At 52.1% G+C, this 57,671-nt stretch carries 42 protein-coding genes (2 of these 42 cut by a window edge); 39 read left to right on the top strand and 3 right to left on the bottom strand.

What is annotated here, in order from left to right; translation table 11 throughout:
• Window positions 1-411, top strand: the 3' portion of a protein-coding gene (locus DFER_RS23280; protein WP_015814117.1) for a phosphoribosyltransferase family protein. It extends 108 nt beyond the left edge of the window; 411 of the gene's 519 nt are visible here — the last part of the coding sequence; its start codon lies off the left edge, out of view; its stop codon occupies window positions 409-411.
• A 122-nt stretch (window positions 412-533) separates the two neighbouring features.
• Here DFER_RS23280 and DFER_RS23285 read toward each other — a convergent pair whose 3' ends face one another.
• Both DFER_RS23285 and DFER_RS23290 read right to left on the bottom strand, forming a co-directional pair.
• The gene (locus DFER_RS23285; protein ID WP_015814118.1) at window positions 534-2,480 is read right to left on the bottom strand and encodes a KUP/HAK/KT family potassium transporter; all 1,947 of its coding nucleotides are present in this window, start codon (window positions 2,478-2,480) and stop codon (window positions 534-536) included.
• Window positions 2,481-2,566: 86 nt separating this feature from the next.
• A complete protein-coding gene (locus DFER_RS23290; protein WP_015814119.1) occupies window positions 2,567-3,919 on the bottom strand; it encodes an Nramp family divalent metal transporter in 1,353 nt (450 codons plus the stop codon).
• Window positions 3,920-4,072: 153 nt separating this feature from the next.
• On the opposite strand from DFER_RS23290, the gene DFER_RS23295 reads away from it, so the two are divergent.
• The 10 genes from DFER_RS23295 to DFER_RS23340 all read left to right on the top strand — a co-directional run bounded on the left by DFER_RS23295 (window position 4,073) and on the right by DFER_RS23340 (window position 15,046).
• Window positions 4,073-4,735, top strand: a complete 663-nt coding sequence (locus DFER_RS23295) for a metal-dependent transcriptional regulator (protein ID WP_015814120.1) — start codon at window positions 4,073-4,075, stop codon at window positions 4,733-4,735.
• A gap of 14 nt (window positions 4,736-4,749) precedes the next feature.
• Window positions 4,750-5,832 (top strand): LptF/LptG family permease, encoded by a 1,083-nt coding sequence (locus tag DFER_RS23300; protein ID WP_015814121.1) that lies wholly within the window; start codon window positions 4,750-4,752, stop codon window positions 5,830-5,832.
• Window positions 5,833-5,975: 143 nt separating this feature from the next.
• A complete protein-coding gene (locus DFER_RS23305; RefSeq protein WP_015814122.1) occupies window positions 5,976-6,926 on the top strand; it encodes a glycosyltransferase family 2 protein in 951 nt (316 codons plus the stop codon).
• Complete coding sequence (locus tag DFER_RS23310) at window positions 6,919-8,355, top strand: DUF6056 family protein (RefSeq protein ID WP_015814123.1); 1,437 nt, start codon at window positions 6,919-6,921, stop codon at window positions 8,353-8,355. The genes DFER_RS23305 and DFER_RS23310 overlap by 8 nt, the downstream gene beginning before the upstream one ends.
• Window positions 8,339-10,036 carry a glycosyltransferase family protein gene (locus DFER_RS23315; protein WP_041735464.1) on the top strand — a complete coding sequence of 566 codons (1,698 nt, stop codon included), beginning with the start codon at window positions 8,339-8,341 and terminating at the stop codon, window positions 10,034-10,036. Before DFER_RS23310 ends, DFER_RS23315 begins: the two co-directional genes overlap by 17 nt.
• A gap of 72 nt (window positions 10,037-10,108) precedes the next feature.
• Entirely contained in the window at window positions 10,109-11,053 is a 945-nt protein-coding gene (locus DFER_RS23320) for a glycosyltransferase family 2 protein (protein WP_015814125.1), read from the top strand.
• Window positions 11,054-11,057: 4 nt separating this feature from the next.
• The gene (locus DFER_RS23325; protein WP_015814126.1) at window positions 11,058-12,527 is read left to right on the top strand and encodes an MBOAT family O-acyltransferase; all 1,470 of its coding nucleotides are present in this window, start codon (window positions 11,058-11,060) and stop codon (window positions 12,525-12,527) included.
• A 100-nt stretch (window positions 12,528-12,627) separates the two neighbouring features.
• On the top strand, window positions 12,628-13,008 hold the full coding sequence (locus DFER_RS23330; RefSeq protein ID WP_015814127.1) for a co-chaperone GroES: 381 nt from the start codon (window positions 12,628-12,630) through the stop codon (window positions 13,006-13,008).
• A 17-nt stretch (window positions 13,009-13,025) separates the two neighbouring features.
• On the top strand, window positions 13,026-14,054 hold the full coding sequence (locus DFER_RS23335; protein ID WP_015814128.1) for an aldo/keto reductase: 1,029 nt from the start codon (window positions 13,026-13,028) through the stop codon (window positions 14,052-14,054).
• Window positions 14,051-15,046, top strand: a complete 996-nt coding sequence (locus tag DFER_RS23340; RefSeq protein ID WP_015814129.1) for a polysaccharide deacetylase family protein — start codon at window positions 14,051-14,053, stop codon at window positions 15,044-15,046. The genes DFER_RS23335 and DFER_RS23340 overlap by 4 nt, the downstream gene beginning before the upstream one ends.
• 60 nt (window positions 15,047-15,106) lie before the next feature.
• Here DFER_RS23340 and DFER_RS23345 read toward each other — a convergent pair whose 3' ends face one another.
• On the bottom strand, window positions 15,107-15,298 hold the full coding sequence (locus DFER_RS23345; protein ID WP_015814130.1) for a cold-shock protein: 192 nt from the start codon (window positions 15,296-15,298) through the stop codon (window positions 15,107-15,109).
• Window positions 15,299-15,590: 292 nt separating this feature from the next.
• Between DFER_RS23345 and DFER_RS23350 the strand changes: the two genes are divergently transcribed.
• From DFER_RS23350 to DFER_RS23485, 28 genes are all read left to right on the top strand, one after another.
• Window positions 15,591-16,388, top strand: a complete 798-nt coding sequence (locus DFER_RS23350; protein WP_229206092.1) for a YheT family hydrolase — start codon at window positions 15,591-15,593, stop codon at window positions 16,386-16,388.
• A gap of 139 nt (window positions 16,389-16,527) precedes the next feature.
• Entirely contained in the window at window positions 16,528-18,435 is a 1,908-nt protein-coding gene (gene serA, locus DFER_RS23355; protein WP_015814132.1) for a phosphoglycerate dehydrogenase, read from the top strand.
• Between the two features lie 91 nt (window positions 18,436-18,526).
• On the top strand, window positions 18,527-19,600 hold the full coding sequence (locus tag DFER_RS23360) for an aminotransferase class V-fold PLP-dependent enzyme (protein WP_015814133.1): 1,074 nt from the start codon (window positions 18,527-18,529) through the stop codon (window positions 19,598-19,600).
• A gap of 76 nt (window positions 19,601-19,676) precedes the next feature.
• A complete protein-coding gene (locus tag DFER_RS23365; RefSeq protein WP_015814134.1) occupies window positions 19,677-20,558 on the top strand; it encodes an RpnC/YadD family protein in 882 nt (293 codons plus the stop codon).
• Between the two features lie 148 nt (window positions 20,559-20,706).
• The gene (locus DFER_RS23370) at window positions 20,707-21,324 is read left to right on the top strand and encodes an RNA polymerase sigma factor (protein ID WP_229206093.1); all 618 of its coding nucleotides are present in this window, start codon (window positions 20,707-20,709) and stop codon (window positions 21,322-21,324) included.
• 92 nt (window positions 21,325-21,416) lie between these two features.
• Window positions 21,417-22,556: a FecR family protein gene (locus DFER_RS23375; protein ID WP_015814136.1), complete on the top strand. Its 1,140-nt coding sequence runs from the start codon at window positions 21,417-21,419 to the stop codon at window positions 22,554-22,556.
• Between the two features lie 216 nt (window positions 22,557-22,772).
• Window positions 22,773-26,276, top strand: a complete 3,504-nt coding sequence (locus DFER_RS23380) for a TonB-dependent receptor (protein ID WP_229206094.1) — start codon at window positions 22,773-22,775, stop codon at window positions 26,274-26,276.
• 17 nt (window positions 26,277-26,293) lie between these two features.
• Window positions 26,294-28,213 (top strand): RagB/SusD family nutrient uptake outer membrane protein, encoded by a 1,920-nt coding sequence (locus tag DFER_RS23385; RefSeq protein ID WP_015814138.1) that lies wholly within the window; start codon window positions 26,294-26,296, stop codon window positions 28,211-28,213.
• A gap of 27 nt (window positions 28,214-28,240) precedes the next feature.
• Window positions 28,241-28,942 carry a DUF3823 domain-containing protein gene (locus DFER_RS23390; protein WP_041735465.1) on the top strand — a complete coding sequence of 234 codons (702 nt, stop codon included), beginning with the start codon at window positions 28,241-28,243 and terminating at the stop codon, window positions 28,940-28,942.
• A 50-nt stretch (window positions 28,943-28,992) separates the two neighbouring features.
• A complete protein-coding gene (locus DFER_RS23395; protein ID WP_015814140.1) occupies window positions 28,993-32,535 on the top strand; it encodes a PVC-type heme-binding CxxCH protein in 3,543 nt (1,180 codons plus the stop codon).
• Window positions 32,536-32,636: 101 nt separating this feature from the next.
• Window positions 32,637-33,317 carry a ThuA domain-containing protein gene (locus DFER_RS23400; RefSeq protein WP_229206095.1) on the top strand — a complete coding sequence of 227 codons (681 nt, stop codon included), beginning with the start codon at window positions 32,637-32,639 and terminating at the stop codon, window positions 33,315-33,317.
• A gap of 162 nt (window positions 33,318-33,479) precedes the next feature.
• The gene (locus DFER_RS23405) at window positions 33,480-34,598 is read left to right on the top strand and encodes a Gfo/Idh/MocA family protein (protein WP_015814142.1); all 1,119 of its coding nucleotides are present in this window, start codon (window positions 33,480-33,482) and stop codon (window positions 34,596-34,598) included.
• 59 nt (window positions 34,599-34,657) lie between these two features.
• Window positions 34,658-35,530, top strand: a complete 873-nt coding sequence (locus DFER_RS23410) for a sugar phosphate isomerase/epimerase family protein (RefSeq protein ID WP_015814143.1) — start codon at window positions 34,658-34,660, stop codon at window positions 35,528-35,530.
• Entirely contained in the window at window positions 35,523-37,598 is a 2,076-nt protein-coding gene (locus tag DFER_RS23415; RefSeq protein WP_015814144.1) for a CehA/McbA family metallohydrolase domain-containing protein, read from the top strand. The genes DFER_RS23410 and DFER_RS23415 overlap by 8 nt, the downstream gene beginning before the upstream one ends.
• A 21-nt stretch (window positions 37,599-37,619) precedes the next feature.
• The gene (locus tag DFER_RS23420; RefSeq protein ID WP_015814145.1) at window positions 37,620-38,645 is read left to right on the top strand and encodes a family 43 glycosylhydrolase; all 1,026 of its coding nucleotides are present in this window, start codon (window positions 37,620-37,622) and stop codon (window positions 38,643-38,645) included.
• A gap of 21 nt (window positions 38,646-38,666) precedes the next feature.
• On the top strand, window positions 38,667-39,833 hold the full coding sequence (locus DFER_RS23425; protein WP_015814146.1) for a cellulase family glycosylhydrolase: 1,167 nt from the start codon (window positions 38,667-38,669) through the stop codon (window positions 39,831-39,833).
• 484 nt (window positions 39,834-40,317) lie between these two features.
• Window positions 40,318-41,328: a hypothetical protein gene (locus DFER_RS23430; RefSeq protein WP_015814147.1), complete on the top strand. Its 1,011-nt coding sequence runs from the start codon at window positions 40,318-40,320 to the stop codon at window positions 41,326-41,328.
• A gap of 102 nt (window positions 41,329-41,430) precedes the next feature.
• On the top strand, window positions 41,431-42,030 hold the full coding sequence (locus DFER_RS23435; RefSeq protein ID WP_015814148.1) for an RNA polymerase sigma factor: 600 nt from the start codon (window positions 41,431-41,433) through the stop codon (window positions 42,028-42,030).
• Window positions 42,031-42,168: 138 nt separating this feature from the next.
• Window positions 42,169-43,293 carry a FecR family protein gene (locus tag DFER_RS23440; RefSeq protein ID WP_015814149.1) on the top strand — a complete coding sequence of 375 codons (1,125 nt, stop codon included), beginning with the start codon at window positions 42,169-42,171 and terminating at the stop codon, window positions 43,291-43,293.
• 185 nt (window positions 43,294-43,478) lie between these two features.
• A complete protein-coding gene (locus DFER_RS23445; RefSeq protein ID WP_229206096.1) occupies window positions 43,479-46,814 on the top strand; it encodes a TonB-dependent receptor in 3,336 nt (1,111 codons plus the stop codon).
• A 35-nt stretch (window positions 46,815-46,849) separates the two neighbouring features.
• Window positions 46,850-48,289 carry a RagB/SusD family nutrient uptake outer membrane protein gene (locus tag DFER_RS23450; RefSeq protein WP_015814151.1) on the top strand — a complete coding sequence of 480 codons (1,440 nt, stop codon included), beginning with the start codon at window positions 46,850-46,852 and terminating at the stop codon, window positions 48,287-48,289.
• Between the two features lie 20 nt (window positions 48,290-48,309).
• Window positions 48,310-50,352: an FAD-dependent oxidoreductase gene (locus DFER_RS23455; protein WP_015814152.1), complete on the top strand. Its 2,043-nt coding sequence runs from the start codon at window positions 48,310-48,312 to the stop codon at window positions 50,350-50,352.
• A 24-nt stretch (window positions 50,353-50,376) separates the two neighbouring features.
• Window positions 50,377-52,020 carry an FAD-dependent oxidoreductase gene (locus DFER_RS23460; RefSeq protein ID WP_015814153.1) on the top strand — a complete coding sequence of 548 codons (1,644 nt, stop codon included), beginning with the start codon at window positions 50,377-50,379 and terminating at the stop codon, window positions 52,018-52,020.
• Between the two features lie 153 nt (window positions 52,021-52,173).
• Window positions 52,174-53,415 carry an MFS transporter gene (locus DFER_RS23465; protein WP_041735466.1) on the top strand — a complete coding sequence of 414 codons (1,242 nt, stop codon included), beginning with the start codon at window positions 52,174-52,176 and terminating at the stop codon, window positions 53,413-53,415.
• Window positions 53,416-53,531: 116 nt separating this feature from the next.
• A complete protein-coding gene (locus DFER_RS23470; protein WP_143828796.1) occupies window positions 53,532-54,053 on the top strand; it encodes a gluconate 2-dehydrogenase subunit 3 family protein in 522 nt (173 codons plus the stop codon).
• Window positions 54,054-54,076: 23 nt separating this feature from the next.
• A complete protein-coding gene (locus DFER_RS23475) occupies window positions 54,077-55,789 on the top strand; it encodes a GMC oxidoreductase (RefSeq protein ID WP_015814156.1) in 1,713 nt (570 codons plus the stop codon).
• 176 nt (window positions 55,790-55,965) lie between these two features.
• On the top strand, window positions 55,966-56,631 hold the full coding sequence (locus tag DFER_RS23480; protein WP_015814157.1) for an RNA polymerase sigma-70 factor: 666 nt from the start codon (window positions 55,966-55,968) through the stop codon (window positions 56,629-56,631).
• A 43-nt stretch (window positions 56,632-56,674) separates the two neighbouring features.
• On the top strand, window positions 56,675-57,671 hold the 5' portion of the coding sequence (locus DFER_RS23485) for a FecR family protein (RefSeq protein ID WP_015814158.1). Its footprint extends 23 nt past the window's final position; 997 of the gene's 1,020 nt are visible here — the first part of the coding sequence; it begins with the start codon at window positions 56,675-56,677; its stop codon lies beyond the right edge, outside the window.

The raw sequence follows: 57,671 nt of genomic DNA on the forward strand, positions 1-57,671 counted from the left end.
AAAGGCATTATCATAGCCGGAATTGCCGGAGAAGGTTTCGCTTTTGCCAAACGCCTTACCGCTGAATTGACGGAAATTTCCCCGCTCGACGCTCAGCTGATCGAATTGCGCTTCGACAAAAACATTCACCAGCAAAGCCCGATCCTGTTTGACCGCGACCTGAACGTGGAAAACCAGGTCGTGATCGTCGCCGACGACGTGCTCAACACGGGCCGCACCCTCGCATTCGCATTGGAGCCATTCCTGAAAGTACCTATGAAAAAGGTGCAGGTAGCTGTGATCGTTGACCGCAGCCATCACAAATTTCCCGTCCACGCCGATTACGTGGGGTATTCGTTGAGCACCACGCTCACCGAGCATGTGGAAGTTGTATTGAGCCGCGAGACAGAGGAAGGGGTGTATTTGAAGTAATACTGGCCACAAAAAAGGTATAAAGTGAAAGCACTTATGAATCACGCATTTCGTGTTCATAAGTGCTTTCACGGTTTCAATGGCAAGATTTATGGAAAAGCTCCGGCAGCCGCGAATGCAGCTTAGTTATACACGCGTCGAAGCTTTACGTTTTCCACCGGACGGATAATCAGCGGCACTTTCTCAATCTTCACTGAACTGCTGTCCAGCCCGAACCATTTATCCTCCGGCGTCGTGAAGTCTTTTACGAAGAAATAGGTTTTCATAACGAGCTGTTCCAGGAATGGCAGGTCGTTTTCAAACGACAGGAACCTTTCGAGGACGACAAACCGGAAATCACCGGTAATGTTCTGTTTGCTCAATGATTCGTACCGGCTGGTAATATCTACTTCCTTGTTCAGTACCATATCCTCCACCACTTTCCGGAAGAACATATTGATCCGCTGGTCGACGCGGAAGCCGAGCCGGAAGTTGATTTTGATTACATTATCGTTATTGTCATCGTCGGATAACACCTTGTATTCCATTGTGTAAGGATCATCCGTGATGTCGACGTGGATAAACCAGTACACATCGGCGCGCTTCGGCCGCTTCTGGAAAATGGAGTAAATGACCTTCGTTTCAATCTCCGTTGCGCGCGAGGCGTTGGTCATGAAAACGAGGTGCGTCGTGTATTTGGGAATACTGATGTCGCGGCTCAGCTCGTGCAATGCAGGCAGGTATTTTTCCAGCTTGGTGTATTCGGTGAGCCTGAGCTTGATGTAAAATGCTTTGAGCCACACGGCCATCAGTCCCGCAACAATTGTTCCGACCATGATCGTAAACCAGCCGCCGTGCGTGAATTTCAGCAGGTTAGCGCCGAGGAACATGCCCTCGATGAATAAGTATAGCAGCATGAACACGATCACAATCCAGAGGTTCACCCGTTTGATATACAAATAATAGGAGAACAGGATCGTAGTCATAATCATCGTAAGCGTAATGGCAAGGCCGTACGCGGCTTCCATGTTCGACGATTTCTGGAAAAACAGCACCACGCCGCAGCAGCCGAGCCAGAGGAGCCAGTTGATGCTCGGCACGTAGAGCTGGCCTTTCTGGTCGCTGGGATAGATGAGGCGTACTTTGGGCCAGAAATTGAGACGGATGGCTTCGGAAATCAGTGTGAATGAGCCGGTGATAACCGCCTGGCTGGCGATAATGGCCGCTAATGTCGCGATGACGACGCCCGGCAGCAGCCACCATTCGGGCATAATTTCGTAAAATGGCTTCCGCGCATCAAGCAGGTTGCCCATTTCGGTGATCAGCCACGCACCCTGGCCGAAGTAGTTGAGTATCAAACAAATTTTAACGAAAATCCAGCTGATGCGGATGTTCTCACGGCCGCAATGTCCGAGATCGGAATACAATGCTTCGGCACCTGTGGTACACAAAAACACCGCGCCGAGCATCCAGAAACCGCCGGGATGCTTGGTAAGCAGGTCGAAACCGTACATCGGGTTCAGTGCTTTGAGGATTTCGGGGTGGTCTTTGATCTGGTTCAGACCGAGTACGCCCAGCATTACGAACCACGTGACCATCAGCGGCCCGAATGCACGTCCCACCACTTTGGTACCGAACGCCTGGATGATGAAGATCATCGTGAGAATGGCAATGACGATCGGAACGGTCTGAATATTAGGATATAACAGCTGCAAGCCTTCCACCGCCGACGATACGGAAATGGGCGGCGTAATGACCCCGTCGGCGAGCAGCGTACTTCCGCCGATAACGGCCGGCACCGTGAGCCACTTCGCATGCTTGCGTACGAGCGCATACAACGCGAAAATCCCTCCCTCGCCGCGGTTGTCGGCCCGGAGGATGAGAATCACGTATTTCACGGTGGTTTGAAGCGTGAGCGTCCAGAAGATACACGAAATAGCCCCGTAGATAATTTCTTCGGTGATGGGCTCATTCATGATAATCGCCTGCATTACATAAAGCGGCGACGTACCAATGTCGCCATATATAATGCCGAACGCCACCAGAAGTCCGGCAGCCGTTACCTTGTCAACTTTGTGTTTTGATTCCATCCACCTTTCATATAAAACGGCGAAAGTTAGGAAACGGCTTGCAAAGAAGGTATTAGAGCATACAAATTTAATTTGTCAGGCCGACACTAAGCGGTAAAAGTGTTGAACAGCAGGTAGCCATTTAACCCGATAATAATCAGCGCAATGACCCAGCTAATGGCCGTCAATGCACGCGAATTGGCGAACCGGCCCATAATTTGGCTGTTTGAGGTAAAGAATACCAACGGCACCACGGCAAAGCTCAGTTGCAGGGAGAGAATCACCTGGCTAAGCACAAGCAGCTCAGCTGTGCCGCGTTCGCCGTACAGGGACGAGACAATGAGCGCGGGGATGATGGCAATACCGCGGGTGAGCAAGCGGCGCACCCAGGGTTTCAAACGGATGTTGAGAAAGCCTTCCATGACAATCTGCCCCGCGAGCGTGCCGGTGAGCGTGGAGCTCTGGCCGGATGCCAGCAATGCCAATGCGAAGAATATTCCTGCCAGGCTCACACCCAAAACGGGATCGAGCAGGTGATAGGCGTCGGTAATGTCGGCGATTTCGAAATGGCCGTTGGCGTGGAATGCCGTGGCGGCCAGGATGAGGATGGAGCCATTGATGAAAAATGCCAAAGCCAGCGAAACGGTCGAGTCGATGGTGGCAAATTTGATCGCCGTGCGTTTGCCTTCATCGTCTTTCCTGAAATTGCGGGTTTGTACAATGCTGGAATGCAGGTAGAGGTTATGCGGCATGACCGTCGCGCCGAGGATACCGATGGCAATGTAAAGCATACCCGGATCGGTCACGATCTCTTTCTTAGGTAACAATCCGCCCATAATGCCGGCCAGCGAGGGCTGTGACACGATCATTTCATACAAAAAGCTCAGCAGGATAATGCCCATCAGCCCGGCTACAATGCTCTCGATAATGCGGAAGCCTTTTTGCTGGAAATACAGGACAAGGAGCACATCGAATGCCGTAAACAGCACACCCACCGGCAATGGCAGCCCGAAAAGCAGGTTTAATGCAATGGCCGAACCGATTACTTCCGCAAGGTCGGTGGCGGCAATGGCGATTTCGGACAGTACCCAAAGCACGAAGGAAACGGGACGGGAATAATAATCGCGGCAGGCCTGTGCAAGGTCGCGGCCGGATGCGATGCCGAGTTTGAGCGACAAATGCTGCAAAAGCATCGCAAACAGGTTTGAAATAAGGATCACTGAAAGCAGCGTGTAACCAAACCGGGAACCGCCTTCAATATCGGTAGCCCAGTTGCCCGGATCGATGTATCCAACGGCCACCATCAGCCCCGGGCCGGCGAATGCAGCCATTTTTTTCCAGAAACCGGCTCCTTCCGGCACGGAAATAGAGGAGTGAACTTCGGACAGCGAGCGGAGCCGATCGCCGTCTTCGGGTGCTTTCTCTTGCAAGGATTTATCTATTTTGAAATCGTCAATCATTCCCTTAGTCTCCGAAATAAACAATTTAGAATTCTGAAAACAAATATAAGGAAATTCTGAATATATTTTTAGGTTAGTCTAAATTTTTTATTTTACAAACAGGAAGTCGTACTTTTGCCGGATATTCAAGATTGGTAACCGGGGCTTACGGGCATGCAGAATTCCTTCACAGAAGAAAATTATTTAAAGATCATCCATGCACTTTCGGGACGCGAAGGAGTGGAGGTGAGCACCAACGCGCTGGCCGAAAGCACATCCACCCGCGCGGCGTCGGTGACCGACATGCTGCGTAAGCTGGCTGAAAAGGGATTGATACACTATAAAAAATACCAGGGTGTGACGCTCACCGAGAGCGGGGAGAAGGTGGCGATCAAAGTGATCCGCAAGCATCGCTTGTGGGAGGTTTTTCTCGTTGAAAAGCTGGGCTTCGGCTGGGACGAAGTGCACGACATTGCCGAGGAACTGGAACATATTCCGTCGGAAGTGCTGGTGGAAAAGCTCGATGCTTTCCTGGGCCATCCCAAGTTCGATCCCCACGGCGACCCCATTCCGGATGCCAAAGGAAACCTTACCGAACCCGATTACCTGATCCTGACCGACGTGCAGGTTGGTGAAAAAGTGTTAATGATGGGGGTGCTCGACCATGCACCGTCGTTCCTGCAACACCTTGATCGGTCGGGTATTACGCTAGGGGCGGTGATTGAGATGAAGGAAATAAATGAATACGACAAGTCGGCGTCCGTACAGATTAACGGCGGCCCGACGTTGTTTATCAGTCTCGAAGTGTCTAAAAACCTGCTGGTACAGCGCCGATGAGACCCTAACCAGCCATGAAATTCAAGATCCTCGATCGGTACCTGATCAAAAACTTCCTGATTACCTATGTGTTCGTGGCGTTCGTCATCGTACTGATCATCTGTATGATCGACTATACCGAAAAGGTAGACGACTTTCTCGACAAAAAGGCCCCGCTCCGCGAGATCATCATCGATTATTACCTCAATCTGATTCCCTACTGGATCAATTACATCAGTCCGCTGATGGTGTTCATCGCCACGGTGTTCTTCACCTCGCGCATTGCGGCCCGGACGGAGATTATCGCCATGCTGAGCAGCGGGATCAGTTTCGGACGGATGCTGCGGCCCTACATGGCCGGCGCGGTGGTGCTGGGTATCCTCACCTTCATCCAGGTAGGCTGGGTGCTGCCCAAAGCCAATAAGATCCGCAACAGTTTTGAGAAAACTTATGTAAAAAACGAGTTCTATTTCAGCGGGCATAACGTGCACATTACCATCGCGCCCGACGTGTACGCCTACCTCGAAAGCTATAACACCACCACGCAAACGGGCAACAAGTTCACGATGGAGACGATCAAAGGCACGAAACTGCTTCAAAAGTTTTACGCCGACAAGATCGTGTGGCAGCCCAAAAAGGGCAAATGGACGCTGCAAAACTACCAGGTGCGCACGCTCGACAGCCTGGGCGAGCGCCTGAGCCGTGGCACGGAGATCGATACGACCATTAATTTATCACCCAAAGATTTCGAAAGTGATTATAACCTGTTCGAAACTTTCACATTACCGGAGCTCAATGCCTACATTGATTTGCTGAAGAGCCGCGGCGCGGACGGTCTGGAAGTGTATCTCATCGAAAAATATACGCGGTTCACGCAGCCGTTCGCGATCCTGATCCTGACGGCCATCGGTGTGATCGTTTCGGCCCGGAAAAGCAGGCGGGGTGTGGGCTGGCAGATTGCACTCGGTTTTATGCTGGCATTCATTTACATCCTGTTCTTTTTGCTGTCCAAGGGCGTCGCCGAGGCGGGAACCATTAACACACTTTTTGCCGTGTGGCTGCCGAACATAGTGTTTTCGGCGATCGGCGTGTTGCTTTACAAAACGTTGCCCAGGTAACCATGCCGGTGCCAGGATTTTCTCCTGACGCCGCAAAATAATTGAGGCCGGTAAATAGTACTTAATACCTGACCGGCCACTATGAAAAGGAGCATATTAACTTATTACTGCTATTTTTGTCGATTCAACCAACAGGGTGACTTATGAATCCAGCTCGTTTACTTTTAGTCATACCATGCTACAACGAAGAGGCGATCTTGTACCGGACGTATGCTAAATTAAACACCTACTACAACGGCATCAAGGAGCAGGGCCTCATTGCGGAGGACAGTCGCATCTGTTTTGTAAACGACGGCAGCCGGGACAAAACCTGGCAGATCATCGAAGAGCTGGCCGCCAAAGACGCGAGCGTGATCGGCGTAGGGCTTTCGCGCAATTTTGGCCACCAGAGCGCCATTATGGCCGGTTTGGAACAGCACGTGAACGATTACGACTGCTTTATCACCATCGACGCCGACTTGCAGGACGATATCAACGCCATTACGGCCATGATCGAAAAGCACCGCGAGGGCGCGCGCATCGTGTACGGCGTCCGCTCCGACCGCAGTTCTGATTCGTGGTTCAAGCGCTCCACTGCCGAGGGATTTTATGTATTAATGCAAAAAATGGGCGTGCCGGTGGTTTTCAACCATGCCGATTTCCGTTTGATGGACCAGCGCGTTCTCAAAGAGCTCGGAAACTTCCGGGAGATCAATATGTTTCTCCGCGGCATTGTACCGCTCATAGGTTTTAAAAATGAAAAGGTATTTTACAGCCGCCTCGAACGCGAGGCCGGCGAAACGAAATACCCGCTCAGCAAAATGCTGCTTTTCGCCTGGAACGGCATTACCTCGTTTTCCACATTCCCGATGCGGCTGGTGCTGTATTTCGGGTTTGTCAATTTCTTTATCGCGATGCTGATCGTGGTGTACATCCTTTTTTCTTTCCTGATTGGCCGCACCGTGCCGGGCTGGACGTCGACCATGCTGCCGCTAACGTTTTTCAGCGGATTCAATATGATGGCGCTTGGCCTGATCGGCGAGTATATCGGCAAGATTTATGAAGAGGTAAAAGGCCGCCCACGCTATATCATAGAAAAAATTGTCAATGAATAGATTTTATAGAAAATACCGCGTTGTTGGCAACTGGATCAACATTCTGCTCATGCTGACCATGCTGGTGCCGCTCCTGGCGCTTTCGTATTTCAATCACCCTTCGCCGGCGGATGACTTCTGTTACATTTTTACGGTGTTCAAAATAGGCTGGTTCGAAGCGATGAAGCTCTATTACACCGAATGGACAGGCCGCTATTTCGGCATTTTCCTCAACCACACCAGTCCGCTGCTCTTTCATTCCATTGCCGGGTTCAAAATTCTGCCGGTAGTTTTGCTGGCGGGAATGGTGTTCGCATTGTACAGCCTGTTCCGGCATCTTACGCCCACCTTGTCGCGACTGGCGCATCTGGGCTTTGCAGGTGTGGTTTTCTTCCTCTACATCCTCAAAATGATGAGCATTTCGGAAGCATTCTACTGGATGGCGGCATTTGTGACCTATACCGTGCCGAACATTCTCACATTGCTCTGGATTGTGCTTGTATTGCGCTGGTACCGTCAGGATACCCAGCCGGCCAAGCTATTTGTAGGCGCACTGTCGGCATTTCTGATCTTTGCCGTGATCGGCAGCAGCGAAACCAACCTGCTCATTATGGTGCTGCTCGTGGGCGCGTGGCTTGGTTACCGCGTGCTCTTCCATCGTAAAGTGGATGCATTCATGATTTCGATGGCGGTGGTGACGGCGCTTTCGTGCTATTTCTATTTTGCATCACCGGGCAATGCGGCGCGTATCGGTGGTAACCCGCTCGGCGGCAACATTCCGTTCTCGCTCACTTCGTCGTTTGCAAAGCTGGCGTTCCTGGGTTTCGACTGGGTTTTTCGTACCCCGCTGATATTCTTCACACTGGCGTGGATTTTCGTGCTTTCGCGACTCTCGGAAGGCGCCCGTAATTACTTCTCCATTCCGGTTTGGTACGCGGTGCTGCTCTTCATCGGCGTGCTTTCGGCGCAGTTGTTCCCTTCCTATTACGGAGTGGGCATCGAGCCTACGCCGCGGGTGATCAACTGCGTATATTTCTTTTTCCTGATCGGCTGGTTTTATGTCGTCGGTGTTATTTTTCACTATTTCAAACAGCGGAAGATCAATTTCCTGCCATCCTCCACCGTGCGGTATGGCGTAGTTTATGCGGTGCTGCTGGTGTCGGTAGGCGTATCGTTTTTTGGAAGTAGTAATGTGAAAATGATATACGGCGACTTGCTGAAAGGCCGTGCGGCAGCATTCGACAAAGAAATGTACCAGCGCTACGCATTGATCAAAAATTCACAGGAAGACATTCTGTACCTGCCGCCGGTGCGTTCCAAACCGATGTCGATCTTCCTTGACGATGATATTAAAACCAATCCCGACCATTGGTGGAACAAATGCACGGCGGGTTATTTTGGCAAAGAGGCCATTTACATGAAAGATACAGAAGGTGGACAACAGCAATAAAAGGCCGCTTCTCTTCCTGGTAATGGCGCTGCCGGTCGTGTTTTGGGTAGCCGTGATCCTGTACTATTCGGTGAATCTGCCCTGGTACGACGATTTCGACCCGTTCCCCGATTTCCTGCATAAGTGGATCAGCAGCGATGCATTGCCGGAACGGTTGAAACTGCTTTTCCAGCCCAATAACGAACACCGGATGGTAGTAGGCAAGCTCGCCACGCTGCTCTACTATTGGATTACCGGGCATCTCAATTTTACATTCCTGCACATTGGTGCGGCGCTTTTTACATTAGGCACGCTGGCGGTGTTCTGGCGGGCATTCAGGCGGTCGGAGCTCAGCGGCTGGTATTTCCTGCCCATTCCGTTTTTGTTATTCCAATTGCAATATCACCTCATATTCCTGTGGGCGATTTGCGGCTGGCAGCATGAGCCGGTGGTGTTTTTCGTGGTGCTATCCATGTTTTTGCTTTCGGGAAAGCGCTTCGCTGGAGCATTGCTCGCGGGCGTATGCGCCACATATGCGATGAGCAGCGGCATTTTCGTGTGGCCGGCGGGCGTGGTGGTGCTGGTTTTGCGCTCACAATACAAGCAGTTGGCGGCGTGGATCGTGGTGGGCATTGTGGCGGTTGGGCTGTATTTCTACGGCATGTCGGCGCAGGGTAATGAGTCCAGTTTTGCGTTTTTTGCCAAATATCCGCACTTGTCGGTGCTCGGCTTTTTTGCATTCCTGGGCGGACTGTTCGATTTCTTTCCTCAAAAAAGCATCGTCGTGCGCTCCGCATTGCCGGTGTTCATGGCTTTTGTGGCGATGATCTGGGTGGTGATCTGGCTTTGGCGGCAGGTTACTCCGTGGCTGGGCAAAACTTTCGGAATGTTCAAAAACAATCCGGCGCCGCTTCAAAAAGATCATGCGGGCAACCTGAGTGCATTTTTGGTCGGCATTTTCAGCTTTTTGCTTGTAGAAGCGCTGGTAATCGGGCTTTTGCGGCCGAGGTTCGGGTTTTTCGTGATGATCGTGAGCAATTACAAAATCTATCCGGCGCTATTCCTCATTGCTACCTATTTATCATTTATCGTTTCAACCCAAAACCATCACGCGCGCAAGCGTGCGTGGCAGGCGGCCGCACTGATCAGCCTCGCCATTTGGGGTATATCCATTTACACCAACCTGCCGGTTATTTCGGAACGCCGGAAATATTACACGGTAAATGGCTACAACCAGCAATTCAACGGCTTCGGATTGGGTCACGTGCCCTATTCGGAAAGCGCGAAATATGTGGATACGCTGATGAAGCAGCTTGTGCAAATGGGTGTTTACAGTTATCCAAAGGAAGGGCAGGAGCTGGGGCGGCAGGTGAATGCACTCACCACCGCATTTCCCGTTGAACGTCAGGTTACGGTGGTGCACCGCGAGAAAGGCATTTACGTCAACGACCCGGAAGGCAGGATTTCGCCCATCCGCGACCATGGTGAATATGCATTCATCCGGAACGCCGAGCGATTGTATTTTTTCAAAATGGAGCCGCACGCCTACACCGGACGCAACTTTTTCAGGCAGTACGACAAAGGTTTCGACATTGAAATACCGCATTCATCGCTGCTGCCGGGTACGTACGATCTCGGTATCGTGAATGTGGAAGGAAGCGCTTTGAAGGGTGGCATTCTTGGAAAAGTGACAATACCTTAAATAATAGAAAATTTCGATAATGCACCGAAAGGTGTATTTTTGCCGCCATTGGTCATTGAAAAACTCAGCAAATTGAAAACTCCTCAAATTTCAATCGTCGCGCCGCTATATAATGAATCTGAGACGTTCCCGCTGCTGGTTCAACGTATCAACGCATTGATGGACGCCAGTCCGCTGTCCATCGAGGTGGTGCTGATCGACGACGGGAGTAGAGATGATACTGCGCTTAAAATCAGGCAGGTGGCATTGATGGACGAGCGTTATCACGGTGTTTTTCTTTCCCGCAACCACGGGCACCAGCTCGCGTTGACGGCCGGCATTTCGGCGGCCCGCGGAACGGAAGCGCTTTTCGTGATCGATGGCGATTTGCAGGACCCGCCGGAGCTTTTGCCGGAATTTTACAAATTGTTGAAGGAAGGCAACGACGTCGTTTACGCCGTACGCAAGAAGCGGAAAGAGGGTTTTGTCAAGCGAATGGGTTATTATTGGTTTTACCGCATTCTCCGCTCGATTTCTTATGTGGACATCCCGCTCGACAGCGGCGATTTCGCATTGATCAGCCGTAGGGTGGTGGATGTTTTAAATAAAATGCCGGAGGAAAGCCGCTACCTGCGCGGCATGCGCTCGTGGATTGGTTTCAAGCAGATCGGCTATGAATATGAGCGCGATGCGCGGGCGGCGGGCGAGTCGAAATACTCGTTCAAGCAGCTTTTCAGGCTGGCTTACAACGGGATATTCAATTTTAGTGAATTCCCGATCAAATTCATGAGCCGTGTGGGCATGGCGGCCATCGTCATTTCGCTGATCTATTTCGCGACGGTGGTGCTCAAAAAGCTGTTTTTTGCACACGTGATCGAAGGTTTTGCGGCCCTGTTGTTTGTCATTATCCTGTTTAGCGGCGTGCAGTTGCTCGCGCTGGGCATTATTGGAGAATATGTGCTCCGGATTTTTTTTCAATCCAAAAACCGTCCCCTGTTCATTATCAAAGAGGAAATAGTCAACCGGGAGTACATTTGACCTGATGGATTTTCATTCGATTCAATTTGCGATTTTCTTTATAGTAGTCACGCTGGCGTATTTCAGCTTGTCGTGGACCGGCCGTTGGGTGCTTTTGCTCGCAACGAGCTGCTACTTTTATATGGTTTTCAAACCGGTATTCATCCTGATCCTGTTCGGAACCATCATTATCGACTATTACGCGGGGATCTGGATTGAAAAATCGCAGGAGCAGAAGCAGAAAAAACTGCTGCTTGTAATCAGTTTGATCTCCAACATCGGTATCCTCGCATTCTTCAAATATTACGATTTCGTGCAGGATTCGGTGAATACCATTCTCGCGAACCTGCATTTACGGCCGATGTTCCCGGCATTCACCCGCCTCATTCCCGGCCCCATCGCCGAGTGGATGACGACCGGAAGCGGCGCGTTGCTGCTACCGATCGGTTTGTCGTTCCACACGTTCCAGGCGATGAGCTACACCATCGAGGTGTACCGCGGTAACCAGGCTGCCGAGCGGCATTTCGGGATCTACGCGCTGTATGTGATGTTTTACCCACAGCTCGTGGCAGGTCCTATCGAGCGTCCGCAGAACATGCTTTTCCAGTACCACTCGTTTTTTAAATACGATTTCGAGCAGGTAAAGGAGGGTTTAATGCAAATGGCATTCGGGTTTTTCAAGAAAATGGTGATCGCCGACCGCCTCGTAATGCTTGTGGACCAAGCTTATAACAATCCCGCCGACCACAACGGACTAACGCTCATCGTCGCCACGGTTTTCTTCGCGTTTCAGATCTACTGCGATTTTTCCGGCTATTCCGACATCGCCATTGGTGCCGCCCGCGTGATGGGTTTCACGCTGATGGAAAACTTTAAAACACCTTATATTTCCAAATCGATTTCGGAGTTCTGGGGCCGGTGGCACATCTCGCTTTCGTCGTGGTTCAAAGATTACCTCTACATTCCCCTGGGCGGAAACCGGAAGGGTGAATGGACCAAATACCGTAACCAGTTTATCGTGTTCCTCGTAAGCGGGCTTTGGCACGGAGCGAGCTGGAACTACGTGATCTGGGGCGCGCTCCATGGTTTTTACCAGGTAGCAGCTTCCCTGCGCGATAAGTGGCTCAAACAGGCAGGTATTGAAATGCCCAAAAATGCATTGATAAACGGCCTGAACGTCATTTTTACCTTCGTGCTCGTGACCATTACCTGGGTGTTTTTCCGAAACCACAAGGCGCCCGTCGGCCGATCGTTCCTGATCCTGGAAAAAATGGCCGGTTTCTCGTTTGCGGAGCCGCTGCAAACGCCTATGAACCATGTCGAAATGTGGTTCTGCGTGTTTCTGATCATTTTCCTGCTCGTGAAGGAGCATTTTTATCTGAAAATACCCACCCGGAGCACCACCGTGTTCTTCATCCTGTTTCCGCTGATCCTGCTGGCCAACTATTTCCTGGGCGTCGTTTCGGAAAACCAGTTCATCTACTTCCAGTTTTAAAAGGAAGGAGAAAGCGGCAAACATTTGCTCTTATTTATTTGTTACCAGTTTTTGAAGGTCGACCCGACGATCTTATTACCGATTTAAGTATCAATTTTCCATGTACGAAGTAACATCCGACAACAGGCTCAAAAGCCTGATCGTAGTAGGGGATCGTGTTCTGATCCGTCCCAAAAGCCCTAGCGACCGAACCAACAGCGGCCTGTACCTGCCGCCGACCGTCACCGAAAAAGAGCAGGTTCAATCCGGCTATGTGATCAAGGTGGGGCCCGGCTATCCCATTCCCGTGGCCGTGGAGGAAGAGCCGTGGAAAGAAACGGAAGAAAAAGTGAAATATATGCCGCTCCAATCGAAGGAAGGCGATCTGGCGATTTATCTCCAGCGCAATGCCATCGATCTGGAATATGACGGACAGAAATATGTGATCGTGCCGCAGTCGTCGATATTGATGCTGGAACGGTCGGAAGATTTGTTTGAATAACACTAACCGCTGGACGCATGAAGTACAATTTTTTGGGCAATACCGGCGTGCTCGTTTCCGAGCTCTGCTTCGGGACGATGACTTTCGGCGGCGATGGATATTTTGAAGTAATTGGAAAAGTGCAGCAGGACGAGGGCACGGCGTTGGTGAAAACGGCGCTCGACGCGGGCATTAATTTCTTCGATACGGCCAATGTTTATTCCTATGGCAAATCGGAGGAGATTCTCGGGCAGTCGTTCCGGACGCTTGGTGTGAAACGGAGCGATGTGTTTATCGCTACTAAAGCGCGTGGCCGTATGGCGCCGGGCGCCAATCAGGTAGGGCTTTCGCGGTTGCATATCATGGATTCGGTGAATGAAAGCCTTGTCCGCCTCGGCTCCGACCACATCGATCTGTTCTACATTCATGGTGTGGACGTGGAAACGTCGCTTGAAGAGACGATGCGCGGCCTGGAAGACGTGGTGCGTTCGGGCAAGGTGCGTTACCTGGGCGTGAGCAACCATGCTGCCTGGCAAATCATGAAAGCAAACGGCATTGCCGGGAAAAACGGCTGGACCAAATTCGTGGCCTGCCAGCATTACTACACCATTGCCGGGCGCGACCTGGAACGCGAACTGATCCCAATGATAAAAGACCAGAACCTGGGCCTGATGCCTTGGAGCCCTCTGGCGGGCGGTTTTCTGTCCGGCAAATATACCCGTACCAGCGAGTCCAGCGGGGAAAACCGCCGTGATAACTTTGATTTTCCACCGGTGGACAAAGAGAAGGCATACGATATCATCGATGCGATCCAGCCTATTGCGCAGGCGCACGGCGTATCTGTGGCGCAAATTGCCCTGGCGTGGCTGCTGCACCAGTCGAGCGTCACCAGCGTGATTATCGGTGCCAAAAAGCCGGAGCAACTGGCCGATAACATTGCCGCCACGAATGTGGAACTCACGGCGGACGAGCTGGAACAATTGAACAAAATCAGCGCATTGAAACCCGAATATCCGCAATGGATGATCGAACGGCAGGCGCGTGAACGCGTTCCGGGCAAGGCATGAGAAAGTTCTGGCTTTTCGTAAAGATGCATTCGCACGGTGACCAATGCCTGCGAGCCGTGCGGGTACCATTGCTGGCATGGCTCCTGTGCGCGTATGCATCGTACGCCGTCGCACAGGAGCGGAGCGTGGCCATCACGATCGACGATGTGCCGAACGTACATTTATATTCGGCGGATGGTAATTCATCAGGCCTGCTAAAAAAACTCGATTCGCTGAATTTGCCCGTTGCAATCTTTATTAACGAAGCGAATTTAAAGCAGAATACGGCATTTGAGACCAATAAAAAACTGCTTCAAACCTGGATATCCCGACCCAATGTAACGGTTGGAAATCATAGCTATTCGCATCCGAATTATGGTGAGGTCGGTTTTGAAGCATTCAAAGATGAGGTATTGAAAGGCGAAGAACTGTCGCGAAAAATGGCGGAAACGGCGGGTAAGAAGCTGGAATATTTCCGGTTTCCATTTAATGGAATGGGTAAAGACAGCTCGGCACAAGCACAAATGCAGCAGTTTTTGACGGAGCATCATTACATTTCAGCCCCGTACACGGTCGAGAGTGAAGACTGGCTTTTTTCGCAGCTTTATGAAAAAGCATTGGCGGAAGGAAACACCGCCGAAGCAAAATCGATCGGTGACCGCTATGTCGATCTCAGCCTGAAACTGTTCGATCATTTTGAGCATGTGGCGGTAAAAGTGACGGGCGCGCCGGTCAGGCAGATTTACCTTTGCCACGACAACCGGCTCAATACCGATTACCTGCCGGTTTTGATACAAAAACTGAAAGAAAAGGAATACCGGATGATCAGTTTGGCGGAAGCTATGACCGATGCGGCTTATCGGCTGCCATTGCATTATCACGGAAATTGGGGCTTTTCGTGGGTATACCGGTGGGTGAAGGATGCGGATCTGCGCCGTTCGCTCATGCGGAGTGAACCGGCGGATAAAGAAGCGCAGCAGGCTTACGAAGCGCTTACGAAAGCGAAGAAATAGGGCATTAAAAAAGCACGCTTTGAAGGCGCGCTTTCGAAATGTCCTTATTATGAACTAACCTTAGATAACGCGTACGTTAACTGCGTTTAGGCCTTTTCTTCCATTTTCTACTTCGTAAGAGACTTTGTCATTTTCACGGATATCGTCCTGAAGACCTGAAACGTGAACGAAAATGTCTTTCTCACCATTTGATGGTTGAATGAATCCGTATCCCTTTGATTCATTGAAAAACTTTACTGTACCTTCTGCCATTAGAATTGATCTTATTATTTGTAATAAGCCAAATGTAGATATAAAATGCAGATTTGCAACATTAAAGTTTTGTTTACTCAGAATTATTCCATAATATCAGAATGATTTTTTTGCCATGCCGCTAGTCCATTATTCGCATCAAATATCGCCTTTTTGGCTTCCAAACGGACATTTCCAGAGTATTTACCCTGCGCTCTTCCGGCAGATTAATGGTATAAAATATTTTCGTGAAAAAATTGTAACTCCCGATGATGACTTCCTGAATCTGGACTGGTCATATGCCGGAAACGAAGTGCCAAAACCGCTCATTATTCTCTCGCACGGCCTCGAAGGCAACAGCACCCGGCAGTACATAACGGGGATGGTTAAACTTTTGACCCAAAACGGCTTCGATTGCCTCGCCTGGAACTTCCGCAGCTGCGGCGGAGAGATGAACCAGACGGCCCGGTTTTACCACAGCGGTGCTACCGAAGATCTGAATGCAGTCATTAACTATGCCTTCGAAAAGGGGTATGCTGATGTGCGGCTCGTGGGTTTTAGCCTGGGCGGAAACCTGACTTTGAAGTATCTCGGCGAACAGGGAGCTGCTATCGACAACCGCATCAAAGGCGCGATCGTTTTCAGCGTGCCCATGGATTTGAAAGCATGCAGCCTGGCGATCATCGAGCCCCGGAACCAGATTTACATGCACCGCTTTTTGAAATCACTGAAACCCAAAGTGATGGAAAAAGCGGCATTATACCCTCAGAGGATCGATTTGAAGGACCATGCATTGGTGAAGACCCTGTATGACTTCGATCACATCTACACCGCGCCGCTGCACGGTTTCGAGGGCGCCGATCACTATTATGCCGAATGCAGCTCCCAGTTTTTCGTCGAGCCGATAACCGTACCGACGATGATCGTGAATGCGGAAAACGACCCGATCGTGCCATTCGGTAGCTTACCCATTGATGTGCTCCGCGCGCATCCCAACGTCACATTGCTGGCTACCAGGGATGGCGGGCATTGCGGTTTCCGCCCGGCGCGGCTGACGGATGAATTTTACTGGTCGGAAAAATATGCGCTGGGGTTCCTTTCCGGCCTGTGAAGAAAACTGTTCCAAACATTATTTTGTTAGCGTCATATACCAATAGATTTTGGTAATTTTGTGGCCTGTTTCAAACAGGTCGGACCCTTAGAGATAAAAATTACGTTAACTCGATCATTTTTCAGTTATTTCCCGTTTCATGTCCACATTAACTCTCAATCCACCACCGTACATTATCATTGATTTCGACAGCACGTTCACGAAAGTGGAGGGGCTCGACGAATTGGCCGCGATCGCCCTCAAAGGCCATCCGGAGCGTGATCAGATTGTTCAGAAGATTTCTGACCTGACCAACAAGGGTATGAATGGCGAAATGTCGTTTGCGGATGGTCTGCGCCAGCGAATCGCCTTACTGAAAGGCAACCGTTCGCACATCGAAGAACTGGTTACCTTCCTGCGCACAAAGGTTTCGGATTCGTTCAAGCGCAATACGCAGTTTTTGACGGAGAATGCGGAGCAGATTTTTATCGTTTCCAGCGGATTCAAAGAGTTTATCGTTCCTGTGGCTACGGAGCTGGGCATCCTGGCCGACCACGTGTATGCGAACGACTTCATCTTCGATGAAGAAGGGAATATTATCGGGATTGACGAGGAAAACGTATTGTCGATGGACGGCGGAAAGATCAAAATCCTTTCTGCACTGAATTTGTCCGGCGACGTTTACGCGATCGGTGATGGCTATACGGATTATGAATTGAAGGCATCCGGCCTGGCCAATCGTTTCTATGCATTTACTGAAAACGTGGAGCGGCCGAAAGTAACGGCCGTAGCGGACCATATTGCTACTTCGTTCGACGATTTTCTTTTTGATAACAAATTCAGCAGAAGCCAGTCTTATCCGAAAAGCCGGATCAAGGTGTTGCTGCTCGAAAACGTTCACCCGGTTGCCCGCAAGGCATTCGAGGACGAAGGATTTAATGTCGAGTTCGTAAAAGGCGCCCTCGATGAGGATGAGCTTTGCGAGCGCATCAAGGACGTTTCCATCATTGGTATCCGTTCCAAAACCACCATTACGAAGCGCGTGCTCGAACATGCGAACCGCCTGATGGCGATCGGCGCGTTCTGTATCGGAACCAACCAGATCGACCTCGACGAGGCTGCAAAAAAAGGCATTGCGGTGTTCAACGCGCCTTATAGCAACACGCGGTCGGTGGTAGAACTGGCTGTGGGCGAGATGATTTTGCTGATCCGCAATATCGTTGGCAAGAGCAATTCCATGCACAAGGGTATTTGGGATAAGTCTGCGAACGGCAGCTTCGAGATCCGCGGCAAGAAACTCGGGATGGTCGGTTACGGAAGCATCGGTACGCAGCTTTCGGTTGTGGCCGAGGCGCTGGGGATGGATGTGTATTTTTATGATGCAGTTGAAAAGCTTTCGATCGGTAATGCCAAGAAAGTGAACACATTGGAAGAGCTCCTGGCAATGTCCGATGTGCTGAGCCTTCACGTGGATGGCCGCAAGGAAAACACCAACATGATCGGCAAGCGCGAGTTTGACCTCATGAAAGACGGCGTGATCTTCCTGAACCTCTCACGCGGGCACGTGGTGGACATCAAAGCATTGGCTGATGCCGTGAAAAGCGGCAAAGTAGCCGGCGCTGGTGTAGACGTGTTCCCGAAAGAGCCGAAAACAAACGATGAAATGTTCGAAAGCGAGCTGCTAGGCCTGCCGAACGTCATCCTCACCCCGCATATTGGCGGAAGCACCGAGGAGGCGCAGGAGAATATCGGACATTTCGTGCCTTCCAAATTGCTGGAATTCATGAATAACGGCAGCTCTTACGGCAGCGTGAACTTCCCCGAAGTGCAGCTGCCTAAGCTGAAAGATTCACACCGCCTGCTGCACATCCACGCGAACGTACCGGGTGTGCTGGCGAAGCTGAACCAGATTTTTGCGAAAAACAATATCAATATCACCGGCCAGTACCTCAAAACCAACGAGCATATCGGCTACGTGATCGTGGATATTGCCAAAGATTATACAGAAGAATTTATCCAGGAAGTGAAAGAGGTTGAAGGAACGATCCGTTTCCGGATGTTATACTAAAAAGTGATTCGGATGGTCAGCTGGTTCAAGGCTGACCATTTGCTTTTCACCACTGTCCATTCACCTCATTCACCTATTTCACCAATCACCCATGGGATTCACATTTTTCACCCCGGGACCGGCGGCGCTGTACCCGACGTTCGAGCAGCATTTGAAGACCTTCGTCGAAAACCAGCTCGGCTCGATCTCGCACCGCAGCCAGCAGTACCGCGATCTGCATAAATTCACCGTAGACCAGCTTCGCACGCTCCTGAACGTGCCCGACACGCACGCGATCCTGTTTTTGGGCTCGGCGTCGGAAGCGTGGGAGCGCATTCTGTTTAGCACGGTGGAATTGGAAAGTTTTCACCTTATTAATGGATCGTTTTCCAAGAAGTTCTACGACTATTCCAACGCGTTGAACAAATATGCCCATAAGTTTGAAAAACCAATGGGCGAGGGCTTTCTGGCCGTGGATGTGGAGGTTCCGGAATATGCGGAGCTCATCGCCACCACGCACAATGAAACCAGCTCAGGCGTACAAATGCCGGTAGCCGAGATTCATAAGTTGAAACAGAAAAATCCTTCGAAATTCATCGCCGTGGATATGGTATCGTCCGCGCCTTATCCCGAGCTGGATTACAGCATTATCGACACGGCGTTCTTCTCCGTGCAAAAGGCATTCGGCTTACCGGCCGGTCTGGGCGTGTGGATCGTAAGCGAGCGCTGCCTCGAAAAAGCAAAGAGCATTCGCAACACCTACTCCATTGGCGCGCACAACGATTTGCTCACGCTTTGGAAAAACGCGCAGAACAACGAAACACCGGCAACACCGAATGTGATGGGCATTTACCTGCTGGGCAAGATCGCGGAAGATTTCAACCGCATCGGCGTGCAGAATATCCGCAAGGAAACCGAGCACAAGGCAAACCTGCTGTACAAATTCATCGAGAAAACGCCTGGCTTCTCGCCGTTTGTGAAGGAGAAGGCATTCCGCTCGCAAACAGTGATCGTGGTCGACAGCGAAATACCCTCGGCCGACATTATCAAAACGATTAAGGAAAAAGGAATGGCTATCGGAAGCGGCTATGGGGCCGGCAAGGCCACCCAGCTCCGCATCGCCAACTTCCCCGCGACATCCGTGGAAGAAACCGAAAAGCTGATCCACGAGCTCGGGAAGCTCTGAAAAAGTGGCTTGTAGCATAGCGTTACCAAAAGGGTGGCTGAACGTATCAATGTTCAGTCACCCTTTTCTTTTTGGAATGAAGCGCAACGACATGCTATGGAAATCGATATTGGAAGAAATCTTTGACGACTTCCTGAAATTTTTCTTCCCCAATGCGGAAGCACTTTTTGACATGGACCGCGGCTTCGAATACCTGGACCAGGAGCTGGAACAGCTATTCCCGCCGGAAGGCAACGCAATAGCGACCCGCTATGTGGATAAGCTGGTGAAAGTGTATTGCCGCTCGGGTGCCGAAGCGTGGCTGCTGGTCCACATCGAAGTCCAGGGCTACCGAGATGAAACTTTTCCCGACCGGATGTTTACCTACTATTACCGCATTTGCGACAAATACCGCAAGCCCATCACCGCCATTGCCATCCTGACGGATGATTGCAGGCATTTCCTGCCCGGCCAGTTCGAGCAGGCTTGTCTGGGCACAAGCGTGTGTTTTCGGTTCAATAGTTATAAAGTGCTGGAACAATCGGAAGAAGAGCTCGCGGCCAGCGACAATCCATTCGCGCAGGTCATTCTGGCGACGAAGCTGGCGATAAAGGGAAGCCGCTTTTCATCCGACGAACTTTACCGTTTGAAAATTGACCTGGCTAAGAGGCTGTTAAAGCGCAATTTTTCGAAACGGAAAGTTGGAAGATTGATGGAATTTTTGAAATTTTATGTATCATTGGAAGACGATGACCTTGATAGGGAGTATCTTAAAGAAGTTCAAAGATTATTCAATCCAGAGCCAATTCCTATGACGTGGGAAGAAACCATATTATACATCGTAGAGGAGAAAGGTGCAGAAGCGGCAAAGACCACCGTTGTCCAGAACCTGATCCGTGAAACCAATTTTACTTCGGAGGAAATCGCGCGGCTGGCGGATGTTTCGGTCGAATTTGTGCAAAAGATCAAGCAAAAATAGGTTAATGAAATACACAACATCCAAAGCTGCCCCAAAGGCAGCTTTTTTCATTACCACCCAAATTCAAACCACGATACTCCTACGCTTCAATGGTATTTTAAGTATAAATTTTTAGCTTTATACTTTCTTACGAAAACAGACACGAGCGGTGATTCAAAACGCTACCTCAACGGGGGAAACCAAAGATTGTGATCTATGGCAAAGGATTCGCGTGGGCGATGAGCAAGCCTTTACTGCTATTTTTGAAAAATACCACCGCACACTCTACAATTACGGCAGCAAGCTTTCGACCAATTCGTCGCTCGTGGAGGATGCCGTGCAGGATGTTTTTATAGATATCTGGCGCCTGCGGCATAACCTCACGGAAAACGTTACCTCGGTTAAATTTTACCTCTACCGCGCCTTACGCCGGCGCATTCACGTGGCGCTCGACAAGTTTCCGTCTATGGAGGAAATCAGCGAGCTCGATGATGAGGACACCCCAGCCAACCATACCCATTCCGAAGCGATCCTGATTGAAGTCGAGTCGTCGTCTATTCGTGCGCAGCGCATTCAGGAATTGCTCGCGCAGCTGCCGGAGCGCCAGGTCGAAGCGCTCACGCTCCGGTATTTCGACGATTTCAGCATCGAGGAAATATCCGGGATCATGAACGTCAATGAAAAATCCGTCCGGAATTTTATCTACAAAGCACTCACTTCCCTTCGCCAGAGCCGGGAAATTCTGCTCATTTCTTCCCTGATTTTCTGGCTGTTACTATTATTTTAAAATATTTCTTCAAATAATTTCATTTTGGAGAGGTCAAATCCGCGTTTCGTCGCTCTGTATAACTGAACGACGACAACTGCATCCCGCGAAACATGAAGCATGATCCTTATTCTCTGACCGAACTGATCAGAAATGAAGAGTTTATCGCCTGGGTAATGCATCCCGACGAGCTCAGCGACCGCAAATGGCGGGCGTTCCTGGACAAACATCCCGGGAAACGCAAAACCGTGGAGTCCGCCAGGGAGTACGTCATTCTGCTGGCAAAGGACACGGGCAGGCACCAGCCGACCCAGAAGCAAAGCGACAGAATGTGGAGTATCGTCGAAAGCCACATGCACAACGAAACGCCCCAAACGGCGGAACAGGAGCCCGTTTTCAAAACGACTCGCGGGCATGGATGGCGCTGGGCACGCGTGGCGGCATCGGCGGCGTTGATCCTGAGCATTGGCTCGGTGAGCTATTGGTTCTATTACAAGAAGGCGGACGGTCCGTTGCAGGAAGCCGCGGTTCGCGAGGAGATCAATTCAGCGGATATCATTCAGAAATACAATGATACCGACAAGCCGATGACCGTGTTGTTGCAGGACGGAAGCTCGGTGGTATTGCAGCCCGGCGGCCGCCTGAGCTACTCGGAAGGAGCGAACAGGAAGCGGCGTGAAGTTACGCTGACCGGAAGAGCGTTTTTTGAAATAGTCAAAAACAAACAGAAACCTTTCCTCGTGTACAGCTACGGTCTGGCGACGAAGGTTCTCGGCACTAGTTTCACAATCGATGCGTCTTCGGAAAATAAGGATATCAAGGTAGAGGTGCGGACGGGCACAGTTTCGGTGTTTTCCATCAATAACCTCGATAACTCGCAGAAAGAGGCCGCTTTGGATAAACCAGAGCTGGAAGGCGTGACGCTTAACCACGACCAGCGGATCGCATTCTCGAAAGAAAGTGGCAAGATTATTCCGCTCCCGGCTGCTGTGGCGGCATCTTCGGACAAAGATGTTTCGAAACAACAGTTTGTATTCGATGAAACCCCGGTTTCGGAGGTGTTCAGGATATTGGAAAGCGCTTACAACGTCCGGATCGTGTACGACCGGGAAAAGCTGGGCGGTTGCCCGCTGAACGCGACTTTGATAGGGCAGCCGTTTAAGGAAAAGCTCGAAGTGATCTGCAATGCGCTCGACGCGCAGTACGAATTAGCCGATAACCGGATAACGATCCTGGGAAAAGGATGTAAGTAGTTTTTGACACCACATATCAACATTTTACCCTGAACGCCGCCTATGACGTAACGTTACCCTATTGCCCAAAAAATAAAAAAGACCAGCCATGTTCCAGCATGACTGATCCGGGTTCCCCAACAGTAACGGACATTACTGCACATCCATTTGGACGATGGATGAACCGGGGAAGATTTCGTTGAATAATCTCCTTAAACAACAAATTCATTCAAAAATATGAAAAAAGTTCGACGACCTGAAGACTTTCTCATCAAGCTCATGCGAATCACATTAATGCAATGTATCCTGGCTGGCCTGTTCGCGGGCATCACGTGGGCGAACGACGGGAGGGCTCAATCCGCATTGAGCCAGAAGGTTACCGTTGACATCCGGAACGAGGAGATCAAGACGATCTTCGCGCAGCTGGAAAAGCAGACGAATGCCAGGTTTATATTCAGCTCAAAATTGATCCAATCCGACCGCCGGGCTTCCATTCGGGTTAAAAACGGCTCATTATCGGCCGTGCTGGATGCTTTGCTCAAACCGCTCGAATTGCATTACCGCATCAAGGACGACCTGATCGTGATCAAGCCCGACCATCCCGGACAGGCTGCCGAACCGGTTTCCGACGAAGTGCCTGTGGTGGAGATCAGCGCGGCCGCGATGGTGGATAAGGCCATAGCAGGTATGGTGAAGGACGAAGCCGGTGCTGGGTTGCCGGGTGTGAGTGTGGTGCTGAAAGGGACTCAAACCGGTACATTGACCGACGAAAAGGGCAACTACTCGATCACCGTCCCGAATGGTGACCACGTTCTGATTTTCTCGTTCGTGGGGTTCATGTCGCAGGAAATTGCCGTGCCTTCCAGCCAGAGTGCATTGGATATTACGCTGAAAGTGGATAATAAGGCACTGGAAGAGGTGGTTGTGGTAGGTTATGGTACGCAAAAGAAAGAATCGCTGACGGGCTCCATCGCCACGGTCACGAGCAAGGATATCGAGCGCGTGCATGGCGGCGCGACGGTGAGCTCGGGCCTGGCCGGAAAAATTCCCGGTGTAACATTCCGGATGCCCGACGGCCGCCCCGGCGCGAGTGCCAACATCCAGATCCGCAACATGGGTAATCCCCTGTTTGTGATCGACGGAATCCAGCAGGACGCCGGCCAGTTCAACAACATTTCTCCCAACGATATCGAAAGCATTTCAGTACTAAAAGACGCTTCTGCGGCCATTTACGGAGTTCGTGCGGCTAATGGCGTGGTGGTAGTGACCACAAAACGCGGCAAAATGGGCGGGAAAAATACCGTGAGTCTCGATGCCTACACCGGCTGGCAAAACTGGTCGCGGTTCCCGAATGTGGTGAACGATTCGTACCAATGGATGCTCGGGAAAGCCGAGGCGGAAATGAACCAGTTTGGCAGGACATCGATCACACAAGCGGAGCTTGACAAGTACCGCGCCGGTACCGAGCGTGGTTACCAGACATTCAACTGGAAAGATTTTATCATCAAGAAAAATGCCCCGCTGAGCTCCGTAAACCTGAATATGACAGGTGGTTCGGATAAAATCAACTATTACATTTCCGCTACACGCCTGAGCCAGAACTCCGTGCTAGGCCGGGAATTTACATTCGACCGGACTAACATCCAGAGCAATGTTGACGCCAAGATCACCGATCGCCTGAAACTGGGCGTGCAGATCAACGGCCGTATCGAGAAGCGCGACCAGCCCGGTATCCCCGGCTCGGACGACTACTGGCTGCCCCGCTTCGCGATCCTGCGTAACCGCCCGTTCGAGCGCCCGTACGCCAACGATAACCCTGAGTATCTGAACGATATCAAGCACAACGAAACCAACTGGGCTTATAATAACAAGAAACTGGGCGGTTACTGGACCGAGTACTGGCGTGTTTTGCAAACCAATTTCTCGGCAGAATACCAGATTCCGGGCGTGAAAGGATTGAGCGCCAGAGGGATGTATTCCTACTACATCGCCGACCGTGTGATGAATGGCCACGAGTACACCTACAAGGCCTACACCTACAATCCGAACGACGATACTTACACCGTAACCGGCGGCTCCACCAACCCGTGGCGCGAGCGCGGTACCAAAAAAGTAATGCGCAATGTGTATCAGGGACAGTTGGCTTACAACAATACGTTCGGCAAACACACCGTCGGCGCGACATTCGTTTCCGAGTGGCAGGATGAGCACGTACAAGAGCAGTGGGTGCATGCCGTTCCCAAAACCAACGTGCTGCCATTGATCTACTTCCCAACCATGGACACGTATAATGATACCGATACCGAGCTTGCGCGTATAGGGTATATCGGTAGAGTGAATTACGACTATGGGGGCAAGTATTACCTCGAACTTTCGGCCCGCCGCGATGCCTCCTGGAAGTTTGCTCCGGATCGTCGGGTAGGCTGGTTCCCGTCGGCGTCGGCAGGATGGAGGATTTCGGAGGAAGATTTCTTTAAAAGAGTGGTGGGCGAGCGCAGTATTTTGGATGACCTGAAATTCAGAGGGTCGTATGGTATCCTGGGAGACGATAACATTCTGTTCGATAACGATCCTAACCGTCCGCTCAGCCCTTACGCCTATTTGCCAGGATACGATTACAACAAAGGCAATGTGATCCTGAGCGGCAATCCGGTCGTGACATCGCGTGATAAAGGCCAGATTATCAACACCATTTCCTGGTTCAAAAGTAAAATCCTCGACATTGGTGCCGACTTCTCTTTCCTTGGCACTAAAATCACCGGTAGTGTAGATTATTTCTATCGCCTCCGCACTGGCTTGCTCGGCCGGAAATACGACATCCTCGTGCCCAGCGAACTGGGTTACTCGCTGCCCGACGAAAACGTAAACAGCGACTCGCAACGCGGTTGGGAAGGTGCATTGACCTACAATGGCAAAGCCGGTAACATTAACTATTCCGTAGGTGGTAATGTATCGTTCACACGCACAAGGTTTAATGAATCGTACAAACCGATTTTCAATAACTCCTGGGACCGTTACCGCAACTCGAAAGAAGACCGCTACACCAACATTTTCTGGGGTTACGAGGCCATCGGCCAGTTCCAGTCGGCGCAACAGATCGCGGAATATCCGGTTAATATCGACGGCCAGGGCAACCGCACATTGCTGCCCGGTGATTTGATTTACAAAGACATCAATGGTGACAACGTCATCAACGGCCTCGACGAGCGGCCGATCGGCTACAATGCAACCGGCCAGCCGAATGTGAACTTCGGGTTGAACTTCTCCGTAAGCTGGAAAGGCATCGGTTTCAATGCAGATTTCTCGGGCGGCGCCATGTATTCCTGGAACCAGAACTACGAGCAGCGATGGCCATACCAGAACGAAGGTGCTTTGAACAGCATTTTCCTCGACAGATGGCGCCGCGCCGATCCGTTTGACGTGAACAGCGAGTGGATTCCGGGTAAGTATCCCGCATTGCGCTACAACGACGGCGGCCATATCAATTACAAAAACTCGACTTTCTGGGTGCACAACGTGAAATACATCCGCGCACGGACCATCGAGCTGAGCTACTCGCTGCCCAAATCCATTTTGGAGAAAATCCGCTTGCAGCGCGCGCGGTTCTACATCAACGGCTATAACCTGTTCTCGATCGACAACGTGAAAGACTACGGCATCGACCCTGAAATCGAGAACGACAACGGGCTGCAATTCCCGCAGAACAAGTTTGTGAACATAGGCATCAACCTATCTATTTAAACCGATTGGATTCCAACATGAAAAAGATATTTCAAATACTATCAATTGCCGTATTGACATTGGGTTGGAGCTGTAACGACGACGATTTCCTGAACCGTCCGCCAACCGGCCAGCTTTCGGAAGACCAGATCTGGACCGACGAAGGCCAGGTGTTATCCGTGCTGGGCGACCTTTACAACCGTTATGTCGACATTGCCACATTCAAAACAATCCGGATCGACAACAACGACGTGCCGGGCTGGACGACGGTGGGTGATTTCAATGAGGCATTCTGGTCGGAAGCAGGGCGGTATAATGTATTCCAAAACAGCGGGTGGGACCTGAAATCGTGGTCGCATTGGGACTATGCCTACATCCGCGAAATGAACCTGTTTATCCAGAAATGTACTGCCGCTGACAAGCTCAGCCCGGCCGTCCGCGAGCGCTACCTGGCCGAAGCACGTTTCCTGCGGGCATCCTACTACTTTGAATTGGTGAAAAGAATGGGCGGCGTGCCGCTGATCCTCGAACCGATGGTGTACGATTACAGCGGCGATCCGAGCTACCTGCAACATCCGCGTGCGAAAGAATCGGAGATCTATGATTTTGTAATCAAAGAAGCAGAGGAAATCAAAGACAAGCTGCCTGCGACACCCGGCGAAAAATCGCGTGCGACCAAAGCCGCTGCGCTGGCAATGGAAGTGCGGGCGGCGTTGTACGCCGGCTCGATCGCGAAGTATGGCGTAAACACGCCCGCGGTTTCATTGCCGGGCGGCGAAGTGGGTATCCCTGCCAATATGGCCAATGGCTATTATACCAAAGCATTGGCGGCTGCGAAGGAGATCATTACCGGCAAGGCAGGTGTGTATGCATTGTATACCAAAAAGCCGGACTTGTCTGAAAACTTCGCGAGCATTTTCTATGACAAAGCCAACAACTCGGAAGTCATTTTCGTAGAGGATTTCAAACTGCAAAGCGGGAAGGTGCATTACTTCACCGGCTGGAACCAGCCGCGCTATGGTGCCGAGGAAGAGGAAGGCGGCCGCATTAACCCGTCGCTGCAATTCGTGGAAGCATTTGAAAAACTGGATAACACCTTCGCGCCGATCCCCACAACGAATGCGAACGGCACGCCGATTTACTACACCGACCAGACCGACATTTTCGCAGGCCGCGACGCCCGCCTCGCCGGAACGGTAATCTTGCCAGGTACGACTTTCAAAAGTCGTAAGGTGGACATTTGGGCAGGTTATCAGCTCGCCAACGGCACGGTAATCAGCGGCGACGACCGCGGTGCACAAAAAACGCTTCCCGGGAAAACCGTACCCGAGCAGGTAGTAGGTTTCGACGGCCCGATCGACGGCTTCGAATTCACTGCACAAACCGGCTTTTACCTCCGCAAATACCTCGATCCGGTGCTCGGCTCCGGCCAGCGCGGGGTGAACAGCGAAGTGTGGCTCGTTCGCTACCGTTACGCGGAAGTGCTTCTGAATGCAGCGGAAGCGGCATTTGAGCTCGGCCAGGCGGCAGAAGCGGCGGGTTATATGAATCAGGTCCGCGAACGTGCCGGGTTGGTAAAGCCGCTGAAAGGTTCGGACATCAACTTTGATCGCATCGTGCACGAGCGCCGCGTGGAGCTCGCATTCGAAGGGCATGTTTTGTATGATATGAAAAGATGGCGCATTGCGCACCAGATCATGGACGGCAATGCGATCACCGCCGCCGAGGTTTCCAAGGATTTGGGCAAAGCCACCAAGCGCAACACGCAGCCCTGGGGATTATGGTCATACAAAATCTACGATCCGGGCTCGGCCAACAATGGCAAGTGGATTTTCAAACCGGTTAAACTCAGCCGCGTCACCGGCTCCGACCGCTTCCAGCTTGGAAACTACTATTCGTACATCGACGACGCCATTATCAGCAATAATCCCAAGCTCGTCAGAAACCCGAACCAATAGGCCATCACATTCAAACGATACGATATCATGAAGATCAGATTTCATATAATGCCGCTTGTGGCGATGGTCGCGCTCCTGTCGGCTTGCGAAAAGGATAACTACACCGAACCGAAATCGACGCTTTCGGGCCAGATCGTGTACAATGGCGAGCCGATCGGCGTGGAGGAAGGGCAGGTGAGGCTGCAATTGTGGCAGCCGGGTTTTGGTAAACTTGCTGCCATCGACGCGCCCATCGCGCAGGATGGATCGTATTCGGCACTTTTGTTCGATGGCAATTACAAGCTGGTTTTTCCCAGAAACCGCGGACCGTTCAAAACGATCGTCAAGGATGCCGCTGCAAAAGACACGCTGTTTGTAAACCTTTCCGGCAACCAAACGCTGGATGTGGAGGTAATGCCGTACTACATGATCCGCACGCCGCAATTCTCGGGCGGTGAGAGCAAGGTAAATGCCTCTATCAAACTCGAAAAAATCCTGACCGGCACCGAGGGTAAAGACATCGAAAGGGTCTCCTTGTATGTAAACAGAACCGATTTTGTAGCACGCGCTACCAACGTAGCTGTGACCGACGTGCCTGGTGCCGACATCAAAGATCTGAATGCGATTAACCTCACGGCAAATGTACCCACACTTTCGCCTGCGCAGAGCTTCGTGTTCGCCAGGGTGGGCGTGAAGATCAAAGATGTGGAGGATATGGTATTTACGCCGGTCCAGAAAGTGAATTTGTAAGGGTAAAATGCCCGCCTGAAACCGAAACTTTTCTTTTAAAACCAATTTGAATGAGGAATTACATTGCACTCCTGCTTGTCGGGCTCATCGCGCTGGCATGTGCAAAGAGTAAAACTGGGGGGGCCTCCCGGGCGTCGTCTGAAAAAGCCGGCGCTTCCAAAGGCCGCAGGGCCGAAGTATTGTTCCTGGGACATAACAGCAAGCACCACGATTCGGGCAAGTACGCGCCGTGGCTGTCGATCAAGCTGTTCAAAAGCGGCATTAACATGTCGTACACCACCCAGCTGAACGATATTAATCCTGAAAACCTGGCGAAGTATGACGGGCTGATCATTTATGCCAACCACGATTCATTGTCGCCGTCGCAGGAGAGCGCTATGAAGGCATTCGTGGAAGGCGGCAAAGGACTTATCCCGATCCATTCGGCCTCCGGTTGTTTCCGCAATTCTTCCTGGTATATCAAAACCATCGGCGGACAGTTTGCCTCCCACAAAACAGGCTCATTTAAAAATACTATTCTAAAACCGGATCACCAGGTCATGAAAGGCATTACCGACTTTCAGACCTGGGATGAAACTTACGTCCACAAAAACCTGAACCCCGACAAGACCGTCCTGGGCGAACGCGTGGAAGGCGACGTGCATGAGCCCTACACCTGGGTGCGCAACGAGGGCAAAGGCCGCGTTTTCTACACCGCCTACGGCCATGAGGACAGCACATGGACGAACAAAGGCTTCCTCGACCTCGTGAGGAACGGCGTGTTATGGGCAGTAGGAGACAAGGTACAAGCGCAAATCGCGGCATTGAACCTGCCCGACGTGGATATTTACAATTCCGATACGATTTCGCATTACACCAAACGGCACGTGGTGCCTAAAATGCAGGAATCGCTATCACCGGCCGAATCCAACAAGCTGACGCAGATCCCGCCGGATTTTGAAATACAACTTTTTGCTTCGGAACCAGACATTACCAATCCCATTGCCATGTCGTGGGATGAGCGCGGGCGGCTTTGGGTGGTCGAGTCCGTCGATTACCCAAACACATTCACGGAAACCGACGGCGCGGCCAACGACCGGATTAAGATTTGCGAGGATACCAATGGCGACGGCAAGGCCGATAAGTTCACTGTATTCGCCGACAAGCTGAACATCCCGACCAGCATGGTATTTTCCAATGGTGGCGTGATCGTGTCCATGGCGCCGGATTTCGTATTCCTGAAAGACACCAATGGCGACGACGTGGCCGACACCCGCGAGGTGCTCATGACCGGCTGGGGCAAAAACGATACCCACGCCGGGCCGTCGAATTTGCAATATGGTTTTGACAACAAAATATGGGGCGTGCTGGGCTTTTCGGCATTCAACGGGACTATTAATGGTAAGAAAATGAGCTTCTCGCAGGGGCTTTATAATTTCAAACCGGATGGTAAAGAGTTTGAATACCTCGGCAGCAGCAGCAACAACACCTGGGGGCTGGGGTTCACAGAAGATAACAACATTTTCCTTTCGACGGCCAACAACACCCACAGCGCATTCTTCTCCATGCCTGGCAGGTTAATGCAGCGCACGCTCGGCGAAGAGCAGCCGTCGGTACAACCTATTCAAAAGATCGACGGGCATTATGATGCGCACGCCTTGACGCCGAATTTACGTCAGGTTGACGTGGTAGGAGGGTTTACTTCGGCGGCAGGCCACCATTTTTACACCGCCCGAAACTACCCGAAAGAATACTGGAACCGCGTCGCGTTCGTCACCGAACCGACCATTCGTTTGGTACACAAAGCGATCCTCGAACCGGACGGCGCGGGTTTTAAAGAAAAGGACGGCTGGAACTTCATGGCCAGTTCGGATGAATGGTTCGGTCCGGTGCAAGCCGAGGTTGGGCCGGATGGTGCGGTATGGGTGGCGGATTGGTATAACTTCATCATCCAGCACAATGTGTTTGTTCCGGCGCAGTCGCCTTCGAAATTCATCCTGCCGTTTGAAGAGCAGCCGCACGGGCCGGGCAATGCATTCAGCAGCCCAATGCGCGATCTCAACCACGGCCGTGTTTACCGCATTGTGTATAAAAATGCTAAAAAAGCGCCTGCATTAAAGCTCTCCAAAGACGATCTGCCCGGACTGGTAGCCGCATTGGAAAACGATAATATGTTTTGGCGGATGACCGCGCAGCGCCTGCTTGTGGAGTCGAAAAAGCTGTCTGTGTTGCCGGATTTGTACAAAATCATCAACAATCCAAAAGTGGATGAAATTGGCTTGAATAGCCCCGCTGTACACGCACTATGGACGATGCACGGCCTGGGCGCATTGGATGGTTCGAATGCAGAGGCATTGCAGGTCGTGAGCAAAGCACTGACCCACCCGGCAGCCGGCGTGCGCAAAGCCGCAGCGAGTGTGTTACCGAAGCAGGCGCAAAGTTTTGAAATACTGGAAAAAGGCATAAAAGATGCGAATCTGAACACCCGCCTGAGCGTGTTCGTAGCCATTGCCGACTTGCCAGCCTCGGAAAAAGTAGGGGCAGCCATTTACCAGGCCTCGCTGGACGAGCAGAATGCCAAAGATCCGTGGCTGTCCCGCGCCATTCTCGCAGCGGCTATCCAGCACGAAAAAGGCTTCCTCGCCGCAGCCGGCAAGCAATCGCAGCCCTCCGCATTGACTGCGCAGGTTACCGAAGCATTGAGCAGGGAAATTTATCCGCTGGGCAGAAGAAGCACGCTGCAATTCTCGCCGGATGTTTCCGGTAAAGAAATTACCATCCGCGCTTCCATCACCAAGGGCCGCGACCGCGCATTGCAGGGCTTCATTGCGGGCCAGGGCGGGAAAGATGGCGGATATGCATTGTACATTCAGGATGGCAAGCTCGTCATGGCCGTCAGGCAGCACGGAATGCTGAGCAAGGCCGTTACATCGGGCATTTTGCCGGATAAATTCGATGTGGTAGCAAGCCTGACGGAAGGCGGTAACATCCGCATAGATATCGATGGAAAAGAAGCCGCGACCGGCAAGGCGCACATGCTTTTCAATGCGCCGCTCAGCAACTCGGTACGCTCCGGCGAGGATATGGAAGGCGAGGACAGGATTGGCGAGTATGAAGGGCGGTTTGGATTTGCAGGTAATTTTCAAAAAGCATCCCTCGAACTGAACCGTCCGAATGAAGGTGGTGGCAATGCGGTTTCTTCTGCCAAATCTGCTCCGAAATCGGGCGCTTCCAATGCCACGGTGATTGAGCTGAAAGTAGAAAAGGAAATTATGCAGTATGACAAAAAGCTGATTACCGCGAAGGCCGGCCAGAAAGTGGTGATCAACCTCGAAAACCCGGATGGCATGCAGCACAACCTTTTGATCATCAAACCCGGCACATTGCAGAAAGTAGGTAAGGCGGCCGACGAACTTTTGACTAATCCGAAAGCGGCTGAAATGCAGTACGTTCCCAAGATACCGGAAGTGTTGTTCGCCACCAGACTCGTGAGTACCGGTGAAACCGTGACGCTGGAATTCACCGTCCCCGCCGAGCCGGGCGATTACCCCTACGTGTGCACATTCCCCGGCCATTGGCGCGGTATGAATGGTATCCTGCGGGTAACAAAATGAGTTTAGCCCTGAACATTAACGCATAGATTTTAAACTCACAAACTTTAAAAATGAAGCATTCAACCCCAAAGATCCTTGCCGCACTGTTGTGTCTGTTAGCCATGATTACCAACAACGCAATGGCGGAAAACCCCGGAAAGAAAAAGGCAATCCGCGTGCTGCTGGTAGGCGGCGGCGCCTCGCACGATTTTGACCGGTGGTACAAGCAGGAAGATGTGCAAACGCTGCAAAAAGACGGCCTTGCCACGGTGGAGTACACCAGCGACCCGTCCACAATCCTGGGCAAGCTGAAAGACATCGACGTGCTGTACCTTTCCAACAACCAGCCCATTGCCGACAAAGCGACGCGAGAAGCCATTTTCGCATTCGTGGATGCTGGAAAGGGGCTGGTGCTGGCCCACCCTGCGCTTTGGTACAACTGGGCTGACTGGCCGGAATACAACCAGAAGCTCGTAGGCGGCGGCTCGAAAGGGCATGATAAATACGGGCCGTTTGAGGTAACCATTACCAATCAAAAGCACCCGGTGACAAAGGGTGTTCCGGCAAGCTTCAAGCTGGATGATGAGTTGTATTATTTCAAACCGGACGCGTCGGGAACGCCGATCGAGGTGCTGGCGACGGCCAAGGCGGAGACTTCGGACAAGGTGTTTCCCAGCATTTTTATTGTGAAATATCCGAAGGGAAGGATCGTCGGCATCGCATTGGGGCATGATGCCAAATCGCATACCATCGAACCTTATCAGACCCTGCTGCGCAATGCAGTCAAATGGGCATCCAACTAAGCCCTTTTTCCTCGGGGTTGAAAACCCCGGGCCAAAAATGATCGAGCCGCTGGCTCTCCGCTTCCAGACGGCAAACGCCAGAGCCGGAGGCTCGAAAAAAACAAAGCAAATCAATCCATTTCTTAACCCCGCGTTTCAATCCGGGGGCTAAACAAAGTAACAATGAGCGACAAGCAAATCACAGTAGTTATCGTGGGTATGGGTTTCGGGAAGGAGTTTATCCCCATCTATCAGAGCCATCCGAATATCAAGGCGGTGGGGATTTGTACCCGCAGCAAACAAACCCGCGACGAGCTTACTGCCAAGTTCAATCTCGACCCTAACCTCGTTTTCGAGCATTTCGAAGACGTGCCCAAACGCGATGACGTGGACGCGATACACGTGGTAACGCCCGTACCCGACCACGCCCGCATGACGCTCGCGTCTCTTAATGCCAACAAACATACCGCCTGCACCATTCCGATGGCGATGACCGTCGAGGATTGCAAGGCCATTGTGGAAGCCAAACGCCGCTCGGGTAAGGTGTATATGATGATGGAAACCGCATTGTACACCCGCGAATTTCTCTACGGCCTGAACCTCGCGCAAACCGGTCAGCTGGGCCGCATTCAGTTCGTGCGCGGCTCGCACATCCAGGATATGAGCATGGAAGGCTGGGGCGAATACTGGAAAGGTTACCCGCCGATGCTGAACGGCACGCACGCCATCTCCCCGCTTTTGAAAATCAATAATACCATTGCCGAAACGGTGGTTTGCCACGGCTCAGGCCGGTTGAGCGACGACCTCGCCAGCCGCTACGGATCGCCTTTCGCCGTGGAAACAGCCACATTCACATTGCGCGGTAGCGACGTGGTAGCCGAAGCAACCCGCTCGCTGTTCGACGTCGTGCGCCAGTACCGCGAGAGCTACGATGTGTACGGCACCAAAATGTCGTTTGAATGGGAGCAGTTGCAGGACGAGGAACACGTGATCTTCGATGGCGGCGAAAATGCATCGCGCATCAATGTACCGGATACTGACGAGCTGCTCATCGAGCCGATCAAGCACTTCACGAAGCGCGAGAAGATCGACGATCCGAACCACGTGTCGTTCCTCCAAGGTGCCGGTCACGGCGGATCGCACCCGCATTTGGTACAGGAGTTTGTGGCGGCGATTGTCGAAGGCCGGGATTCTGCTGTGGATGCGGCATTGGCTGCCAACTACACCTGCGCGGGCATTTGCGCACACGAGTCGGCCATGAAAGGCGGTATCCGCGTCGACGTCCCGAGTTTTGAAGAATAGTGATCATTCATAAAAAAGCCAGGCCTCAAAACCTGGCTTTTTGCTAAACCTGAACCCTTATGTTATTCGGAGCCAGCACATTCATCTGGGTATCCCCGTTTTCGACGGACAATATAGACCTGCTTACCAAGGTCAAAAACATGGGCTACGACATCATTGAAATAGCCGTGGAAGACACCCGCATTATCGACTGGAAGCTCATCAAAGACACCGCCCGTGACCTCGACCTGAAAATCACCATCAGCGGTGCATTCGGGCCGGAGCGCGACATTTCCAGCACCGATCCCGCATTCCGGGAGATTGGAAAACAGTACATTATCGATTGCATCCGCATTGCCGAGCAAATGGATAGCCCTGTTTTTGGCGGCCCGGTATATTCGGCCGTCGGCAAAACGCGCATCGTTTCGGAAGAGCAAAAGAAGCAGGAGCGTGCGTGGTGTGTGGATATTCTAAAAGAAGTAAGTCAAGTCGCCGGGGATTGCGGGGTAACACTCGGTTTGGAGCCTTTGAACCGCTTTGAAACCGACATGGTGAACACGGTGGACCAGGCATTGTCGATCCTGGATGAGGTGGGTAGCCCGCATTTGAAAATCGTGCTCGATACTTTCCATTCCAATATCGAGGAAAAAGATATTCCGGCCACAGTCAGGAAAATCGGGAAAGATCTGCTTTGTCATGTACAAGGCAACGAAAGCGATCGCGGCACGCCCGGCACCGGCCACCTAGAATGGCAAGGCATCCAGGAAGCGCTCACCGACATCGGTTACGACGGTGCGGTGGTGATCGAAACCTTCGGACAACCCTCCAAAGAACTCGCGCGCGCTGCTTGCATCTGGCGGCCGTTGGCCAACAGCGCCGATGAGCTGGCCACAGAAGGGCTCGCTTTTTACAAGAAATTGTTTGTTCCAACACATTCTACCGTCAATGCGTAAAATCCTGTTTGTTTTCTTGTCAATGGTAGGGCTAAACCTGCAAGCGCAGGTGCCGGTTGATCTGAAAGGTTTTGACAAGAAAAGCGGCGTCCAGGCGACTGTCAGCGGCGCCATGCTGGACATCGAATGGCCTGCCGGCAATGCGGAAACGGCAAAAGTTTCCATTGATTTGAACAAGTCCAACCCGCTGATCGGCAGCCTGGGCATTGGGACTAAGGAAAAACAGTACACCATCGCTCAAAACCTCGATCCGGCCATTATCCTCACCGTAGGCAAGCGGGACCTCGTGTCGCAGAACGGCTGGAATATTTTCTTTGACAAAACCGCCTACCAGAAATACCAGAGCTACGCCGTGAAGCTCGATAAAACGGACGTAAAAGTGGCCAGTAACGGCTCCCGTACCGAAATTACGGTCAATGGCGCCAAGGCCGGACCATTCTCGGGTGCTATTCAATTTACATTATACAACGGCAGCCCGCTGATGAACGTGGCTGCGGTGATGACCACCAATGTCGATTCGCTGGCCGTGATTTACGATATGGGCCTCACTTCCCGAGATACGCCGTGGCAGAAGCTCTTCTGGGCCGATACGGAGGATTTCATGCGGAATGCGGCAGTGACCCAAATGGATACCGTTGAGATGATGGCCGTGAAATACCGTACGATCATCGGTCAGGGCAAGGAGGGCAACCTCGCGGTGTTCCCCGCACCGCACCAGTATTTTTATCCGCTGGATAATTGCTACAACCTCGAACACATTTGGTATGGAGAGAATTATCGCAACCTGCTGCCGGGCTTTGGTATCGGCATTCGCCATGATCTGCTCGGCGACCGTCGTTGGGTGCCGTGGTTCAATGCGCCTCCGGGTACGCAGCAGCGGTACAATTTCTTCTGCCTGCTGAGCCGGGGAAGGGATGGTAAAGTGCTGGAAAATGTGAAGGCATTCACACATTCTGATAAGTATGAGCCGATTCCGGGTTATTACACCATGTCCAGCCACTTCCATCAGGAGCATGTGGATGATGTGCTCACGCGCAAGCCGCTACCGGACATGCCGGGTTTTGTGAAAGCATTCCGCAACACGGGCGTGAACATTGTGCATTTGGCCGAGTTCCACGGTCCGGGTAGCCCGCGTGGACCGGAGGCTAAACGGTGGCCGGAGCTGAAAATGATGTTTGCAGAATGCGAACGACTTTCGGGCGGTAACTTTTTGCTGCTGCCGGGCGAAGAACCTAACAACTTCTTTGGAGGGCATTGGATGAATATTTTTCCAAAACCGGTTTACTGGCTTATGTCGCGGGAAAAGGACCAGCCATTCGTCGAAAACCATCCTGAATACGGCAAAGTATACCGCATAGGCAACAAGGAGGAAATGCAAAAGCTGCTCGAAATGGAAAACGGCCTCGCCTGGACGGCACACGCGCGTACCAAAGGCTCCACCGGCTTTCCCGACAAGCATAAGGATGAAGCCTTCTTTAAATCGGACCATTTCCTGGGCGCGGCCTGGAAAGCCATGCCGGCCGACTTATCACAGCCTAAACTCGGCAAACGCGTGCTCGACCTGATGGACGATATGGCTAACTGGGGCTACAAAAAGAACGTCCTCGCCGAAGCGGACCTGTTCCGTATTGAGCCAAACTATGAACTTTACGGCCATTTAAACGTCAACTACCTGCAACTCGACCAGCTTCCGAAATTTGAAGACGGCTGGCAACCGGTGCTGGACGCGATGCGGAAGGGAAAGTTCTTCGTAACAACCGGTGAAGTGCTGATACCGACCTTTAAAGTGAACAACGCAGCCGCAGGAGAAACCACAAAGCCCGACGCGAAAGGCAATGTGGAAATCACCCTCGATGCCAAATGGACTTTCCCGCTCAATCGCGCAGAAGTGATCTCCGGCGATGGGAAGGAAGTTTTTCACGACATCATTAATTTGAGCGACACACAAGCTTTCGGTCAGAAGAGTTTTAAATTTACCCAAAACCTGAAAGGCCGGAAATGGCTGCGGGTAGAACTCTGGGACGTAGCCGCCAATGGCGCATTTACCCAGATCATTTGGCTCGAATAACGATATTAAACCGAAACAAGAATGATTAAGCCGCTCTTATCACTACTATTATCCGCCATGCTCACCGGCCTCGGTCCGGGCGATAGAGAATACAAAAACCCCGTTTTCGAACCCATTCTCGCCGACCCGACGGTGGTGAAGGCCGACGACGGCTACTTTTACGCCTACGGAACGCAGGACGATTGGGGTGACGGTAACGGCTCGCGGCTCATTCCGATCGTCCGTTCGAAAGACCTCGTGCATTGGGATTATGTGAAGGAAGCATTTACAACCAAGCCGGCATGGAAGGAAAAAGGGGGTATTTGGGCGCCTGATGTCGTGAAAGTGAATGGTAAATACCACATGTATTACGCTTACTCCACCTGGGGTGACGTGAACCCCGGCGTTGGCCTGGCCATTGCCGAATCGCCCGCGGGGCCGTTTGTGGATCAGGGAAAGCTGTTCAACAGCGCGGACGTGGAAGTGCCGAATTCGATCGACCCGTTTTACCTCGAAGCGGATGGTAAAAAATATGTTTTCTGGGGAAGTTTCAGCGATAAACCTACACAGGGGACTTACGGCGTGGAGCTTTCGGCTGATGGCAAAACCGTGCCCGATTTGTCCAAAAAATTCAAAATAGCGGCAGGCGATTTCGAAGCTGTAATGATACAGAAAAAAGGCGATTACTATTACTTCCTGGGCTCGAAGGGGAGCTGCTGCGAATTTGAAAAGAGTAAATACCATGTGCGGGTGGGCCGTTCCAAATCTATTTTCGGGCCGTTTCTGGATCAGGAAGGCATGGATTTGAAGGAACGCGGCACGGGCACACTGTTGCTCCAAGGCAATGATGTGTACGCCGGTCCGGGGCACAATGCGCGCTGGATGACCGACGATGCCGGCACCGACTGGCTGCTATACCACGCCATCCCGAAATCGGAACCGCGGGTATCCACCGGCGCCAACCGCCGGGTGCTGATGCTCGACAAACTGACCTGGAAAAATGGCTGGCCGGAAATTTCCAATGCAGAACCAAGCTTAGAAAACCGGCCTGCGCCCCTTTTTAAATAACTTAACCAATTCTAACACCTGATGAAATTGTTAAAAACGACGATCTGGGCTGTTGCGGCCTGCCTCATGTTGCAGAACTGCGCCAAGAAAGCCGACGATCAAAAAGAAGAAGCCGCTGCACAGGAACAAGCCGGCCGCGAAATATGGACCAAGGAGCAAGCCAAGGAATGGTATGCCAAACAAGGCTGGCTCGTAGGCGCCGACTTCCTGCCGAGCACGGCCATCAACCAGCTCGAAATGTTCCAGGCGGAGTCGTTCGACACCACTACCATTGACAAAGAGCTCGGCTGGGCCGAAAACATCGGCATGAACACCATGCGCGTTTATCTGCACGACCTGCTGTTTGAGCAGGATTCGGCAGGTTTCATCAAACGCCTGGATACCTTCCTGGACATCAGCAAAAAGCACAATATCAAGCCAATGCTCGTGCTGTTCGATTCCTGCTGGGACCCGTTCCCAAAACTGGGCAAGCAGCGCGATCCGAAACCCGGCGTGCATAATTCGGGATGGGTACAAAGCCCAGGCTTCGATGCATTGAAGGACAGCACGCAATACCCGCGACTAGAAAGGTATGTAAAAGGAACCATCGCCGCATTCGCGAACGACGACCGCGTGCTGATGTGGGACATCTGGAATGAGCCGGATAACACCAACAACAGCTCTTACGGCAAAGTGGAACTGCCCAATAAAGTGGATTATGTGCTTCCGTTGATGGTTAAATCCTTCGAATGGGCCCGCTCGGTAAATCCTTCACAGCCTTTGTCGGCAGGTGTGTGGGCCGGTGACTGGTCTACGCCGGAGACTTTGAAGCCGATAGAAAAAGCGCAGATCGAGCAGTCGGATGTGATCACATTCCACAACTATGAAAATGCGCAGGAGTTTGAAAAACGCATCAAATGGTTGCAGCAATACGACCGCCCGATGATCTGCACGGAATACATGTCTCGCGGGAACGGCAGCTTCTTCGAAGGTTCATTGCCCGTTGCAAAAAAATACAACGTAGGCGCGATCAACTGGGGCCTGGTGGATGGCAAATCCCAAACCATTTATCCTTGGGACAGCTGGAAAAAGACCTACACCAAGGAACCCGACCTATGGTTCCACGACATTTTCCGCAAAGACGGCACGCCGTACAAGCAGGCTGAGGTGGATTTGATTAAGAAGCTGACCAGCGAAAAAAGCAGCTAAAAGTAACTTCAAAATACAGGCAGCCCGGAAGCAATTCCGGGCTGTTTTGTTAGTGCTCCTGTTTTTGACGAATGTAAGCTGATTCCAAAAGAGTCTTTAAAAGGAACCTGTTCATATCCCGACCAAGTTCTTCGGAATTAGCATATATGCCTTTGAGTGGCTGTGGTTTAAAATCTTGTCTTTTCTTTGCCTGTGTTTTCATCTTCATCATATTTTAAGTTAAAACCGACTGGTAACGAAGAAATATTGATAGGACTGGTTGGGTTCAAACGGCTCACGCTTGCCGTTGTCACTTGTGATGCTCCTTGCGGTGTAATGCCACAACGTTACGTATTCCACCCTCGCGCTACCAAATCCGTTTATCAGACGGTCACTTTATTTTCAAAACCCTCATAGAAGCGAACTACAACTTTAAACTTTACTTCTACAACCTGTTACCTACACCACATTTGAACGTCTAAATGCATAAACTACTAAACGGTTTATGCTAAAAGTACTTTCTACCTTCGTCTTGTTGCTTCTGGCGTTTGCCGGTAATGCGCAAAATGTCTATTTCCACCAGGATTTCGGGCAGACCACCGGCCTGATCAACCCGCAACCCGACACGGGGCAGTTCAGCCACGTTATCCTTACGGCGCCGGCGCTTTCATTTTACAAATTTAACAAAGGTTATATGGAGCTTACCCGCAGCCGGCAGGATTCGGCAACGGGGGGTATTATACGTGCTATGCGGGCCGCTCCTTTTGAACCGGTTCCGGAAACGCTTGTGATCCGCATTACTTTCACGGTGCAGAACGTCCGGTCGCCTGCTTCGAATGCCATGTACTTTTATGTGGGCGAGGATTTTAACCCGGTCAATAACTCGTTTCCCGGCAACGGGCTGATGTTCGCCAAATGCTCCCTCAACTTTTTGGAAGATGGATTTAATGTCAAAGATCTTGAAACACAGCAGATAAGCAGCGACTACGCCGCTAAAACGAAAGTCGTGCTTACCTGGGTTTTAAACAACTCGGATAAGTTGTTGCCTTACCGCATCGGCGCCAAAGGGCAGGAGGAGGCTGCGCTGCCGGGCTCTTATGACCTTTGGGTGGACGATCGGGCCGTTTGCAAAGGGAGTAAAGCATATCCGGGCACGTCGGGCTACTCGCCGGCTAAGCTTTCGAACTTCGAGATGCGCTTCCGGAATGGCGTCGGGGAAATCCGGATCGACGACATCCGGATCGACGACGGGCAGCCGGGATCTGTTCTGAATGAGGCGATTGTAGCACCCAATCCCGCAGGGCGCGAGCGCATTGTGATGGCCGGTACGGGGGTAAAAGCGGCATCCGTTCGTCTGATTGGTAGTAATGGGGCCATATTGCCCGTGAAAACGGTGGCCGAAAAGCACGGACTGCTGAGCGTAATGCCCCTGAGCCCGCCGGCTGGCGGAATGCATATCCTGCAATGGGAAGGGCAGGATGGGCGAAAGCATTCATCCAAAGTCATGATCGAGTAATGTTTGGATAGGACGATTACCTGATTCGATTAAACTAATCTTGTAAAATAAATTGAGTTTGCGGTTAAGTTTGATTTATTTAGCCGTCCCTTTCAACAAGTTATGAAATCAGCGTCCTCTTTTCCGGAAGATCGTGTGCTCTGGCAGGATTTCCTGGCAGGTGAAGTGCGGGCGTTTGAAAGGCTGATGTCCGACAATTTCCGGCTTCTTTTCCGGTACGGCAGCAAGTTCTCCAAAGACCGTGAATTGGTGAAGGACAGTATCCAGGACCTGTTTCTGATCCTGTGGGAAAAACGGGCCAATCTCAATCCCGACGCGGCCGTGAAGCCCTACCTGATGGCGTCGCTGCGGAGGCTTATGCACCGGCAGGTAGCGTCGCGCACGTGGGTGGGCGGCGAGGTTTTGCAGGACGAGGACGACTTTTTTGAAATTGAATTCTCGGTGGAGGAAACCTACATTGCCAATGAGGCCACCGCCGTTCGCACGCGGCAGTTGCAGCAAATGCTCAATGCATTGCCCAGGCGGCAGAAGGAAGTCGTGTATCTCAAATTTTTCCAGGAGCTGAGCCGCGAGCAGATCGCCGAGGTAATGGCCGTGTCGCCGCAGACCGTCTCGAACATGCTGCAAATCGCGATCCGGCATTTAAAAGCACATTGGAAAGCTGAATTCGTGGTTTTTTTTCTTCTGCATTTTCTCTTTTAGGATCTTATTATCAGTGCGGTAAGGCCTTGGATGCTTTCGCCAGCAGTGATTTTTGTACTTTTTTGAAGAAATAATTTAAAAATTATTGGTATCCCGCGCCGCATCGTGTCTATCCTCATATAGACACAATGAACTGGTATGGACCGCTACAACGATTTTTCCGTCGAAGACTTTGTTTGGGACGATTTCTTTCGTCAATGGACACTGTCGCCCACTTCCGAAACCGACGCGCTCTGGGACGACTGGATCGACGCCAATCCGGAGATGTTCGAAAAAGTGGAGCAGGCCAAAGCCATTGTACTCTCGCTGCGCCTGCACGAGCCGGAAATCGGCGATGCGGAGATCAGCCAGGTGGTGAAGCAAACCGTGGGGCGCGTCACCGGTGCTGAGGAGGAAACTTTGCGGCCGTCGGGAAGGTTGGTGCCTGCTTTTTCAATTAACTGGATGCAGTTTGCCGCATCCGTGGCGTTCATCATGCTGCTGGGCTGGGCCGTGTATTCGGTAATGATCAAAAGGAACGACAGGCCGCAGCTCGTGCAGCAGGGCAATGTGATTGAACAAACCGCACAGTGGACCGAAAAACACAATACGACTACCCAAACCATCGACATCGCGCTCAACGACGGCAGCCGCATCAGCCTCGAACCCCGGGGCCGCATTCGCTATCCTGAAAAGTTCGACGGCCCGCGCCGGGAGGTTTTCCTGGAAGGCGAAGCGTTTTTTGACATTGCCAAAGATCCCGCGCATCCGTTTTTGGTGTATGCCAATGGGTTGGTAACCAAAGTGCTGGGCACGAGCTTTCGCATTAAAGCCTACGACGGTGCACGGGAAGTGACCGTTGAAGTGAAGACGGGCAAAGTGTCGGTATTCGCGCAGTCGGACCCGGATTTGAAGGAAAAGCTCGACGACACGCAATTGCAGGGCGTCGTACTCACGCCCAATCAGAAAATCGTGTACGCCCGAAACGAGGTTAAGATGCTGAAAACATTGGTCGAAAAGCCGGAGATGGTCGTGCCGAAAGCGGATGTCCCGCAATTTTCATTTGAAGACACCCCGGCGAGCGAGGTTTTTAACACCATCGCGAAAGCCTACGGGATCGATATCCTTTACGACGAAGCATTGCTCAAAGATTGCCCGCTCACCGCGATGCTCGATAATCAGACGCTCCACGATAAGCTCGATATCATTTGCAAAGCAGTAGAATCCAGCTATCAGATCGTCGATGGCCAGGTGGTCATTCACAGCAAAGGATGCAGGAATTAATCATTCACCCAACTCTTTAAACCCCCCAGATACAAGAAACAGAAAGCTTACCTGCAAGAAGAGCCGGCAATGTTCCCGCATCACCGGCTCCGATATCCCTGAATTGGTTGGTCGCCATCATCCTCCCGGGAGGGGAGGCAGGGATTGTTTTGCCAAATTTTCCATTCTACAAAACAATCAAATCTATGAAAAAACCTTTAAAATACCGTAGGGTATTACTGTGGACCATGCAAATGACAGCTACTCAACTCATGCTTGCCCTTGTGTTCATAGCGACAGGTTACGCACGTGAGGGAAGCGCACAATCCCTGCTCAGCCAGAAAGTAACGGTGATGGCAAACGGCAGCGAAGTCAAAAAAGTCCTGAGCCAGGTCGAAAAGCAAGCCGATGTACGGTTTGTATTCAGTTCCAAGCTGATCAAATCAGCGCGGAAGGTGACAGTTTCCCTCAAAGACAAGCCTTTGTACGAAGCCCTCGACCATATTCTCACGCCGCTGGGGCTCGATTATGAAGTTTCCGGCAAGATCATCATCCTGCGAAGAATAGAAGCCGCATCGCCCGACGCGCCTCCGGCACCGGAATCACCGGCCAATGCGCCGAAGCGAAAGGTAGCCGGCAGGGTACTGGACGGAGAAACGAACACCGGCCTGCCTGGCGTCAGCATTGTGCTGAAAGGAACACAAACCGGCACCACCAGCAACTCCGAGGGTAATTTCCAGCTCGAAATCCCTGAATCGGCGGCAGCCAATTCCGTACTCGTTTTCAGTTTTGTGGGTTACAAATCGCAGGAAATCGTGCTGGGCAGCCAGAACGAGCTGACCATCAATATGGTGCTGGAAGACAAGTCGTTGCAGGAAATCGTCGTGATCGGTTACGGCCAGATCAAGAAAAGCGACCTTACCGGCTCGGTTTCGTCCATTAAATCGTCGGAACTGAACGCATACCCGGCTACCAACCTCGTGCAATCGCTCGCAGGACGTGCGGCGGGCGTGTATGTATCGCAAAACACCGGCGCGCCCGGCAGCCCGATCAGTGTGCGGGTGCGCGGTACCAACTCCATTCAGGGAAGTAACGAGCCGCTTTACGTGGTGGACGGTTTTCCCTATTCCGGCAGCCCTACTTTGCTCAACAACGCCGATATCGAATCCATTGAAGTGCTGAAAGATGCTTCGGCAACGGCCATTTACGGCTCGCGCGGCGCAAATGGAGTGGTTTTAATCACCACTAAAAAAGGCAAGGCCGGCCGTGTGAGCGTCGATTACGACGGCTACTACGGCGTGCAGACGATCCGCAAAAAGCTGGATTTGATGAATGCCACCGAATATGCCAATTTCTACAACGAGCATGCGGCCAACGACGGCCTCGCCCCGCGGTTTACGCCCGACCAGATCGCCGGCTTCGGTGAAGGTACTGATTGGCAGGACATCGTTTTCCGGTCGGCACCGGTGCAGAACCACGCATTGACGGTAAGCGGCGGTAACGAAAAAACGCGGTTTTCGGTCGCTGCCAGCAATTTCAGCCAGGACGGCATCGTGATCGGCAGTGACTACGTCCGGAATGCATTGCGCATGAACCTCAGCTCCGACATCGGTAAAAAATTCAAATTCGACCTCAGCACCCTCCTCAGCCGCATCAATTCCGACCGTAAGAACTCGGAGAAAGGCAACCGGGGCGGAACGCTCATGTCGGCCATGCTATCCGGCTATCCGACCATCCCGGCCACGTTGCCCGACGGCAGCTATTCGCGACTGGCGGAGGCTTACGCGTGGGGTTCCAATGTGATTACCAACCCGCTGAACTACATGTATCAGTATTCGGATATGATCCGCTCGAACAAAATCCTTACCAACGGCGCCATTACATTTGAGCCGGTCAAGGGATTGATGATCAAGACATTGGCTGGTGTTGAAAGCACGGATGACCGCACCGATACCTACACCACTACCAGATTTGTAAATTCGAAAGGCAGTGCAAATGTAGGAACACAGCGCGTGACCAGCCTTTTGAGCGAAAATACGATCAGTTATCTCAAAGACTTCGGTAAACACAGCGTGTCGGCCGTGGCGGGTTTTACCTACCAGGATTATACACAAACTTCGCTTACTGCTAGTGGAAGCGGTTTTATCAGTGACAATCAGGAAACGTACGACATCGGCGCTGCCGCTACACAGGGCGTTCCTAGCACATCCTATTCAAAATGGGCGTTGCTGTCCTACCTGGCGCGGGTGAATTACACATTCAACAGCAAAATCCTCGCTACCGCCAGCTTCCGTGCGGATGGCTCGTCCCGTTATAGCGCGGGACAGAAATGGGGCTTTTTCCCGTCCGGTGCATTGGCATGGCGCATGTCCGAAGAAGAATTTATCAAAAACATTCCATTCGTTTCGGACCTGAAATTACGGGTAGGCTATGGAGAAACGGGGAACACGTCCATTAACCCTTATTTTACACTCAATCAGCTTAATTCGGCCCCGGTGGTGTTCGGTGACGCATTTATGACCTCCTATGCGCCGGGTACCCGGCTCGCCGGCTCGCTGCGGTGGGAAACCACGGCCCAAACCGACTTCGGTATCGACCTCGGCCTTTGGAACAACCGCGTAAATGTGACGGCCGACTATTACATCAAAAACACCCGCGATCTGCTGAACAGCGTCGCATTGCCTTCCTCGCTGGGCTTCACCCATACGATCCAGAATATCGGGAAAATCCAAAACAAAGGTTTTGAGCTCGGGGTGAATGCGGCCGTGCTGGAAGGGGCGTTTAAATGGAATGTGTCGACCAATTTGTCCATTAACCGGAACAAAGTGATGAAGCTGTATGGCGGAAACGACATCCTGGGGCAGACAATCGGTGCGGCGGTGAACGATAATGTGAATATCCTTCGCGAAGGTTACCCGCTCGGATCTTTCTATGGCTATGTGGAAAAAGGATACGACGAAAAGGGTTTTATCGCCTATGAAGATTACAATAACAGCGGGAGCCGCGACGCAGGTGACAAGCGCATTATCGGTAACCCGAATCCTAAGTTCACCTACGGCTTTAACTCCACGATGTCGTTCAAAAACTTCGAGCTGACGGTCTTCATCCAGGGCTCGCAGGGTAATGACATTTTCAACCTCAGCGCGCAGGGCCAGGGCTACGACTACGGCCAGGCGCTCAACATGCCGCGCGAGGTGTACCTCGACCACTGGACGCCCGAGAACACCGATGCCAAATACCCGGTCATCAAAACCTCCTCACAGGCGCAGATGTCGGACCGCTTCGTGGAAGATGGCTCTTACCTCCGGTTAAAGAACATCCAGCTGAGTTACAACCTGCCGGTGGCTAAGCTGCATATCAAATGGATGAAATACGGACAACTGTATGTGAGCGGCCAGAACCTGATCACATTGACCAAATACTCGTGGTACGATCCCGAAGTGAACTCTTACGGATCGGGGAATTCATTTGTGCAGGGCGTAGACCATTACGTTTACCCGGTTGCCAAAACCACCACCGTGGGCCTCAGAATTGGGTTTTAAGGTCAGTTTAATCACCGGTTTAAGAAATCACCATTATGAAAAAGATATTCACCAGTTTGTTTTTGGCGGCGGTTTGCATGGCTTGTTCCGACATTCTTGAAGAAAAACCCAAATCACTTGCCTCTGAGAATTTTTACAATACCGCCGCGGAGGCCAAGGCCGCAGTGAACGCGATTTACGGCCCGATGCGCACCGACGCCGCATTGTCTACCAACTATCCCGCCCAGCTCGAAGGCCTGGCCGATTACGGCAATTCACGCGGTACGCAAACGCCCGTGAGCTTGTACCAGGGCCTCGATAACACGAACATCAACCGCGTCGCAACGATCTGGGACAACTTTTACCAATCCATCCGGAATGCTAACCTGGTGATCGCCAATGTGCCGAAAGGGACCAGCATGACCGACGCCGAAAAGGCGTCATTCGTGGCCGAGGCCAAGTACATGCGTGCGCTCATCTATTTTGCGCTCGTGCGGAACTGGGCCGGCGTGCCCCTGCGCACGGAGGAGAATATGACGGTGGCCGACATCCCCAGATCGAGCGTCGACGATGTGTATAAGCTGATTGTCGCCGACGCATTGGTGGCGGAGGCCGGGCTGGCGGATAACCCCTCGGAGATTGGCCGCCCGACCAAATGGGCCGCGAAAACGCTTTTGTCGGAAATATACCTGTACCTCGAAAAATGGGAGGATTCGCGCGCGAAAGCGAAGGAAGTGATCGATGCCAATAAGTACTCGCTGGTGCCGGTGACCGTTTCGGAGGATTTTCAGAAGATTTACGGTCCGGAGGTCGTGAATACGAGCGAGGAGATTTTCTATTTCAAATACTCGCGCCAGCAAGGCTTTGGCCTGGTGAGCTATGCGCACCGCAAAATCGGGCCTTATAACTATTACGGTCCGGGCGGTGTGTATGCTCAGTACACCGATTCAGTTTCCAACCCCGTGATCAAAAACTGGGATTTCAAGGATTTGCGTAAAAACCATATTCTGTACAATGTGGACATCGGCCTGGGCACTACTTCCATGCTGTTCCGCAAATACCGCGATCCGCTGGCCACCGGCGGTGCTGGCAACGACTACCCCTGGTACCGCTACGCCGATCTGCTCCTTTTCCACGCCGAAGCCGATGCCCGTGCCAATGGGAAACCGACCGCCGACGGTCTCGAAAGCCTGAACAAAGTACACCGCCGCGCATACGGCAAGCCGGCCGAAGCTGCTTCGACGGTCGATTTCAAACTCGCCGATTTTGCCTCTTTACCGACCTTCATCGACAAGGTGGTGCAGGAGCGCGGCTATGAAACCATGTATGAAGGCAAGCGATGGAATGACCTGAAACGATTAGGAATTGCCAAGCAACGCATTTTGGAAGTAAAGAACATCGTCATCGCCGAAAAGCACATGCTGTGGCCGATCCCGAATTCTGAAATTTTGTATAACAAAGCCATCACTGCCAAAGACCAGAACCCGGGTTACTGAGCATTTAACAAAGTACATTTATGATGATACGTAAAAAGATTGCATTGGCGCAGATCGCCTGTATGATGGCATTCGTATTAGCCGGTTTCCGACCGCGGGAACCGAGGCCTGCGGCCGATGTAACTGCCAGCGTGCAGGCGGATGTATGCGTGTACGGAGGCACCGCCGCAGGCGTGATAGCGGCCTACACGGCGAAGAAAATGGGCAAGTCCGTCGTACTCATCGAGCCGGGCGGGCATTTGGGCGGTATGACGTCCGGCGGCCTCGGCTACACGGATATCGGTAACAAATACGCCATTACCGGCCTCTCCCGCGACTTCTACCGCCGCATTGGGTTGCATTACGGCAAGTTCGAGCAATGGACCTTCGAGCCGAAAGTGGCGAAAAGCACCTTGCAGCAGTACCTGGATGAGGCGGGAATCAAGGTTATGTACCAGAGTCGGATCGTCAGCACCCGGAAGTCCGGGGCGGCCATTCAGTCCATTGTTTTGGAAAACAGCCTGAAACCAGACGCCAAATCCAACCAGACTATTGCCGCGAAAATGTACATCGATTGTTCCTACGAGGGCGACCTGATGGCGAAAGCGGGCGTTTCCTACACCGTAGGACGGGAGGCCAACAGCGAGTACAATGAAACCATCGACGGCGTGCAGCTCATGCACGGTCACCAGCTCCCCGACGGCATTGATCCTTACAAAACAGCGGGTAAACCCGAAAGCGGGCTACTCTGGGGCGTTTCTCCCGCCAAATTGGAACCGAATGGGACCGGCGACAAAAAAGTGCAGGCTTACAACTACCGCATTTGCCTCACGTCCGACCCGGCCAATATGGTGCCCATTACCCAGCCGGCAGACTACGATGCCTCCCGCTACGAGCTGCTCGCACGGCTCATTGCCAAGCAGCCCCAGCGCAAAACGCTGAACGACTATTTCATTTGGAGTAAAATGCCGAATAACAAAACGGACATTAACAACCGTAATGGCTTTTCGACGGACATGATCGGCATGAACCATGACTATCCTGACGCAGATTACAACAAGCGCGCGGAGATAATCAAAGCGCACGAAGCCTACACCAAAGGGCTGCTCTATTTCATCGGCCACGATCCGCGCGTACCGCAAGAGCTGCGCGAGTCGATGCAGAAATGGGGGTATCCCAAAGACGAGTATGTAGAAACCGGCAACTGGTCGCCGCAGCTGTACATCCGCGAGGCGCGGAGAATGGTAGGCAGCTACGTGATGACCCAGGCGCATTGCGAGCTGAAAGAAGTCGTGAAGGATGGCGTAGGCATGGCGGCTTACCAGATGGATTCGCACAACATCCAGCGCATTGTCGTGAATGGCATGGCCAAAAACGAGGGGAATGTGGAGGTAAGCGCCTCGGGACCATACCCCATTGCCTACCGCTCGCTGGTTCCGAAGGAGCAGGAGTGTACCAACCTGCTGGTGCCGGTATGCTTGTCGGCTACGCACATTGCCTATGGTTCTATCCGTATGGAGCCGGTGTTTATGGTGCTCGCGCAGTCATCCGCAGTGGCGGCGGCCATGGCGATCGATTCGAAAAAAAGCGTACAGCAGATCGACGTTCCTAAGTTGCAGGCCAAACTCAAATCCGACCCGCTTGTGAACGGCAAAACGCCTGAAATCCTCGTGGATAATGAGGATACGCAAAATGTTTCTGTGAAAGGAAACTGGCAACCGGTCAAAAAAGGCGGTTACGGCCCGTCGTTCCTGACGACATCCGAAACGGACAAAGCGGGCGGCTCGGTCACATTCACGCCTCAAATCGCCGCGGCGGGTAACTATCAGATTTACGCGTATTTTCCCAAAGTGGCCAAGCCGGCGTCGGAAATCAAGCTTTCCGTGAAAGCGGGTAACGAGGTCAAGGCCATTTCTGTACTTGAAAAAGACATTGTTGTGGAAGGCCAGACCTCGGGCGAATGGTACCACGTAGGCAAATTCAATCTGCCCAAAGGCAATGCCAGCTCGGTGAATATCTCGTCCGAAGGCGCCTCGGGCGCTGTGGCAGCGGATGCGGTGCTGTTCGTGCCCGAGTCAAAATAGCTATTAATCCTAAATCAGACATTCATGAAAAAAATACTCTTACTGGTTGCAATCGTTATTTCTCATCTCACACCGCGGGCTGTTTCCGCACAGTCGTTCGAGGCGGATGTGATCGTATACGGAGGCACCTGTGCGGCGGTTACGGCGGCGGTCCAGGTGGTTAAGTCAGGTAAAACGGTGCTCGTGGTGTCGCCCGACAAGCATTTGGGCGGGCTTTCGTCTGGCGGGCTCGGCTTCACCGATACCGGCAACAAATCGGTGATCGGCGGGCTCGCTCGTGAATTTTACCACCGCGTTTTCCTGCATTACGACAAGCCCGAAGGCTGGCAATGGCAGAAAAAAGAAGAGTACGGCAACAAAGGCCAGGGAACCGTGGCGATGGACGGCGCCGAGCGCACGATGTGGATCTTCGAGCCGCACGTCGCCGAGCAGGTGTTTGAAGATTTTGTGAAAGAAAACAACATCAAAATCTACCGCGACGAATGGCTCGACCGCAGCAAGAGCGGCGTTCAGAAAAGCAATGGCCGCATTGCTTCTTTCAAAACATTGAGCGGCAAGACGTTCAAGGGAAAAATGTTCATCGACGCCACTTATGAGGGCGACCTCATGGCCGCTGCGGGTGTAAAATACCACGTGGGCCGCGAAGCCAACAGCGTTTATAATGAAGAATGGAATGGGGTTCAGGCGGGCGTGTTCCAGCACCGCCATTATTTTGCCAAAAACATCAGTCCCTATAAAGTGGAAGGCGACCCAAAGAGCGGTTTGCTGCCCTACGTAACGTCGGAGAAAATCGCTAAAAACGGTTCAGGGGATAACAAAATCCAGGCTTACTGCTTCCGGATGTGCCTCTCGTCGCATCCCGACAACCGCATTCCGTTCGCCAAACCCGCGGGTTACGACCCGGGTAAATACGAGCTGCTCGCCCGTGTGTACAAAGCCGGCTGGACAGAAACTTTCGACAAATACGACCCCATTCCCAACCGTAAAACGGATACCAACAACCACGGCCCGTTCAGCACCGACTTCATCGGCCAGAACTACGACTACCCCGACGCTACGTACGAACGCCGCAAGGAGATCATTAAGGAGCACGAGGTATATCAAAAAGGCCTGATGTACTTCCTCGCCAACGACCCGGCCGTTCCTGCCGACGTGCGCGCCAAGGTAAATGAATGGGGCTTGCCCAAAGATGAATTCAAAGACAATGGCGGCTGGCCGCACCAGATTTACGTGCGCGAGGCGAGGAGAATGCTGGGCAAAAGCGTAATGACCGAGAACGAGACATTGGGCAAAAAAGCCGTGCAGGAATCGGTTGGGATGGGTTCCTACTCGCTCGACGCGCACAATGCGCAGCGTTACGTGAAAGAAGACGGTTTTGTGCAGAACGAGGGCGACATCGGCGTGCATCCCAAAACCCCTTACGGCATTTCCTATGGCGCTATCGTCCCCAAAAAGGCAGAATGTGAAAACCTGCTTGTGCCCGTGTGCGTGTCGGCGTCGCACATTGCCTACGGCTCGATCCGCATGGAGCCCGTGTTCATGATCCTCGGCCAAAGTGCCGCTACGGCCGCCGTGCAGGCGATCGACGGCAAGGTGGCCGTGCAGGATGTGGATTATGGCAAATTGAAAGAACAGTTGCTTAAAGACAAGCAAAAACTGGAACTATAACCAGGTACCGACCATGAAAGTGATGCCCGGCCTGTTTGCTGAAAACAAAACTTTCTTTCTAATTTTTATAAATTTGCCAACGAATAGCCGGGCTTATGTCCGGCTATTTGCATAATATTGCAAGTTATTCCGATGAAACCCATAGAAACTCAAATGTCATCCGTCACAGCAACGCGCTCAGACGCCTCTTACCTTTTCAGTGCTCCCGTTATAGTCGCTGCCCTTGGTTATTTCGTAGATATTTATGATTTGCTCCTTTTCGGGATCGTCCGGCTGCCTAGCCTGGCTGCGCTCGGGCTTTCCGAGGCGGATATTTCGGTCACGGGCGCCAGCATCCTCAACTGGCAAATGACCGGGCTTTTGCTAGGCGGTATTCTCTGGGGTGTTCTGGGGGATAAAAAAGGCCGTCTTTCGGTGCTTTTCGGCTCCATTATCACTTACTCGCTGGCCAATATCGCCTGCGGCTTTGTGCAGGATGTGACGGTTTACAAACTGCTCCGTTTCATCGCGGGCATTGGTCTGGCGGGAGAGCTGGGGGCGGGGATCACGCTGGTTTCCGAAATCCTTCCCAAGCACCTGCGTGCCATCGGTACTTCGCTGGTGGCCGGCATTGGTTTGCTAGGGGCGGTAGTGGCCTATTTTACGGTCGAGTATTTCGATTGGCGCTATGCCTATTTCATCGGCGGCGGCCTGGGTATTTCACTGCTTTTGCTGCGGATCGGTGTTTTCGAATCGGGGATTTTTAAGGATATTAAAGATCAGAAACACGTCGAAAAAGGCAACTTTTTTGCATTGTTTACCAACAAAGACCGCCTCCAAAGATACCTGAAATGCATTGGCATCGGCCTGCCTACCTGGTTTGTGATCGGTATTCTGGCCACATTCAGTAACGAGTTTGGAAAAGCGTTGGGCATTGAGGAGCCGATCAAGCCGGGACTGTCCATCATGTGGTGCTATGTGGGCCTTTCGATAGGCGACCTTTGCAGCGGGTTCATCAGCCATTGGCTCGAATCGCGCAAGAAGGCGGTTTTTTACCTCATGATCTTCACCTTTGTTTTCAGTGTCGTTTACCTGTTCGCCGGCATTCAATCGGCCTCGTTATTTTATACCGTAGCCGCATTGCTGGGCTTCGGCATTGGTTACTGGGCCATGTTCGTGACCATCGGGGCGGAGCAGTTCGGTACCAACCTGCGTGCTACGGCCGCTACCACCGTGCCCAATATGGTCCGTGGAACGGTTGTCGGAATGACTACATTATTTGCTACTTTTAAAGACTCGTTCTCAGTCATTCAGGCAGGAGCGCTGGTAGGTGTGATTTGCTTTGCGATAGGCATTTTCTGCATTCTCACCATTCCCGAAACCCACGGTCGTGATCTGGACTTTCTGGAAGAGTGACGGGTGGTCAGGTATGGTCGAGAATAGTCAGAGAGAGGAAATTTTACAATGACAACCTCCTGACAATAAATGACACAAAACAATAATTAAGACGTTTAAACAAAATAGATAAGAAAATGGAAAGACGGGGAGCGCTTAAAAGTATGGCAGTGGCCATGGGCGCCATGGCGGGTTTGCCTGCGTGGGCATCCGGTTGGAACAAAAGTGCGGTGGCGAAAAGCGGGTTGCTGGCGGCAGATCAATCCAAAAATCTTGCAATGATCGTCGAAACCATTATTCCCAAGACTGACACGCCGGGAGCGGGTGAGCTGGGCGTGGGTGATTTTGTACAAAAAATGGTGAAGGACTGCTACGACGCCAAAGCGCAGGCCAGCCTCGCCAGCGGCATTTCGAACATCGACGAACAAAGCGTTCAGCGGTTCGGGAAGTCGTTTACCGACGCCAGCAAGGAGCAGCGCCTGCAAATCCTCTCCGACATTGAAAAGGGCAGCGATACCGCCCAGAAGGGCTTTTTCAGCATGGTCAAAAACCTGACGATCCAGGGCTACATGACTTCCGAATACGTGATGACCAACATTACCCACTACGAAATGATCCCCGCCCGCTACCATGGGTGTGTACCTGTTAAAAAGGGATGAAAGGGAGGATTACAACCGAAACTATGGCAAATTTTAATATTGATAGTAAAAAAGCCCGCACTTACGATGCCATTGTGATTGGCTCGGGGATCAGCGGCGGTTGGTCGGCTAAGGAGCTGACCGAAAGAGGACTGAAAACCCTCGTACTCGAACGCGGCCGGGACGTGCAGCACATCAAGGATTACCCTACCACGAACATGATGCCGTGGGAGTTTGAGCACCGCGAGCGCCTTCCCAAGGAAATCGCCGATGCGAACCCGATTGCGGCTCGCTGCTATAACTTCAAGGAATCGTCGATGCACTTCTTCGCGAAGGATAATGAGCATCCGTACATTCAGGAAAAGCCTTTCGACTGGCTTCGCGGTTACCAGGTAGGCGGCAAGTCGCTGCTTTGGGCGCGGCAAACGCAGCGTTGGAGTAAGTACGATTTCGAAGGCCCCGCGCGTGACCAATTCGCCGTGGAATGGCCGATCGGGTACGACGACATTGCGCCCTGGTACAGCCACGTGGAGAAATTCGCGGGCATTACCGGCAACAAGGACGGTATCGACGCATTGCCGGATGGCGAGTTCCTCCCGCCGCACGAGCTCAACTGCGTGGAGAAATATTTCAAAGAGCAGGTTTCGAAGCAATACAAGGACCGCCACATTATCATCGGGCGTGCCGCACATATCACCGAGCCGCAGCAGATCCACCTGGATCAGGGCCGCGCCAAATGCCAGCATCGCACCATTTGCGAGCGCGGATGCCCGTTTGGAGGCTATTTCAGCAGCAATTCCTCCACAATCCCCTGGGCAGCCAAAACGGGCAATATGACGCTCCGCCCGCATTCGGTGGTGCATTCGATTATTTACGACGACAAAAAGCAGAAAGCCTCGGGCGTGCGCGTGATCGATGCGAACACGAAGCAGATGATCGAGTTTTATGCAGACATTATTTTCCTGAACGCCGCCGCGCTGAACTCCAACCTCGTGCTGCTGAACTCCACGTCGAGCCGCTTCCCGAACGGCCTCGGCAACGACAGTGGCCTGCTGGGTAAATACATTGCATTCCATAACTACCGCGCTACGGTGTCGGGCCAGTACGAAGGCTTCCTCGATTCGACGACGGACGGCAAGCGCCCGAACGGAGGCTATATTCCGCGTTTCAGGAATGTTTACAAGCAGGAAACCGACTTTTTGCGCGGATATGCGGCCGGTTTCAGTGCTTACCGCATGACGTCCAACGACCGCGACGGCCTCGGCGAATCGCTGAAAGCAGGTTTGCACGAAACGAAGTATGGCAACTGGGGCGTAGGTTCGCACATGATGGGCGAAACGATCCCGAAAGAGAGCAACTATGTGGCCCTCGATCAAAATGAAAAAGATCCGTTTGGAATGCCCAAACTGAGAATCTCGGTCGATTACGACGATAACGACGAGAAGATGATCAAGGATTATATGGAGCAGGTGAGCGAGATGTTCACCAAAGCGGGCTTCACCAATGTGAGAACAAACGACAACCACCGTAATCCAGGCAACGATATCCACGAAATGGGCGGCGTGCGCATGGGGAAAGACCCCAAAACGTCGTTGCTCAACAAATGGAACCAGCTGCATCATTGCAAAAACGTGTTTGTAACCGACGGCGCGAGCATGACTTCCACCGCTACACAAAATCCTTCACTGACTTATATGGCCCTCTCGGCCCGGGCCGTGGACTATGCGGTAAAACAACGCAAAGCGAAGAATTTGTAACCAAAAATAACATATAGTAACAAAAAGGCTGTCATTCGCTGGAATGGCAGCCTTTTTAGTTTTCGGGCTGTAAGTGTCAATTTAGCACTTAAAAAAGTTTTAGTTTTTTTAAAACAAGGGTAAGGGATTTTAAATGCAAGAAAGTCTTTTAATTATTACATACGAACGGATACTCAATGCACGATCCTTTGCTCAACCCGGAACCGAAGCGCCCAGGGCCATTTGTGTCACCCGCACACGATGGCAAGGCCGCCGTAAGCGAAATTGATTCTGCGACCTTTCTGAAATCGGCTTTTGAACAAAATCCGGGAAAGGGCCTGGAATTGTTGTTTAAGCGGTACTATAACCCGCTTTGCAGCCATGCGGTGCGATTTGTGTATTCCAAACAGATTGCCGAAGACCTGGTAAGCGAGGTGTTCTTCCAGTTTTACCGGACGAAGGCTTATGAGAATATCACCACATCGTACACCAGCTATTTGTTCCGTTCCGTGCGCAACGAATGCTATACGTATATGCGCAGAGAGTTCGGGAAGACGGATTCGCTCGAAATGAACGAGGAGCATTCGATTTCGACCTACCATCAGCAGCCTGATGCCGAAATCCATTACAACAACCTTTTCCTGAAAGTAAACGAAGTGATCGCGCGGCTCCCGATGCAATGCCAGAAGGTGTTCCTGCTCAGCCGTTTCGAGAACAAAAAATACCACGAGATCGCGGATGAGCTGCACATTTCGCCCAAAACCGTGGAAGTGCACATTTCCAAGGCTTTGAAACACCTTCGCCTGGCATTGAACGGCGAATGGATGCTCCCGCTGTGCCTCACCATTTTGAATTCCCTCTAGAAATCCTGCACGCAGGCTCGTCAACGTTGTAAACCGAACAAAAATGGAAAGAACTATATCGAAGTATACGCTTTTCGAGTACCTGGCCGGACGCGCCAATCCGCTCGAAAGGCAACTCGTGGAAGATTGGATCGTCCAGAAGCAGAATTCCGACACGTTTCATCAATGGCTGCTGGAATATGAAACGAAATCGCCGCAATTCGTTCCCGACCGGGACGCGGCGCTGGCCAACCTGCTCCACCGGATCGACTCTACCCTGGATGAGGTAACCGCCGAAGAAGGGGAGGACGAAGCCGACGAGGCAGACCGGCAACCCTCGTGGATCGCGCGCCGCAGTAATCGTTTCTGGCTTGTAGCAGCATCTGTAACCGCGCTGGTGAGCTGCGGGTGGTGGTTTCGCGAGCCATTGCAGTACAAAACGTATCAAACAGCCTACGGCCAGACTACCGACGTGTACCTCGAAGATGGAAGCCGAGTAGCATTGAACTCGAATTCCAGGCTGCAAGTGCCCCGACTGGGTTTCTGGGGCGATGTGCGGACGGTCGCATTGGAGGGTGAGGCCGAGTTTTCGGTGAGCCATACCATTGACAACAAGCGGTTTGTGGTGCGAACGTCCGAAAAATTCCAGGTAGAAGTGCTCGGCACCACATTCTCGGTGTTTGCCCGGCAAAGGGGTACGAAAGTAGCATTGAAGTCCGGCAGCGTGCGCATTGATTACTCACAAAACGACCAGCGCAGGGAGGTGATGATGGAGCCCGGCGACCTCGCGATCCTGGATCAGGAAGGGGCGGTGCAGCTCGAAAAACAGCAGGATGTCAAAGCATTCGCTCCGTGGACGGAGCAGCGCTATGTGTTCAACGGAACACCGGTGAAGGAGATACTGGCGATGATCGAAGAGAATTTCGGGCAAAAAGTGAGCCTTTCCGATTCGAATATCGCCCAGCGGTCTATCACCGGCAATTTCAAGACCAGAAACGCGGAGGAGCTTTTGAAAACGGTCTCGGAGGTGCTTGATCTCAGGGTCGAGCAAAACGGCGCTT

The sequence above is a fragment of the Dyadobacter fermentans DSM 18053 genome (assembly GCF_000023125.1).
GTDB classification, from domain to species: domain Bacteria; phylum Bacteroidota; class Bacteroidia; order Cytophagales; family Spirosomataceae; genus Dyadobacter; species Dyadobacter fermentans.

Excerpts from the sequence above, each read along its gene's own strand:
- DFER_RS23285 (WP_015814118.1), bottom strand. The coding sequence starts at position 2,480 with ATGGAATCAAAACACAAAGTTGACAAGGTAACGGCTGCCGGACTTCTG.
- DFER_RS23290 (WP_015814119.1), bottom strand. The coding sequence starts at position 3,919 with ATGATTGACGATTTCAAAATAGATAAATCCTTGCAAGAGAAAGCACCC.
- DFER_RS23295 (WP_015814120.1), top strand. The coding sequence starts at position 4,073 with ATGCAGAATTCCTTCACAGAAGAAAATTATTTAAAGATCATCCATGCA.
- DFER_RS23300 (WP_015814121.1), top strand. The coding sequence starts at position 4,750 with ATGAAATTCAAGATCCTCGATCGGTACCTGATCAAAAACTTCCTGATT.
- DFER_RS23305 (WP_015814122.1), top strand. The coding sequence starts at position 5,976 with ATGAATCCAGCTCGTTTACTTTTAGTCATACCATGCTACAACGAAGAG.
- DFER_RS23310 (WP_015814123.1), top strand. The coding sequence starts at position 6,919 with ATGAATAGATTTTATAGAAAATACCGCGTTGTTGGCAACTGGATCAAC.
- DFER_RS23325 (WP_015814126.1), top strand. The coding sequence starts at position 11,058 with ATGGATTTTCATTCGATTCAATTTGCGATTTTCTTTATAGTAGTCACG.
- DFER_RS23330 (WP_015814127.1), top strand. The coding sequence starts at position 12,628 with ATGTACGAAGTAACATCCGACAACAGGCTCAAAAGCCTGATCGTAGTA.
- DFER_RS23335 (WP_015814128.1), top strand. The coding sequence starts at position 13,026 with ATGAAGTACAATTTTTTGGGCAATACCGGCGTGCTCGTTTCCGAGCTC.
- DFER_RS23340 (WP_015814129.1), top strand. The coding sequence starts at position 14,051 with ATGAGAAAGTTCTGGCTTTTCGTAAAGATGCATTCGCACGGTGACCAA.
- DFER_RS23345 (WP_015814130.1), bottom strand. The coding sequence starts at position 15,298 with ATGGCAGAAGGTACAGTAAAGTTTTTCAATGAATCAAAGGGATACGGA.
- serA (WP_015814132.1), top strand. The coding sequence starts at position 16,528 with ATGTCCACATTAACTCTCAATCCACCACCGTACATTATCATTGATTTC.
- DFER_RS23360 (WP_015814133.1), top strand. The coding sequence starts at position 18,527 with ATGGGATTCACATTTTTCACCCCGGGACCGGCGGCGCTGTACCCGACG.
- DFER_RS23365 (WP_015814134.1), top strand. The coding sequence starts at position 19,677 with ATGAAGCGCAACGACATGCTATGGAAATCGATATTGGAAGAAATCTTT.
- DFER_RS23375 (WP_015814136.1), top strand. The coding sequence starts at position 21,417 with ATGAAGCATGATCCTTATTCTCTGACCGAACTGATCAGAAATGAAGAG.
- DFER_RS23380 (WP_229206094.1), top strand. The coding sequence starts at position 22,773 with ATGAAAAAAGTTCGACGACCTGAAGACTTTCTCATCAAGCTCATGCGA.
- DFER_RS23385 (WP_015814138.1), top strand. The coding sequence starts at position 26,294 with ATGAAAAAGATATTTCAAATACTATCAATTGCCGTATTGACATTGGGT.
- DFER_RS23390 (WP_041735465.1), top strand. The coding sequence starts at position 28,241 with ATGAAGATCAGATTTCATATAATGCCGCTTGTGGCGATGGTCGCGCTC.
- DFER_RS23395 (WP_015814140.1), top strand. The coding sequence starts at position 28,993 with ATGAGGAATTACATTGCACTCCTGCTTGTCGGGCTCATCGCGCTGGCA.
- DFER_RS23400 (WP_229206095.1), top strand. The coding sequence starts at position 32,637 with ATGATTACCAACAACGCAATGGCGGAAAACCCCGGAAAGAAAAAGGCA.
- DFER_RS23405 (WP_015814142.1), top strand. The coding sequence starts at position 33,480 with ATGAGCGACAAGCAAATCACAGTAGTTATCGTGGGTATGGGTTTCGGG.
- DFER_RS23410 (WP_015814143.1), top strand. The coding sequence starts at position 34,658 with ATGTTATTCGGAGCCAGCACATTCATCTGGGTATCCCCGTTTTCGACG.
- DFER_RS23415 (WP_015814144.1), top strand. The coding sequence starts at position 35,523 with ATGCGTAAAATCCTGTTTGTTTTCTTGTCAATGGTAGGGCTAAACCTG.
- DFER_RS23420 (WP_015814145.1), top strand. The coding sequence starts at position 37,620 with ATGATTAAGCCGCTCTTATCACTACTATTATCCGCCATGCTCACCGGC.
- DFER_RS23425 (WP_015814146.1), top strand. The coding sequence starts at position 38,667 with ATGAAATTGTTAAAAACGACGATCTGGGCTGTTGCGGCCTGCCTCATG.
- DFER_RS23430 (WP_015814147.1), top strand. The coding sequence starts at position 40,318 with ATGCTAAAAGTACTTTCTACCTTCGTCTTGTTGCTTCTGGCGTTTGCC.
- DFER_RS23435 (WP_015814148.1), top strand. The coding sequence starts at position 41,431 with ATGAAATCAGCGTCCTCTTTTCCGGAAGATCGTGTGCTCTGGCAGGAT.
- DFER_RS23440 (WP_015814149.1), top strand. The coding sequence starts at position 42,169 with ATGGACCGCTACAACGATTTTTCCGTCGAAGACTTTGTTTGGGACGAT.
- DFER_RS23445 (WP_229206096.1), top strand. The coding sequence starts at position 43,479 with ATGAAAAAACCTTTAAAATACCGTAGGGTATTACTGTGGACCATGCAA.
- DFER_RS23450 (WP_015814151.1), top strand. The coding sequence starts at position 46,850 with ATGAAAAAGATATTCACCAGTTTGTTTTTGGCGGCGGTTTGCATGGCT.
- DFER_RS23455 (WP_015814152.1), top strand. The coding sequence starts at position 48,310 with ATGATGATACGTAAAAAGATTGCATTGGCGCAGATCGCCTGTATGATG.
- DFER_RS23460 (WP_015814153.1), top strand. The coding sequence starts at position 50,377 with ATGAAAAAAATACTCTTACTGGTTGCAATCGTTATTTCTCATCTCACA.
- DFER_RS23465 (WP_041735466.1), top strand. The coding sequence starts at position 52,174 with ATGTCATCCGTCACAGCAACGCGCTCAGACGCCTCTTACCTTTTCAGT.
- DFER_RS23470 (WP_143828796.1), top strand. The coding sequence starts at position 53,532 with ATGGAAAGACGGGGAGCGCTTAAAAGTATGGCAGTGGCCATGGGCGCC.
- DFER_RS23475 (WP_015814156.1), top strand. The coding sequence starts at position 54,077 with ATGGCAAATTTTAATATTGATAGTAAAAAAGCCCGCACTTACGATGCC.
- DFER_RS23480 (WP_015814157.1), top strand. The coding sequence starts at position 55,966 with ATGCACGATCCTTTGCTCAACCCGGAACCGAAGCGCCCAGGGCCATTT.